The 57,671-nt window shown below is 35.0% G+C and carries 44 protein-coding genes, 16 tRNA genes, 2 rRNA genes and 5 pseudogenes (2 of these 67 only partly in view); 55 read left to right on the forward strand and 12 right to left on the reverse strand.

Annotated elements, in window-relative coordinates; all coding sequences use genetic code 11:
- The 21 genes and pseudogenes from MKY00_RS02685 to MKY00_RS02785 all read left to right on the forward strand — a co-directional run.
- Positions 1 to 2,358, forward strand: a 23S ribosomal RNA gene (locus MKY00_RS02685); it begins 564 nt to the left of the window's first position.
- A gap of 101 nt (positions 2,359 to 2,459) precedes the next feature.
- Positions 2,460 to 2,575 (forward strand): 5S ribosomal RNA (rrf, locus tag MKY00_RS02690).
- Between the two features lie 8 nt (positions 2,576 to 2,583).
- Positions 2,584 to 2,658 (forward strand) — tRNA-Asn (locus MKY00_RS02695).
- A gap of 2 nt (positions 2,659 to 2,660) precedes the next feature.
- A tRNA-Ser gene (locus MKY00_RS02700) sits at positions 2,661 to 2,752 on the forward strand.
- Positions 2,753 to 2,769: 17 nt separating this feature from the next.
- Positions 2,770 to 2,844, forward strand: a tRNA-Glu gene (locus MKY00_RS02705).
- Between the two features lie 4 nt (positions 2,845 to 2,848).
- Positions 2,849 to 2,924 (forward strand) — tRNA-Val (locus tag MKY00_RS02710).
- A 24-nt stretch (positions 2,925 to 2,948) separates the two neighbouring features.
- Positions 2,949 to 3,025 (forward strand) — tRNA-Met (locus tag MKY00_RS02715).
- Between the two features lie 3 nt (positions 3,026 to 3,028).
- Positions 3,029 to 3,104 (forward strand) — tRNA-Asp (locus MKY00_RS02720).
- 9 nt (positions 3,105 to 3,113) lie between these two features.
- Positions 3,114 to 3,189, forward strand: a tRNA-Phe gene (locus MKY00_RS02725).
- Positions 3,190 to 3,207: 18 nt separating this feature from the next.
- Positions 3,208 to 3,283, forward strand: a tRNA-Thr gene (locus MKY00_RS02730).
- A 10-nt stretch (positions 3,284 to 3,293) separates the two neighbouring features.
- Positions 3,294 to 3,377 (forward strand) — tRNA-Tyr (locus MKY00_RS02735).
- 7 nt (positions 3,378 to 3,384) lie between these two features.
- Positions 3,385 to 3,458: transfer RNA gene (locus MKY00_RS02740), tRNA-Trp, on the forward strand.
- Between the two features lie 19 nt (positions 3,459 to 3,477).
- Positions 3,478 to 3,553: transfer RNA gene (locus MKY00_RS02745), tRNA-His, on the forward strand.
- A 63-nt stretch (positions 3,554 to 3,616) separates the two neighbouring features.
- A tRNA-Gln gene (locus tag MKY00_RS02750) sits at positions 3,617 to 3,691 on the forward strand.
- Between the two features lie 5 nt (positions 3,692 to 3,696).
- Positions 3,697 to 3,771 (forward strand) — tRNA-Gly (locus MKY00_RS02755).
- Between the two features lie 14 nt (positions 3,772 to 3,785).
- Positions 3,786 to 3,856 (forward strand) — tRNA-Cys (locus tag MKY00_RS02760).
- Between the two features lie 10 nt (positions 3,857 to 3,866).
- Positions 3,867 to 3,948: transfer RNA gene (locus tag MKY00_RS02765), tRNA-Leu, on the forward strand.
- Positions 3,949 to 4,086: 138 nt separating this feature from the next.
- The gene (locus MKY00_RS02770; protein ID WP_016716395.1) at positions 4,087 to 5,067 is read left to right on the forward strand and encodes a tyrosine-type recombinase/integrase; all 981 of its coding nucleotides are present in this window, start codon (positions 4,087 to 4,089) and stop codon (positions 5,065 to 5,067) included.
- Between the two features lie 743 nt (positions 5,068 to 5,810).
- Positions 5,811 to 6,074: pseudogene (locus MKY00_RS02775) on the forward strand (BRO-N domain-containing protein); the annotation flags it as partial.
- A gap of 37 nt (positions 6,075 to 6,111) precedes the next feature.
- Positions 6,112 to 6,594: a Rha family transcriptional regulator gene (locus tag MKY00_RS02780; RefSeq protein ID WP_229147445.1), complete on the forward strand. Its 483-nt coding sequence runs from the start codon at positions 6,112 to 6,114 to the stop codon at positions 6,592 to 6,594.
- A 119-nt stretch (positions 6,595 to 6,713) separates the two neighbouring features.
- The gene (locus MKY00_RS02785) at positions 6,714 to 6,953 is read left to right on the forward strand and encodes a hypothetical protein (RefSeq protein WP_029141045.1); all 240 of its coding nucleotides are present in this window, start codon (positions 6,714 to 6,716) and stop codon (positions 6,951 to 6,953) included.
- 137 nt (positions 6,954 to 7,090) lie between these two features.
- Here the strand turns inward: MKY00_RS02785 and MKY00_RS02790 are convergent, their stop codons facing one another.
- The 6 genes from MKY00_RS02790 to MKY00_RS02815 all read right to left on the reverse strand — a co-directional run bounded on the left by MKY00_RS02790 (position 7,091) and on the right by MKY00_RS02815 (position 11,142).
- A complete protein-coding gene (locus MKY00_RS02790; RefSeq protein ID WP_001091610.1) occupies positions 7,091 to 7,447 on the reverse strand; it encodes a hypothetical protein in 357 nt (118 codons plus the stop codon).
- Positions 7,448 to 7,451: 4 nt separating this feature from the next.
- The gene (locus tag MKY00_RS02795; RefSeq protein ID WP_001030776.1) at positions 7,452 to 7,826 is read right to left on the reverse strand and encodes a hypothetical protein; all 375 of its coding nucleotides are present in this window, start codon (positions 7,824 to 7,826) and stop codon (positions 7,452 to 7,454) included.
- 114 nt (positions 7,827 to 7,940) lie between these two features.
- A complete protein-coding gene (locus MKY00_RS02800) occupies positions 7,941 to 8,183 on the reverse strand; it encodes a hypothetical protein (RefSeq protein WP_016716398.1) in 243 nt (80 codons plus the stop codon).
- Positions 8,184 to 8,497: 314 nt separating this feature from the next.
- A complete protein-coding gene (locus tag MKY00_RS02805) occupies positions 8,498 to 9,328 on the reverse strand; it encodes a hypothetical protein (protein WP_016716399.1) in 831 nt (276 codons plus the stop codon).
- Complete coding sequence (locus tag MKY00_RS02810) at positions 9,328 to 9,657, reverse strand: hypothetical protein (protein ID WP_016716400.1); 330 nt, start codon at positions 9,655 to 9,657, stop codon at positions 9,328 to 9,330. The genes MKY00_RS02805 and MKY00_RS02810 overlap by 1 nt, the downstream gene beginning before the upstream one ends.
- A gap of 666 nt (positions 9,658 to 10,323) precedes the next feature.
- Positions 10,324 to 11,142: a tyrosine-type recombinase/integrase gene (locus MKY00_RS02815; RefSeq protein ID WP_016716401.1), complete on the reverse strand. Its 819-nt coding sequence runs from the start codon at positions 11,140 to 11,142 to the stop codon at positions 10,324 to 10,326.
- A gap of 367 nt (positions 11,143 to 11,509) precedes the next feature.
- On the opposite strand from MKY00_RS02815, the gene MKY00_RS02820 reads away from it, so the two are divergent.
- The 16 genes and pseudogenes from MKY00_RS02820 (at position 11,510) to MKY00_RS02895 (ending at position 31,646) form a co-directional block, all read left to right on the forward strand.
- Positions 11,510 to 12,025, forward strand: coding sequence for a hypothetical protein (locus MKY00_RS02820; protein ID WP_016716402.1), 516 nt, complete (start codon positions 11,510 to 11,512; stop codon positions 12,023 to 12,025).
- A gap of 141 nt (positions 12,026 to 12,166) precedes the next feature.
- Positions 12,167 to 12,412, forward strand: a complete 246-nt coding sequence (locus tag MKY00_RS02825; RefSeq protein WP_016716403.1) for a hypothetical protein — start codon at positions 12,167 to 12,169, stop codon at positions 12,410 to 12,412.
- A 31-nt stretch (positions 12,413 to 12,443) separates the two neighbouring features.
- On the forward strand, positions 12,444 to 13,724 hold the full coding sequence (locus MKY00_RS02830) for a KAP family P-loop NTPase fold protein (protein WP_016716404.1): 1,281 nt from the start codon (positions 12,444 to 12,446) through the stop codon (positions 13,722 to 13,724).
- Positions 13,725 to 14,549: 825 nt separating this feature from the next.
- The gene (locus MKY00_RS02835) at positions 14,550 to 15,269 is read left to right on the forward strand and encodes a YebC/PmpR family DNA-binding transcriptional regulator (RefSeq protein WP_000532946.1); all 720 of its coding nucleotides are present in this window, start codon (positions 14,550 to 14,552) and stop codon (positions 15,267 to 15,269) included.
- Positions 15,270 to 15,417: 148 nt separating this feature from the next.
- On the forward strand, positions 15,418 to 15,879 hold the full coding sequence (locus MKY00_RS02840) for an NUDIX hydrolase (protein ID WP_016716405.1): 462 nt from the start codon (positions 15,418 to 15,420) through the stop codon (positions 15,877 to 15,879).
- Positions 15,880 to 16,365: 486 nt separating this feature from the next.
- Entirely contained in the window at positions 16,366 to 17,142 is a 777-nt protein-coding gene (locus MKY00_RS02845; protein ID WP_000664712.1) for a transglycosylase domain-containing protein, read from the forward strand.
- A 187-nt stretch (positions 17,143 to 17,329) separates the two neighbouring features.
- The gene (locus MKY00_RS02850) at positions 17,330 to 17,983 is read left to right on the forward strand and encodes a DsbA family protein (protein ID WP_000842720.1); all 654 of its coding nucleotides are present in this window, start codon (positions 17,330 to 17,332) and stop codon (positions 17,981 to 17,983) included.
- A 114-nt stretch (positions 17,984 to 18,097) separates the two neighbouring features.
- Positions 18,098 to 18,171 (forward strand) — tRNA-Gly (locus tag MKY00_RS02855).
- Between the two features lie 198 nt (positions 18,172 to 18,369).
- Complete coding sequence (gene queG / locus MKY00_RS02860) at positions 18,370 to 19,512, forward strand: tRNA epoxyqueuosine(34) reductase QueG (RefSeq protein ID WP_000345218.1); 1,143 nt, start codon at positions 18,370 to 18,372, stop codon at positions 19,510 to 19,512.
- 44 nt (positions 19,513 to 19,556) lie between these two features.
- Positions 19,557 to 20,444, forward strand: a complete 888-nt coding sequence (locus tag MKY00_RS02865; protein WP_000260538.1) for an amidase domain-containing protein — start codon at positions 19,557 to 19,559, stop codon at positions 20,442 to 20,444.
- A 58-nt stretch (positions 20,445 to 20,502) separates the two neighbouring features.
- Positions 20,503 to 20,991, forward strand: a complete 489-nt coding sequence (gene trmL / locus MKY00_RS02870) for a tRNA (uridine(34)/cytosine(34)/5-carboxymethylaminomethyluridine(34)-2'-O)-methyltransferase TrmL (RefSeq protein ID WP_000538147.1) — start codon at positions 20,503 to 20,505, stop codon at positions 20,989 to 20,991.
- Positions 20,992 to 21,120: 129 nt separating this feature from the next.
- A pseudogene (locus MKY00_RS02875) lies at positions 21,121 to 23,189 on the forward strand (sensor domain-containing protein).
- Positions 23,190 to 23,581: 392 nt separating this feature from the next.
- On the forward strand, positions 23,582 to 25,477 hold the full coding sequence (locus MKY00_RS02880; RefSeq protein ID WP_000353283.1) for a PrkA family serine protein kinase: 1,896 nt from the start codon (positions 23,582 to 23,584) through the stop codon (positions 25,475 to 25,477).
- Between the two features lie 447 nt (positions 25,478 to 25,924).
- Complete coding sequence (gene yhbH / locus MKY00_RS02885; RefSeq protein ID WP_000503513.1) at positions 25,925 to 27,100, forward strand: sporulation protein YhbH; 1,176 nt, start codon at positions 25,925 to 25,927, stop codon at positions 27,098 to 27,100.
- A 128-nt stretch (positions 27,101 to 27,228) separates the two neighbouring features.
- A complete protein-coding gene (locus MKY00_RS02890) occupies positions 27,229 to 30,636 on the forward strand; it encodes a leucine-rich repeat protein (RefSeq protein WP_341034409.1) in 3,408 nt (1,135 codons plus the stop codon).
- Positions 30,637 to 30,779: 143 nt separating this feature from the next.
- On the forward strand, positions 30,780 to 31,646 hold the full coding sequence (locus MKY00_RS02895; protein ID WP_016716407.1) for a GNAT family N-acetyltransferase: 867 nt from the start codon (positions 30,780 to 30,782) through the stop codon (positions 31,644 to 31,646).
- Between the two features lie 45 nt (positions 31,647 to 31,691).
- On the opposite strand, the gene MKY00_RS02900 is transcribed toward MKY00_RS02895, so the two are convergent.
- The 5 genes from MKY00_RS02900 to opuD form a co-directional block, all read right to left on the reverse strand.
- Positions 31,692 to 32,552, reverse strand: a complete 861-nt coding sequence (locus MKY00_RS02900) for a transporter substrate-binding domain-containing protein (RefSeq protein ID WP_016716408.1) — start codon at positions 32,550 to 32,552, stop codon at positions 31,692 to 31,694.
- Positions 32,549 to 33,316 carry an amino acid ABC transporter ATP-binding protein gene (locus MKY00_RS02905; RefSeq protein ID WP_000126486.1) on the reverse strand — a complete coding sequence of 256 codons (768 nt, stop codon included), beginning with the start codon at positions 33,314 to 33,316 and terminating at the stop codon, positions 32,549 to 32,551. Before MKY00_RS02905 ends, MKY00_RS02900 begins: the two co-directional genes overlap by 4 nt.
- A 30-nt stretch (positions 33,317 to 33,346) precedes the next feature.
- Entirely contained in the window at positions 33,347 to 34,000 is a 654-nt protein-coding gene (locus tag MKY00_RS02910; RefSeq protein WP_000528399.1) for an amino acid ABC transporter permease, read from the reverse strand.
- A complete protein-coding gene (locus MKY00_RS02915) occupies positions 33,981 to 34,646 on the reverse strand; it encodes an amino acid ABC transporter permease (RefSeq protein ID WP_016716409.1) in 666 nt (221 codons plus the stop codon). Before MKY00_RS02915 ends, MKY00_RS02910 begins: the two co-directional genes overlap by 20 nt.
- Before the next feature lie 191 nt (positions 34,647 to 34,837).
- Positions 34,838 to 36,388 carry a glycine betaine transporter OpuD gene (opuD, locus tag MKY00_RS02920; RefSeq protein ID WP_029141046.1) on the reverse strand — a complete coding sequence of 517 codons (1,551 nt, stop codon included), beginning with the start codon at positions 36,386 to 36,388 and terminating at the stop codon, positions 34,838 to 34,840.
- Between the two features lie 246 nt (positions 36,389 to 36,634).
- On the opposite strand from opuD, the pseudogene colA reads away from it, so the two are divergent.
- The 7 genes and pseudogenes from colA (at position 36,635) to MKY00_RS02950 (ending at position 46,587) form a co-directional block, all read left to right on the forward strand.
- Positions 36,635 to 39,532, forward strand: a pseudogene (gene colA, locus MKY00_RS02925) (collagenase ColA).
- Positions 39,533 to 39,779: 247 nt separating this feature from the next.
- Positions 39,780 to 40,328 (forward strand): NfeD family protein, encoded by a 549-nt coding sequence (locus MKY00_RS02930; protein WP_000242449.1) that lies wholly within the window; start codon positions 39,780 to 39,782, stop codon positions 40,326 to 40,328.
- Positions 40,329 to 40,340: 12 nt separating this feature from the next.
- The gene (locus MKY00_RS02935; RefSeq protein WP_000155012.1) at positions 40,341 to 41,915 is read left to right on the forward strand and encodes a flotillin family protein; all 1,575 of its coding nucleotides are present in this window, start codon (positions 40,341 to 40,343) and stop codon (positions 41,913 to 41,915) included.
- A gap of 242 nt (positions 41,916 to 42,157) precedes the next feature.
- A pseudogene (locus tag MKY00_RS30155) lies at positions 42,158 to 43,192 on the forward strand (HAMP domain-containing protein); the annotation flags it as partial.
- An 81-nt stretch (positions 43,193 to 43,273) separates the two neighbouring features.
- The gene (locus MKY00_RS30160; RefSeq protein WP_372460108.1) at positions 43,274 to 44,134 is read left to right on the forward strand and encodes a methyl-accepting chemotaxis protein; all 861 of its coding nucleotides are present in this window, start codon (positions 43,274 to 43,276) and stop codon (positions 44,132 to 44,134) included.
- Between the two features lie 151 nt (positions 44,135 to 44,285).
- Positions 44,286 to 45,896 carry an ATP-binding protein gene (locus tag MKY00_RS02945; RefSeq protein WP_073530756.1) on the forward strand — a complete coding sequence of 537 codons (1,611 nt, stop codon included), beginning with the start codon at positions 44,286 to 44,288 and terminating at the stop codon, positions 45,894 to 45,896.
- Positions 45,896 to 46,587: pseudogene (locus MKY00_RS02950) on the forward strand (response regulator). Before MKY00_RS02945 ends, MKY00_RS02950 begins: the two are co-directional and overlap by 1 nt.
- Before the next feature lie 42 nt (positions 46,588 to 46,629).
- On the opposite strand, the gene MKY00_RS02955 reads toward MKY00_RS02950, so the two are convergent.
- Positions 46,630 to 47,934 (reverse strand): CitMHS family transporter, encoded by a 1,305-nt coding sequence (locus MKY00_RS02955; RefSeq protein WP_000880457.1) that lies wholly within the window; start codon positions 47,932 to 47,934, stop codon positions 46,630 to 46,632.
- A 253-nt stretch (positions 47,935 to 48,187) separates the two neighbouring features.
- Between MKY00_RS02955 and MKY00_RS02960 the strand changes: the two genes are divergently transcribed.
- The 11 genes from MKY00_RS02960 to MKY00_RS03010 form a co-directional block, all read left to right on the forward strand.
- The gene (locus tag MKY00_RS02960; RefSeq protein ID WP_000857646.1) at positions 48,188 to 48,442 is read left to right on the forward strand and encodes a biotin/lipoyl-binding protein; all 255 of its coding nucleotides are present in this window, start codon (positions 48,188 to 48,190) and stop codon (positions 48,440 to 48,442) included.
- Positions 48,443 to 48,573: 131 nt separating this feature from the next.
- The gene (locus MKY00_RS02965) at positions 48,574 to 49,077 is read left to right on the forward strand and encodes a nitrous oxide reductase accessory protein NosL (protein ID WP_001259402.1); all 504 of its coding nucleotides are present in this window, start codon (positions 48,574 to 48,576) and stop codon (positions 49,075 to 49,077) included.
- A 388-nt stretch (positions 49,078 to 49,465) separates the two neighbouring features.
- Complete coding sequence (locus tag MKY00_RS02970; RefSeq protein WP_000287347.1) at positions 49,466 to 50,335, forward strand: ankyrin repeat domain-containing protein; 870 nt, start codon at positions 49,466 to 49,468, stop codon at positions 50,333 to 50,335.
- Between the two features lie 147 nt (positions 50,336 to 50,482).
- The gene (locus MKY00_RS02975; RefSeq protein ID WP_016716415.1) at positions 50,483 to 51,163 is read left to right on the forward strand and encodes a GNAT family N-acetyltransferase; all 681 of its coding nucleotides are present in this window, start codon (positions 50,483 to 50,485) and stop codon (positions 51,161 to 51,163) included.
- A gap of 308 nt (positions 51,164 to 51,471) precedes the next feature.
- Entirely contained in the window at positions 51,472 to 52,038 is a 567-nt protein-coding gene (locus MKY00_RS02980) for a glycerol-3-phosphate responsive antiterminator (protein ID WP_000472010.1), read from the forward strand.
- Entirely contained in the window at positions 52,035 to 53,132 is a 1,098-nt protein-coding gene (locus MKY00_RS02985) for an ABC transporter ATP-binding protein (protein WP_016716416.1), read from the forward strand. Before MKY00_RS02980 ends, MKY00_RS02985 begins: the two co-directional genes overlap by 4 nt.
- Entirely contained in the window at positions 53,132 to 54,064 is a 933-nt protein-coding gene (locus MKY00_RS02990; RefSeq protein ID WP_000573570.1) for a carbohydrate ABC transporter permease, read from the forward strand. The genes MKY00_RS02985 and MKY00_RS02990 overlap by 1 nt, the downstream gene beginning before the upstream one ends.
- Positions 54,061 to 54,882, forward strand: a complete 822-nt coding sequence (locus MKY00_RS02995; RefSeq protein ID WP_000635951.1) for a carbohydrate ABC transporter permease — start codon at positions 54,061 to 54,063, stop codon at positions 54,880 to 54,882. Before MKY00_RS02990 ends, MKY00_RS02995 begins: the two co-directional genes overlap by 4 nt.
- 21 nt (positions 54,883 to 54,903) lie before the next feature.
- The gene (locus MKY00_RS03000) at positions 54,904 to 56,280 is read left to right on the forward strand and encodes an ABC transporter substrate-binding protein (protein ID WP_016716417.1); all 1,377 of its coding nucleotides are present in this window, start codon (positions 54,904 to 54,906) and stop codon (positions 56,278 to 56,280) included.
- Positions 56,281 to 56,680: 400 nt separating this feature from the next.
- A complete protein-coding gene (locus tag MKY00_RS03005; protein ID WP_016716419.1) occupies positions 56,681 to 57,385 on the forward strand; it encodes a metallophosphoesterase family protein in 705 nt (234 codons plus the stop codon).
- Between the two features lie 212 nt (positions 57,386 to 57,597).
- Positions 57,598 to 57,671, forward strand: partial view of a response regulator transcription factor gene (locus MKY00_RS03010; protein ID WP_001238610.1) — the start only. It continues 598 nt past the right edge of the window; only the first 74 of its 672 coding nucleotides appear in the window; its start codon is at positions 57,598 to 57,600; its stop codon lies off the right edge, out of view.

Here is a 57,671-nt window from a genome sequence, read left to right on the forward strand (position 1 = left end):
TGTGCCTACAAATAGTCAGAGCCCGTTAACGGGTGATGGCGTGCCTTTTGTAGAATGAACCGGCGAGTTACGATCCCGTGCGAGGTTAAGCTGAAGAGGCGGAGCCGCAGCGAAAGCGAGTCTGAATAGGGCGTTTAGTACGTGGTCGTAGACCCGAAACCAGGTGATCTACCCATGTCCAGGGTGAAGTTCAGGTAACACTGAATGGAGGCCCGAACCCACGCACGTTGAAAAGTGCGGGGATGAGGTGTGGGTAGCGGAGAAATTCCAATCGAACCTGGAGATAGCTGGTTCTCCCCGAAATAGCTTTAGGGCTAGCCTTAAGTGTAAGAGTCTTGGAGGTAGAGCACTGATTGGACTAGGGGTCCTCATCGGATTACCGAATTCAGTCAAACTCCGAATGCCAATGACTTATCCTTAGGAGTCAGACTGCGAGTGATAAGATCCGTAGTCAAAAGGGAAACAGCCCAGACCGCCAGCTAAGGTCCCAAAGTGTGTATTAAGTGGAAAAGGATGTGGAGTTGCTTAGACAACTAGGATGTTGGCTTAGAAGCAGCCACCATTTAAAGAGTGCGTAATAGCTCACTAGTCGAGTGACTCTGCGCCGAAAATGTACCGGGGCTAAATACACCACCGAAGCTGCGGATTGATACCAATGGTATCAGTGGTAGGGGAGCGTTCTAAGGACAGTGAAGTCAGACCGGAAGGACTGGTGGAGTGCTTAGAAGTGAGAATGCCGGTATGAGTAGCGAAAGACGGGTGAGAATCCCGTCCACCGAATGCCTAAGGTTTCCTGAGGAAGGCTCGTCCGCTCAGGGTTAGTCAGGACCTAAGCCGAGGCCGACAGGCGTAGGCGATGGACAACAGGTTGATATTCCTGTACCACCTCTTTATCGTTTGAGCAATGGAGGGACGCAGAAGGATAGAAGAAGCGTGCGATTGGTTGTGCACGTCCAAGCAGTTAGGCTGATAAGTAGGCAAATCCGCTTATCGTGAAGGCTGAGCTGTGATGGGGAAGCTCCTTATGGAGCGAAGTCTTTGATTCCCCGCTGCCAAGAAAAGCTTCTAGCGAGATAAAAGGTGCCTGTACCGCAAACCGACACAGGTAGGCGAGGAGAGAATCCTAAGGTGTGCGAGAGAACTCTGGTTAAGGAACTCGGCAAAATGACCCCGTAACTTCGGGAGAAGGGGTGCTTTCTTAACGGAAAGCCGCAGTGAATAGGCCCAAGCGACTGTTTAGCAAAAACACAGCTCTCTGCGAAGCCGTAAGGCGAAGTATAGGGGGTGACACCTGCCCGGTGCTGGAAGGTTAAGGAGAGGGGTTAGCGTAAGCGAAGCTCTGAACTGAAGCCCCAGTAAACGGCGGCCGTAACTATAACGGTCCTAAGGTAGCGAAATTCCTTGTCGGGTAAGTTCCGACCCGCACGAAAGGTGTAACGATTTGGGCACTGTCTCAACCAGAGACTCGGTGAAATTATAGTACCTGTGAAGATGCAGGTTACCCGCGACAGGACGGAAAGACCCCGTGGAGCTTTACTGTAGCCTGATATTGAATTTTGGTACAGTTTGTACAGGATAGGCGGGAGCCTTTGAAACCGGAGCGCTAGCTTCGGTGGAGGCGCTGGTGGGATACCGCCCTGACTGTATTGAAATTCTAACCTACGGGTCTTATCGACCCGGGAGACAGTGTCAGGTGGGCAGTTTGACTGGGGCGGTCGCCTCCTAAAGTGTAACGGAGGCGCCCAAAGGTTCCCTCAGAATGGTTGGAAATCATTCGTAGAGTGCAAAGGCATAAGGGAGCTTGACTGCGAGACCTACAAGTCGAGCAGGGACGAAAGTCGGGCTTAGTGATCCGGTGGTTCCGCATGGAAGGGCCATCGCTCAACGGATAAAAGCTACCCCGGGGATAACAGGCTTATCTCCCCCAAGAGTCCACATCGACGGGGAGGTTTGGCACCTCGATGTCGGCTCATCGCATCCTGGGGCTGTAGTCGGTCCCAAGGGTTGGGCTGTTCGCCCATTAAAGCGGTACGCGAGCTGGGTTCAGAACGTCGTGAGACAGTTCGGTCCCTATCCGTCGTGGGCGTAGGAAATTTGAGAGGAGCTGTCCTTAGTACGAGAGGACCGGGATGGACGCACCGCTGGTGTACCAGTTGTTCTGCCAAGGGCATAGCTGGGTAGCTATGTGCGGAAGGGATAAGTGCTGAAAGCATCTAAGCATGAAGCCCCCCTCAAGATGAGATTTCCCATAGCGTAAGCTAGTAAGATCCCTGAAAGATGATCAGGTTGATAGGTTCGAGGTGGAAGCATGGTGACATGTGGAGCTGACGAATACTAATAGATCGAGGACTTAACCATATAATATGTAGCAATGTTATCTAGTTTTGAGAGAACATAAAAAAACTTGTTGACTTTTAAAGAAAATAAGTTATAATAATGATTGTCTCAAAAGAATAATGTCTGGTAATGATGGCAGAGAGGTCACACCCGTTCCCATACCGAACACGGAAGTTAAGCTCTCTAGCGCCGATGGTAGTTGGGACCTTGTCCCTGTGAGAGTAGGACGTTGCCAGGCAATATTATTCCGCAGTAGCTCAGCGGTAGAGCTATCGGCTGTTAACCGATCGGTCGTAGGTTCGATTCCTACCTGCGGAGCCATTGGAGAGCTGTCCGAGTTGGCCGAAGGAGCACGATTGGAAATCGTGTATACGTCACAAGCGTATCAAGGGTTCGAATCCCTTGCTCTCCGCCATAGGATTTATAATATTTGGCCCGTTGGTCAAGTGGTTAAGACACCGCCCTTTCACGGCGGTAACACGGGTTCGAATCCCGTACGGGTCACCACTTTGGAGGATTAGCTCAGCTGGGAGAGCACCTGCCTTACAAGCAGGGGGTCGGCGGTTCGATCCCGTCATCCTCCACCATATAAATTATATGAATAGTATTATCGCGGGGTGGAGCAGCACGGTAGCTCGTCGGGCTCATAACCCGAAGGTCGCAGGTTCAAATCCTGTCCCCGCAACCAAATGGTCCCGTGGTGTAGTGGTTAACATGCCTGCCTGTCACGCAGGAGATCGCCGGTTCGACCCCGGTCGGGACCGCCATTTTAATAAGGCTCGGTAGCTCAGTCGGTAGAGCAGAGGACTGAAAATCCTCGTGTCGGCGGTTCGATTCCGTCCCGAGCCACCATTTATCTTAATCATATACGCCGGCTTAGCTCAATTGGTAGAGCAACTGACTTGTAATCAGTAGGTTGGGGGTTCAAGTCCTCTAGCCGGCACCATGTAAGTTTCGGAGGGGTAGCGAAGTGGCTAAACGCGGCGGACTGTAAATCCGCTCCTTCGGGTTCGGCAGTTCGAATCTGCCCCCCTCCACCATTTACATAGGGGCATAGTTTAAAGGTAGAACTGAGGTCTCCAAAACCTCCAGTGTGGGTTCGATTCCTACTGCCCCTGCCAAATATATTTACACAGCATGGCGGTTGTGGCGAAGTGGTTAACGCACCGGATTGTGGCTCCGGCATTCGTGGGTTCGATTCCCATCAGTCGCCCCATTTTTATTTTAAAAATTATAAATAATCTAATGGATGCTTACATATAATTAAGTAAGAATTCGATGGGCTATAGCCAAGCGGTAAGGCAACGGACTTTGACTCCGTCATGCGCTGGTTCGAATCCAGCTAGCCCAGCCATTTTTGCGGAAGTAGTTCAGTGGTAGAATACAACCTTGCCAAGGTTGGGGTCGCGGGTTCGAATCCCGTCTTCCGCTCCAGTAAAATTTTATATGGCGGCATAGCCAAGTGGTAAGGCAGAGGTCTGCAAAACCTTTATCACCGGTTCAAATCCGGTTGCCGCCTTTTCTTTTGTGCCGATGTGGCGGAATTGGCAGACGCGCACGACTCAAAATCGTGTTCCTTCGGGAGTGTCGGTTCGACCCCGACCATCGGTATCAAGCAAACGTTGATTTAAACGGTTCTTACGTTCAGTAGGAGCCGTTTTTTCGTGTTCTTAAAAGTTTATTACATACGATTATCTCCTTGTTAAATAAGCGTACTAAATCATGTACCAAAGGGAGGTAAAAGTTGTTATGAAAAGACGTAATAATGATTTAAATGTCAAAGAATTAGCAGTAATTCACGATTCTGTACAATTAGATGTACTGGACTATAAAACCGCTCTACACTTATTCCTTAATGATTGTCAGTTACGTAATTTACGTGACCATACAATTCGATATTATAGGAGTGAATTAACTACGTTTTACAAACTTCTCATGGATCAATCTGTATCCACAAATCCTACTGAAATTACCAGTGAAGTAATTAAGAAAAACGTTATTTTCCATATGAAAGAGGTTCTACAAAGAAAACCGGTTACGATTAATACACGTTTACGGGCTATTAGAGCGTTTTTTAACTTTCTTCATACTGAAAGGTATATTAAATTCAATCCAATGAAAGACGTTAAATTCTTACGTGTCAGAAGGCAAGCTATACCTACATTTAGCAAAGAACAAATAAAAAATTTATTAAAGCAGCCTAATTTAACTACATTTATAGGCTTTCGTGATTATACGGTAATGCTATTACTTTTAGAAACAGGGGTAAGAGCGAATGAACTTGTTGGAATAGCAATTACTGATATTAAATGGGAAGATTCCTTTGTTCATATTCGTAATACAAAAGGATATAAAGAAAGATTAGTACCCATTCAATCATATATGAAAGAAGTATTAAGAAAGTATGTGACGGTTCGAGGATCAATGGAGACGGATGCTTTATTTACTTCAATAGATAATCGACCAATGACAAAGCGACAATTACAAAATCGAATTAGCAAGTATGGAGAAATGGCGAAGATAAAAGATGCTCGTTGCAGCCCCCATACATTTAGACATACGTTCGCTAAATTAAGTGTTCAAAATGGAGCAGGAATATTTGAACTACAACAGATACTTGGGCATACCACAATGGATATGGTTAGAACATATGTGAACTTATTTAGTAATGATGTAAAAGAGAAGCATAAAGAATTTTCACCTTTAAAGATGCTGAATAGATACAAATAAAAAGAAAAAAGCCACCTATTGCAGTAGGTGACTCAAAGTTAATATTCGCTAAAAACTAAATAACGGATATTCCGTACATTTAATACCTTCATTATAAATTTTTAAAAAGTATAATGCAAAGGTTTAATTTCCTATTGTCTTTTTTAGGTACATGTACAGGGATTTCCGAACGTGGGAATGACCTAACACCACGATAAACACTTGAACAGGTTAGCTAAGCCACTGTCATAAAATTAAGCGTTCTAACATATAACGTTTCCTTGTTTGCGTTGTTAGAAGTCTAGGAGAGAACGTCCATAAACGGTTTGGTAAGGTTGCTTGGTGTATTAAGGTACAGGTAGCAACGAATAAGAAAGAAATATTAGGTTACGAAGTAATAAAGGATAATGTCAGTAGTACAAACTCCTTCCCTATATCTTTCAGCATGTTGGACAAGCATAGCATGTTAAAAATTCGTTGTAGGTGAAAATCTAACGTTCAAACAAGGTGTTACTATACGGAATCCTTAACCCGATAGACCATGATAAAAATAACAATGAACGTCTGCTTTATGTTGCATTAACTTTCTTGTTTTTGCAATGTAAGGTAGTCATTCCATGCCCTAGCCGTTGTCCTGTACCCTCATCCCATGATGAAAGACATCTGATCCAAGTCAATACGTTTTATAAAATTTAGAATGAACAAGGTAAGTTATAAATCTTATATAAACCCTTACCGAATAGAAAGAGGGAACAAAGGAAGAACCATTATTTTTAGGTCAAGATGTAGCAAATTGGATTGAATACGCATGGAAAGACTCAAGACAGTCGCATAGGGACGTTTCTAAAATGTTAAAAACTGTAGATGAAGATGAAAAGAAGCTGGGGGGAACATTATTCCCATCAGGTCAAATTAGAGAATCTTGGTTCTTAACTGAAGATGGATTGTATGAAATTTTAATGCAGTCGCGAAAACCAGTTGCTAAACAATTCTCACGGCTTAATTTTCAGCTGTTAATATTTAGATGAAGATGAATCCATGTCCGTCAAATTGACGGGTATGAATATGAACTCGACTTTAATAAATGAGTCAGGTTTATATTCGGCAATTTTGCCGAGTCCTCTTATATCAACATTAAAAATGATAATAATAATGAGTAATATCGTATTTATTGAAAATAACGAGGTAGTAACAGATAGTTTAATGGTGGCTGAAGTATTTGGAAAACGTCATGATAATGTAATGTCTGATATCAATAAGTTAATTGGTTATTCTAGCGATGAATTTTCACTCCTTAATTTTCAGGAGTCAACTTATATCAACGAACGAGCAAGACAATACAAGAAATATAATTTAACTAAAGACGGTTTCACATTATTAGTAATGGGATTCACTGGAGAAGAAGCTTTAAAGTTCAAAATGATGTACATTAATGAATTTAACCGAATGGAACAAGAGTTAAGAAATCGTGATTTAAATTCTTATATGATTGATGATCCGATTGCACGAGCAGAACGATGGATTAAAGAACAGCAGGAGAAACAATAGAGCAAATTGAACCATCCATTTTAGATGATACAAACGTTGATTGGGCTATACTTGATAATTTTATCGATTGTGAAGATGAAAAAATAGCTATCCTGTACAATATGCAGGTCAGGTCAAAATTGCCAAATGTAGACGAAGACGAAAAGCGGACTTATGCAATCCATAACTCAGGTCAGAATCGTGAAATTTGGTTCTTAATTGAAGGTGATAGACGCAATTTTGCACACATTCCGTATATGAATTGGAATGATTTTATGCCGATTAATACGTTTATTATTCATAATTGTAATACGCTAAGCATAAACTTTCGTATGAGCGAATGTAATAGCGGTTCGAAAGTTCTAGGTAGCTTAATATAGCAGTAGTTATAACGTACTTAATAACCTCATATGAACTTGTTATGATGCTCTTAATACGTACTTAATAATGCAGATTTAATAACCACTTAACACCCTCTTAATAAGTAAAAAAGCATCCTCTAAATTGAGGACACCCTTTAAAATTCTTCTAACTTTATTTTTCCACCTCTATAGGCTAGTTTAATATTATTTTTCTTTAATTCATTTGCCAACTTGTCCGTTTTAGTAGGTGATTCAAAGAGGTTATAAAACTTGTATATATCTAATTTTGCATCTCTTACAAAATGGCGCAGATCAGAAACAGAACCAGTAAACTCTGCTGGATAATTAGCGTATTTATAATACTCTTTAACATAAATGGACAATGCTTTTGCAATTGTTGGAATGTCCATTCTTGTAAAGTCTGAAGAGGAATTTGAAGTACCATATAATTCAAAGTCATTTCCGTAAAGCATTCTTAACATCTTAACTTCTTTAGGTGTAAATGTATTCATGATATTAATCCTCCAAGTCCTCTAATTTTTTGTTTGGAAATTGTGCTACAAAGTCAAGTATAAGCTTTAATTCATCTTGTTCTAACTCAGTTCCCTTGTGATATTTACGTAGGGCTTCAACAAGACCATAATATTTATAACTATTTAGTATTTCTTCTTCAAGGTTATTTGCTTTTTCTAAGAAAAGTAACGGATTACCTTTATAAGTTTTATCTTTAGCAGTTTCATAATCATTTAAGAAAGCTAAAGGGTTATCACTGTTATTTAATTCTTTTGCAGCGGTTTCTTTTTTATTTTCTTCTTCTGTTAAAAATGACAATGGATTACTATTGCTTGCTTCATAACGTTCAAAATTTGAAAATAAATTGTCTTTGTTCATATTAATACCATCCTTTATTTAACTTTTGATTAGCCCTATCCAAAGAGAAAAGTTTTTTTGGGGATGTTATTATCCATTCCCCCTGCTATCCGTTTGGTAAGGGCATTACTTTGTTCAATTATTTGTTAGTACAAAATGATTCGTATTATTAATACGTTCTACAACAATTCCACATTTAGATAATTGACTCATTAGATCAGTATCTTGTTTCTTTAATCGTAAGTTATCAGTAGTTGTATTTAGATATTCAGCAACTTGTGGAAATGAAATTGGTTCATTTTTATATGCATAGTATCCTAAAGTTAAAATACTAATGTGCTGAATAAATTCTTTGCGATTCATGTATTTCTTTTTCATAAATTTGCTACCTCCTTAATTTTTAAAATGAATGTACGAGCGAAAGTGAAGTACTAAGCCGTCCGGCAATTGAGGACATATAACAAGCAATATACTTAAAATTAAACTTTTATATTTGTTAAACTTGCTACTTATTAAACCTGTTATTTATTAAACTTGTAAATTTTTAAACTATATATAAAGTTAACTTGTATCAAAGAATAAGAAGTAATTAACGCTCAAAACAACGTTTAGCCTTACTGCCACAATGGATTGAGCGTGATTTAAAACAGTTCAAAAAAGTTACCCATTCGAGCAAATAAGGGTCAAAAAGGTTACCTATTTTTTGGAGCATATGGTGAAGCAGCAAACATACCTCTTAACGTATTATCAGGTTGACCACTTTTTCTATAAAAGATATATGGATTTAATGTGATGAAAGTGTGGCGTTTATCTTCCAGTATCGTTTCTGCAATTACTCCACCTTTTCTTAAACTCCTAAGAAGAGTAGATATTTTCTTTTGATGAATTTCAGTAATTTGTGCAATGCTTTCGATATTAAGATACTGAATTTCCTTAGAATCAATTTCATGAGGATTAATACAAATCATGTTAGTTTCATAATGCACATATGGAAGTAACTTATATAAGAATCCAATTTCAGCAGGTTTTAAGATTTTGCATAGCTGCTTTAATGTTGTAGTAAATAATTTGATTATCTTTTGTTCTTGAGCTTGTCCTCTAAAGTGGTAAGTAGGATTAATACGGTATCCACCTTTAACCGCTTCTAAAATCCCATTACTTTCAAGTGCTTTACATAACCGCTTATTAGTACTATTTGTAATACCTAATGTATGTTCAATATCTACTTTCTTAGTCATAACCGCCCCATCCTTTCCAATTAAAAACCCTGTTCCGAATTCCATATGACACTGTAATTGTAATAAATATCCAAGGTGAACATTTGTTAATTTAGAAATCACTTCTTTAATATTCTCCATATTCGCAAAACTGAAATGACGGTTATCTCTTTCTTTTTCTAATTTGTTCTTATATGCCTGTCTCTGATTTTCAGATATTACTTGTGATTGGGGATTGATAATATCCTCACCTAATACTTCACCAGTTTGTTGATCAACTAAATGTACTAATCGAGATTGAGTCATCAATTCTTCACCTCACTTTCATCTTTTTGTACGTTTTTAACCGTATTTAATTTGTTGTATTGTCTTGTTTTAAGGTTAAATAAGTAACGACAATAAGCTAATTGAGAACTTAGTGATCTAACGTTTAGCTGCAATGTGTTTGCTTTATAAAGTTCAATCATGTTGTCGATTGCAGGTTGTAAACCTTCTTCATATACAATTTCAAACGTAACAAGATGGCCGTCATCTTCCTTTTGAGTTACAGTTACATGACCAATTGATGCTCCTTTAATCGTTGATAATGCAGCAGTTAGCGACATATCAGTTGTGTGAAAAATCTTTTTAACCATAATTAACATTCCTTTCGAATTACCATATTGTGATTTCATAAACCATTAATACTTTGGAATCGTGTGTAATTCTTACGTTTTAAAATTTAGTTAAGGTGTAATTGCTCGAGTGATTTTTATCGAGTGTTACCGAATGATCGTATCGAGTAAAAAACATTTTAAAATTAATGAGGATATTGTTCTTGTGGATGTGATGAAGCCGAGAAAAATAAAGTAAGAAGTAACTGTATACATTCTGTTTTTATTACGCTTAAAAATAGGCAAAACAAAACCCTGCACCGTTAGATACAGGGAAAACAAGGGGTTTCAAAACGTTTAAAACTTGAAACTGTAGTGCTCATTTCTATGCCAATTTGAATTAAGTGGAGATAAGAAGTAGCTGAATCCCTCTTATCTGTAAAACATTATTACTTCATATGTGAAATAATTTCGCGTGATTTTTACGTTAAATAAGTGTAAAAAGGTATGTATATGTAGTGGTAAGGAATAGATGAAGATATGAGGGGGAAGAGTGGTCACCATCTTGTGCGGTGTTAACGAATATATACGAATTGATACGAACGTAAAGATAGTGAAGGGGTAGTTAATTTGTTTTACGAATGAAGGAAGTTTGAAACGATATAAATTAGAATATGAAAAAAGACCATCATAAACGATAGTCTTGTATCAATTCTTATATAATTGTTCAACTGCATTTTCTCTATCTGCTTCTGTTGGTGCTGAATAGCGAAGGATCATATCAGCACTGGAATGACCTGATAAGGATTGAATGATGCTTATATCATGTCCTGCGCGTACAAGGTCAGTAATAAACGTATGTCGTAGTTGATGTACATTGAAACCATATTTATTTATTAAGTGCTGCACACTCCTAACACTAATACGCTCACCTCTATTACTTAGGAATAAGGCTGGGCTATTTCCATTGCGTTCTTCTAAATACTTAGTTAAAGCCCTCCTAGTTTCTACATTCAATGGTATTGTACGTTCTTTATTTCCTTTTCCAATAATCTTAACCGTACCTTTTCTATCGGTAAGGGACATATCATTGATATCTATATTCACTAGTTCACTAACACGTAATCCACTATTTAATAGAAGTAGTACAATAGCCGAGTCTCGCTTGTTGCCTGCTCTATCCACTTCACGTATGAGTTGGTTGCGTTCGTTTCTATCGAGTGATTTAGGTGCCACTTGCTTTAAGTCTTGTTGCTTCACTACACTTATGTCTTCTATTGCTTCTGTCTTATTACTCCACTTACAATACTTCTTTAATGCATTAAATACTTTATTAATAGTTGCTGCTGATTTCTTATGTGAAACCATGTAGTCAATATACTGTTGGACATCAGAACGAGCAAAGCTTTCTAGGTCTGTTCCTGCACCATCAAGCCACTGTTCGAATTGCTTTAATGCATGAGTATACGTCTTAACAGTTGTTACTGACTTCCCTTTTAATGCTTCATTTACGAACTTATGAATCATGATAATTCCTCCCTAAATAATTCTACGCAACTTTTTTTACTTGTTATTCATGTGTTTATGTATGTATTCCGCCTGTTTATATGTATATTTTAGCATAGAATTATAATTCTATGCAATAATTCTGCGCTGATTTAAGGTTGGGAATATGCTTGTTACTTATGCACTCAATAAGAAGTTTTATAGGATCTGACATAATAGCTGAATTAACTGGATGCATATGTAAAAAACATCTTGCCAACCTCTTCCAGTGATAAGACAATATAGGGGGGAGGGGTGGTTTACATTCTGAATAAGTGAATTGTACAAATGAAGGCGCATGACCCTAATTTATTTCACAGGGGAATTTTTAAGAGGGGGGATTTAGATAATGTTCAAATATGCAAAGGTAGCAATTGTTGTTGGAATTATAGCTCTTCTTTCAATTAATATTTATCTAATAAAAAGTAAAGACGTGGAAACTGATACAAAAGAAACTGCTAGTGAAGTACCAAACGAAGATGTTGATCCGATAGATGATAAAGAAACAAAAACGACTGTCACAACTAATCCTCAAAATAGGGATGCAAGTATACAGAAAGCATTAGATGAATCAAAGGACTTTGCGAAAAGGAATTTACCGGATGAAGTAATTGATATGCTATATGATGATAGTGGAGAGAAGAAAGTAATTATCCTTTTTAAAGATGATGTATGGTACAGAAAGTCTAAATTACTTAAAGAAGCAGATACGATGGCATTAGGAAGTATAATAAATTCTAACTTTGAAAAGGCTGGGGTTATACCTAAGGGAGAGAAAATAACAATCATTGTCACAGATAGCCAAGGTAGAGAAGTAGCATATACAAATCCTGCTGATAAAGGATCATGGATAATAACTAATTAAAATAAATTCAAAAGAGCGTTTCTTTATGAAGTGCTTTTTTATTGAAAGAAAGAAATTATGCGTATATCTTGTAGGAACGTACATTCTTTGATACCATTTTTATGTAGTAAATTCCTATAATTGTATAAGGGGTGATGGAGAATGATTTTTGAAGATAGACGTATGCTGAGAGAGAAATTAATTAGAGAGTTGTATAATGATTATTTTGAGAATGCAGGACAAGAAGTATTGATTCGTCTTAACTTAGATGATAAAGAAGATAAGGAAAATCATTTAGCTTATCAATATTTAGAAGAAAAAGGCTTAATCTATTACCGTTCTATATCTAAGGATGGAGGATATGGAGTGAAAATAAATGCGCATGGAATTGATTATGTTGAGAAATAAAGTTTCATACTTATAGGAGGGTTTAATAAAAATGGATGGATATTTGCCTTTAACTAGTATAGAATCTGATAAATTACATTTTTCAACAAAAGCTAAAGAAATTGCAAAATTTATTGAAGTAGTACCTAATAATATTCCTTACGCAATATCTATAAACGGTTCATGGGGGGCAGGAAAGTCAACTATGCTCAATTTTATAGAAGAAGAATTAAACACAGGGATATGTAAAGTTGTACGATTTAATCCTTGGATGATTAATAATAGGGAAGAATTGATTTTGTATTTATTTGAAGAAATTTATGATTGTATAGACAAAGGTTATACAAATGCTAAAGAAAAATTTAAGAGCTATGCTTTAAAAATATCCTCACCATTAGCTAAGCTTACAACTTTAGCCGTATCAATGAGTCAAGGGGTACCTGCTCCTGTAGCAAATCCTGTAGCAAATGCGGTTGGAGATATTGTAAAAGAAACAGGAGAAGCAATATTTAACAAACCATTGTCTAAGCGTAAAAAAGAAGTAATTGATGAACTTGAAATGATGTTTGTTGCGAACGGACAAAAAATTGTAATTATGATTGATGAAGTAGATAGATTATTTCCAGAAGAGATAGTGAATATATTTCAATTGATAAAATCAACTTTAGATCTTCCAGGATTATTTTTTGTTGTGGCGATGGATGAAATTGCTGTATGCGATGCTTTAGAAAGTAAAGGGATAAAGAATCCTTTTATTTACTTGCAAAAAATCTTCCAAAAAAAATATATTGTGAATACACAATACCAGTTGCAGACATTATTTGAAGAATTTATAAATAAGGAAATAAAAGAATCATCTGATACAAAGAATCAAGATCTAAAATATTTATTAGACACATTTATTGAAACTAATGTGGATAATCGTCTTGGGACGGCTGATAATAACTATGTTAGTATGTATAATATTATTAGGGAGCATTTGGAAAATCCGAGAGCTTTTGTGAACTTTAAAGATTTTTTATTTGAAAAATGGGAGCAATATCATAGTGGAATTCCTGAATATAGAGATCGTAATGTGGGATTACAGGTGGCTTTTGTTGTATTATTGAATTTTTATTTGTATCCTCATTATAGTAATCCGCGTTTTGCAGGCTTTCATTACTTATATCAGGATGAACAGAATTCAATTCCTAGTTTTGTTGTACAAGCTAGTACTATAATTCAACAAATAAACGGTGGTGTATCATTTGAATTAAACGCTTTTGTAAAAGAAATAATGTATAATTTACAAAAGTATCCTGACTATATAAAAAGTGTGAAAGAGAAAGTATAAATAATTTTTATGATATTAAATGTATTATCCATGTAGGTATTGTTTATAAAACATTTGTCTCTCGGTAAGGGCGAAAATATATATAAATAATATATGCACTATATAATAGGAAGAAACTCGTTTTATGTCGAACTACTCAACTTGACTAGCCCTTTTAAACGAAATATACTTATTTACAAGATAGTCGTATGTTATGATTTTGTTTAAACTTAAATTGAACGTTAAAGAGCGTATATATATCAATGTTTCTGATGGTTTATGAGGGAAGATTAAATTCTATAACCGACTCAAAATCGTGTTCCTTCGGGAGTGTCGGTTCGACCCCGACCATCGGTATCACGAACGGCGTAATAAAAAGACTCTACACCAAATGTGTAGAGTCTTTTTTATATTTTCATCATACTAAAGAATAAGCACAAATAGGTACTAAATGATTAAGATAAACGTATTCATGTAGTATTTGAATGTGTCATAATTCTCCCCCTCTATACTCACTTCAAATTTTTTCCTATTTTAATTATACAAAAATAGAAAGGAATTAAGGGAATATTATGGAAATCGGTATCGGTGATGTAAAAAACTCTACCATTTCTATTAGAGTTTTTTTGCTAAATTATGTTATGTGATTCTAAAATTCGTGATAAATGTAGCAATTCATGTATAATATAACTTGTCGAAAGAACAAAATGATAGTGATTTATATTATGTCTGTAATATGAATCAAAAATGAACTTTTTATATTTCTTTTAAAAATGTGTTGAACACACATGATATTTCATATTAATATTTTTATGTAGATTTAAAACCGGAAAGAGAGTGGAAAGTATGGGTCGTAAATGGAATAATATTAAAGATAAAAAAGCATCAAAAGATGCAAATACTAGCCGTATATACGCGAAATTTGGACGTGAAATTTATGTAGCGGCAAAACAAGGCGAGCCAGATCCGGAATCAAACCAAGCGCTTAGAGTGGTATTAGAACGTGCGAAAACATACAATGTTCCAAGAACAATTATCGATCGTGCAGTTGAAAAAGCAAAAGGTGGTTCAGAAGAAAATTATGACGAGCTTCGTTATGAAGGATTCGGACCAAATGGAGCTATGGTAATTGTAGATACACTTACAAACAACGTAAACCGTACTGCAGCAGATGTACGAGCTGCATTTAGCAAAAACGGTGGTAACATGGGTGTAAACGGTTCTGTAGCTTACATGTTTGATGCAACAGCTGTTATCGGTCTTGAAGGGAAAACATCAGATGAAGTTCTTGAGATTTTAATGGAAGCAGATGTGGATGCACGTGACATTCTTGAAGAAGAAGATGCTGTTATCGTGTATGCTGAACCAGATCAATTCCATGCAGTACAATCTGCTCTTAAAGATGCTGGCGTTGAAGAATTTACAGTTGCTGAATTAACAATGCTTGCACAAAACGATGTAACACTTCCTGAAGATGCACAAGCACAATTTGAAAAAATGGTTGATGCATTAGAAGATTTAGAAGATGTGCAACAAGTTTACCACAACGTAGACTTAGGAGAATAATACGATAGAAGCCCCTTTTCATTTAACGGATAGGGGCTTCTTTTTATGAATTTCATTAAGGTGATGAATGAGTAAAGGTATTTTGTTGTAGACAGGGAATATGCTTATAGGGATATGTGAAATATTCATTATTGCTAGGAGGCTTAATATGGAACATAAAACACCAAAGCATATCGTTGCTGTAGCAGGTTATTTAACAAATGAAAAAGACGAAGTGTTATTAGCTAAAGTACATTGGCGATCGGATACATGGGAGTTGCCAGGAGGACAGGTAGAAGAAGGAGAAGCGCTCGATCAAGCAATTTGTAGGGAAATAAAAGAGGAAACAGGATTAACGGTGAAGCCTATCGGTATTACAGGAGTTTACTATAATGCTTCCATGCACATTCTAGCTGTTGTTTTTAAAGTGGCATACGTGAGCGGTGGAATACAAATTCAGCCTGAAGAAATACAAGAGGCTAAATTTGTTGCTTTAAATGAAGAGAACATAGATGAGTACATAACGCGTCCTCATATGAAATCCAGAACGCTTGATGCGATGAGAGCAACACATTGTATTCCGTATGAAACGTGGGAAGTGCAGCCATATAACTTAATAGGAAGATTGTAAAGAAAAGAGTAGCCGGTTTGAGATACAATCAAATCACTACTCTTTTTTGTATACTGTTTAAGAAAAAGGTCAAAATAATAATAGTGTTAGTATTGATTTTGAGAACGTTTGTTCTGTATAATGTATGATATATTATATACATTTAGATTACTAGATACTCAAAAGTATATATATTGGTAGATGATATAATGAAAATAGAGTGCTTTAATATAGAAAGTATAATAGCCTTAAGATTTAATCTGTTATTGGTTTAGCATAATCTATATTCAATATTTCAGATGAATAGTAGATAAAAAAGGACTGTGATACAATACTTTTTTATCCCACTATTTGCCGGGCAATCAGATTGGTGCGTTCTGATTAAAGTTTCACCTTATACCTTACAATGATGTAAGGTATGTGTAAGAGAAATCGATGGGATATTTTTTTACAACAAGGTATTCTTAAAGTAAGAATTATACGCTGTGTGGAAAAGAGGTGTTTAAGATGAAAGAACGAGTATTATCTAGGGTGAACTATCATCAAAAAGTTGCATTAAATCCAATGACTAAGTTTTTGTATAAAGCCATTATTTTATTATTATTGTTAAGTTTCGCGTTATTATTCATTGGAAATGTAATGATCGAGAAAAGTGATATTAGTAAATTACATGTACCGGCTAAGTTAGAGGTGCCAGAATCATTAACACATGCATTTATTGCAACAGAAGATAAAAGGTTTTATCATCATAACGGTTTAGATTATATAGCGATTATCAGAGCGTCTGTTGAGAATATAAAAGCTGGTGGTGTTGTGCAAGGTGGTAGCACAATTACACAACAGTTATCAAAAAATGCTTTTTTAACGAATGAACGTACATTTTCTCGCAAGTGGAAAGAAATTTTTTATACAAAAAAAATTGAACGTACATTTACAAAGGATGAAATTTTAAAATTATATGTAAGTAATATTTATTACGGAGAAGGAGCATGGGGAATTGAAAAAGCAGCAAACCTATACTTCGGTAAAAAGGTGAGCCAATTAACATTGGCTGAAAGTGCAATGATGGCTGCTGTAGTAAAGGCACCTGCTTATTACTCACCGGTACAAAATTATGATAAGGCCGTAGAGAGACGAAATGTCGTTTTGAGATTGATGGAGAAAGAAGGCTATATCAATCATGATGAGTATGTGCAAGCAGTTAGTGAGAAGTTAGTCATTCGTCATGATATAAAAACAGAGCAGTCGATGTTAAATAGTGCTCGTGAAAAAGCAGTAAGCTAATGGAAGTTCCTACATAGGAGCTTCTTTTTTTGAATAAATTGTGACAAATCGTGACACAATATCGTCACAATTATTGTGTTTTTGTAATTTATGTGAGCGTGTTCATTGCGTGACGTATATAAGTGTTGATATTATGTGTATTGTGTACAATGCTGTATACAGAATATGAAATTAAAGAGGAATGTATATGAAATCATCGAACAAACTCATGGCTCTTGGTATAGTTTTTTCCATTGCAGTATTGATTGTGATCGGAACGATTGCGTATAGCATCATAAATGACAAAAAAGATAAAGGGAATGAGATGTTTGCTTATTCCACACAACAATCTTTAGGGAAAGATGATGCTCCGGTTAAGGTAGTTGAATTTGGAGACTTCAAATGTCCCGCTTGTCGTACTTGGGATGTAACAGTATTGCCACGATTAAAAGAAGAGTATATTGATAAAGGTAAAGTGCAGTTATACTTTATTAATTTTCCGTTTATTGGGAAAGACTCTGATTTAGGTGCAGCAGCTGGTGAAGCAATTTATAAACAAGATAAAGATTCATTCTGGACTTTCTATGATGAGATTTATCAAAGTCAAAAGAAAGATACGGAAGAATGGATTACAGAAGAATTACTTCTTAACATTGTGAAAGAGAAGCTTCCGAAAGTTGATGTAGATCAATTTAAGAAAGATTTACACAGTAAAGAAATAAAAGAAAAAGTACGTAAAGATTCAGATCGTGCTCAAAAATTAAAAGTTCAAGGTGCTCCTTCAGTATATATAAACGGAAATCTTGCAAATCCTGATTTCGATAGTATGAAGAAGGCGATTGATAAAGAATTGAAAAAGTGATGAGCTACTCATCACTTTTTCGACTTTTTTCGATAAAATTCTTGCTTCCGCTTTTTTTACATGCTATACTACTTTACATAAGTTATTCTAATATCTTATATGTATTTCATATTTGCGGGTGTAGTTTAGTGGTAAAACAAGAGCCTTCCAAGCTCTGGTCGAGAGTTCGATTCTCTTCACCCGCTCCAAATTTTATTAAATGTTTTTCTATAAATTGTGATCAACGCAGTGTTTCGTTTCCGAGATAAACGAGGCATTGCGTTTTTTAATGTTTGGAAAACAGTATTTTATGCGAAAATAGAAGTAAAGAATAGTATTCCAAAAGTGAATTGCTAACCAATAGATCGTTACATAAAGGATGGATTCATCTGAGGAGGCGATTAGGAATGGATTTTGAACAATTAAAGCAAGATGTCATTGCGTATAGTAAAACGATTGGTATAGATAAAATAGGCTTTGCTAGTGCTTCACCATTTGAAGAATTAAAGCAGCGGTTAATCCAGCAGCAACAATTAAATTATCAATCTGGATTTGAAGAGCCTGATATAGAAAAGAGAACGAATCCACAGCTTTTATTACCTGGTGCAAAATCAATTATTGCGATTGCATTAGCGTATCCTTCAAAATTAAAAAATGCACCATTAAGTAAGCGTGGAGAACGCCGTGGGATTTTTTGTCGTGCTTCTTGGGGACAAGATTATCATCTAGTTTTACGAGATCGTTTGCAGAAATTAGAAGCATATTTAATCGAAAAACTTCCCGATATAGAAGTTAAGTCAATGGTTGATACGGGTGAATTAAGCGATCGAGCTGTTTCAGAGCGTGCTGGTATTGGATGGAGCGGTAAGAACTGCTCTATTATTACACCTGAATTTGGTTCGTATGTATATTTAGGAGAAATGATTACAAACGTTCCATTCCCACCAGATCAGCCGATAGAAGATCAATGCGGGAGCTGTACAAAGTGTATTGATATTTGTCCTACAGGTGCTTTAATACAAGGAGGACAGTTAGATTCGAAGAAGTGTATAGCATTTTTAACACAGACGAAAGGATTCCTACCGGAAGAGTATCGCGACAAAATAGGTAATCGTATTTATGGATGTGATACGTGTCAGACAGTTTGTCCGAAAAATAAAGGAATGGATTTTCATAATCACCCTGAGATGGAACCAGATCCTGAGTTAGTTAAGCCGTTATTAACACCACTTTTAACAATTAGCAATCGTGATTTTAAAGAGAAATATGGAATTATGTCTGGTTCATGGAGAGGTAAAAAACCGTTGCAACGAAATGCAATTTTGGCACTTGCGCATTTTAAAGAGGCATCAGCAATTCCTGATTTAATTGGTGTTATGAAAGACGATCCAAGACCAGTACTTCGCGGAACAGCAGCGTGGGCGCTTGGGAAAATTGGTGGAGACGGCGTGGGCGAAGCTATTGAAAAAGCGATGCAACGTGAGAAAGACGAAGAGGTTCTTCATGAAATGAATCGCGGGCTTGAATTGTTAGCGCAGAAAAAAGAGTAGATAATATCTCCCTTTTTCATATTGTAATATGGGAGGGAGACGAAATGGTTGTAAAAATAAATATTGAAAAGCAAGTCCAACACTTTTTAGCATATATAACAGAGAAACGAACAAATGTAGATGGTATTGCTGAAGATTTATTACAAATAGCAAAGAGAAAGAAACAATTATTTCAAAAGCGTAATGCAGAGATAGTAAAAGCAACTGCGGACGTTTCTTTTATGAGGCAATTCAATAATAGCAATCATCAAGAAATTGATTATCAAATACATTTTAAATATTTAATTAAGCATAAAGAATTATTTTATATTGAAGAGGAACAATTAAAACGAAGAGTTTGTTTAAATAATAGCCGGATAATAGGTGATTATGCTATTGAAGTGCCAGAAGCAGTTGGAATGAGTGAGACATTAGAAAGGGAAGTTACAAAAGAGAAGTACGGTTCCTATCAGTACAACCGTTTAGAGGCAGTTAAATATGCAGAGCGTTGGTGGGATGATCGAAACCCTGCATATCGTAATTTCCCTGATAATTGTACGAATTTTATTTCTCAATGTCTTCATACTGGAGAAGTACCAATGAATGGATATCCTAATATTCGCAAAGGATGGTGGCAAAGGGAGAATCAGTGGAGTTGGAGCTGGGCTGTTGCACACTCTTTTTATTGGTATTTGTCAGGTGCTACATCAGGACTTCGAGCTGAAGCTGTAGAAAGGCCAGAGGACCTTATTCTTGGTGATGTCATCGCTTATGATTTCGAGGATGATGGTAGGTGGAATCATACGACGATTGTAGTAGCAAAAGACGCAGATGGTATGCCACTTGTAAATGCACATTCAGCGAATAGCCGTCGGCGTTATTGGAACTATGAAGATTCTAGTAAATATACACCACAAATGAAATATAAATTCTTTCATATTATTAATGGGTAGAGATTTTTCGCTCAAGTGGTATAATACGTAGTAGACAAAAAACAGAGGTGAATATCGCGTGGGAGTACATGTTGTTTTATATCAACCAGAAATTCCAGCAAATACAGGAAATATTGCTCGTACTTGTGCAGCAACTGGAACAGAATTGCATTTGATTAGACCGCTTGGATTTTCAACGGATGATAAAATGTTAAAGCGTGCAGGATTAGATTATTGGCAGCACGTGAAAATTACGTATTATGATTCAATTGAAGAGTTTTATGAGAAAAATAAAGACGGTGAGTTCTTCTATTTAACAAAGTATGGCGAGAAAGCTCATACAGCGTTTGATTATAGTAAACGTGAGAAGGATTACTACTTTGTATTTGGAAGAGAAACGAACGGTTTACCAGCTAATGTAATCGAAGAAAATTTCGATCATTGTTTACGTATTCCAATGACTGATAAAGTGCGTTCATTAAATTTATCAAATACAGCAGCTATTTTAATTTATGAAGCGTTCCGTCAACAAAATTATCCAGGATTAGATTTAGAAATTGTTTATTAAAAGTCGCCATATGGCGACTTTTTTTCTAAAAATAAAAATAAATATGGAATCATACATTTAAAAAAGGGTACATAGTCATATAGAATGGTGATATATGAATAAAAATAGATCAGACAGGTTGAGATAAATATGAAGGAACAATATCGTAATCAAAATACCTTTTTAAGTATGATAGATATGGATTTAATAAGAAGAGGATTATTACATGCTATTCAAGATTTAGTATTTATTGTGAAAGTTATGGATGATGAAACCTTTACATATATTTATGTAAATAAGATAGGTATGGATTATGCAAAGCTAAGCGAAGAATGTTATGGAAAAACGTTTTCTGAAGTATTGCCGAAAGATACGGCGGAAATATTGCAAGTGCAATATGCAAAAGTAGCGAGCGAAGTAAAAGCACATACCTTTTGTGATGTAGTTAGTTTACCAACTGGTAATTTACATTATGAATCTTCACTTAATCCTGTATTTGATGAAGAAGGAGTATGTCAGTTTATTATTTGTATTACGAGGGATATTACAGCTCAAATTGAGGAGAAGATTGAAATAGAGGAAAAACAAATGTTATTTAAGTCATTACTAGAATATAATAATGACTCCATTATATCTATAGATTCTATAGGTAGAATTACATACGCGAATCCAGTAACGTATGAAATATTTGGATATCGATATGAAGAATTAAATAATAAATTTATCTTTGAATTTATTAATAAAGAATATGAAAAAGATTTTCAAAGTATATTTAAAGGATCCATGCAAGGAAAAGCGAAGCAAATTGTTTCAAAGAAGTATATTCATAAAGAAGGGTACGAGCTATATATTTCTCTGAGGACGATTCCGATTATTGTAAATGGTGAAATTGTTGGAGTATATATTGTTACGAGAGATGTTACAAGGCAAGTATTAAATGAGATGAGAACGGAATATTTAGCTTACTATGACCAGTTAACAGGATTAATGAATAGAATTTCATGTGCAAATAAGTTAAATACTTTGTTGAATGATAATATAGAGTTTGCGCTTGTTTTTATAGATTTAGATGAATTTCATCTTATTAATGATACTTTTGGCCATAAAGAAGGAGATAAAGTATTACAAAAAGTTACAGAATGTTTAAGCAGTTTTGAAATAGCTGGTATGCACTTATTTAGAGAACACGATGATCAATTTGTTATGTTAATAGAAAATATAACGAAAGAACGTGTAGAGGGAGTTGCCAAAAACATACTGAAAAGGATTAGTGAACATTTTGTAATCGAAGAAGAGGACGTGTATTTAAGTGCGTCAATCGGAATTGTAATGGCTCCAACAGATGGAGAAGATGAAAAAATATTATTCCAAAGAGTTGATGCTGCTTTGGAAAAAGCAAAAGAAAAAGGAAAAGGGCATTATCATTTTTATTGCAGCGGGTTAGATTGTGAGCGTGAACAAAGATTTATAATAGAAAACCAATTACATCGTGCTATAGAAAAAAATGAATTCTTCTTATATTATCAGCCGCAAATTAATATTGAAACGAAAAAATAGCTAGTATGGAGGCTTTAATAAGATGGGAGAATAAAGAATTAGGATTTGTCTCTCCCAACCAATTTATTCCGCTAGCAGAAAGAACAGGATTTATTATTAAGCTTGATGAATGGGTAGTAAATGAAGTGTGTCGACAAATACGCGAATGGTTAAATAAAGGATATGAAGTTGTCCCAATTGCAGTTAATATTTCAGCCAGGCATTTTCGCTCTATTACATTAATAGAGATGATTACACGAGCTTTACATAAGTACAATGTACCAGCCCATTTATTAGCGATAGAGGTTACAGAAGGAGCACTTATACATAAAGATATATCGAAAAGAGTATTGCTACAATTAAAAGAACAAAATTTAAAGATTCATTTAGATGATTTTGGTACAGGATATTCATCTTTAAGTTATTTAAAAACGTATCCAATTGATACTTTAAAAATTGATCGTTCTTTTATGGAAGGCATACATGTAGATGAACGCGATACGAATATTACGGCTGCAATTATTCATTTAGCTCATACGTTGGAATTGAATGTAATTGCAGAAGGGGTAGAAAAAGCGGAACAAATACAATTTTTGAAGGAAAAGAATGTGAAGTTTGTACAAGGTTATTATTATAGCCGCCCTTTATCAAAATATGATGTGGAAAATGTGTATTATAAATAATTGATAAAAAAAGTGATGTGCTAAGAAGCACATCACTTTTTATGTGTACCGGGTTTATCATTGTAACCAGATGTAAAAATAGCTGTAAGAAATGTGAGTGATACACCTAAAATTAATAATAATTTCATACTAATATCCCTCCTATTTTTCAGTTTACGAATCTGAAATATGAATCGAAATGTATGTAATGTTCTTGGAAGAAAAGAATTTATTTAAAATGAATAGAGGTGTAAAAACTTTAATACCTATATTATACAGAATTTTCTTTGAATTTTGGAGAGAATTTTATAGCACTACTGTATATTTCATTTTGATTTAAAGAATGTTTAAGGACATCCTAGCATACCTTTTATAATAATCCGATTGAACAAGGAGATGGGGGAGGAGCTATAATGGATATTCTAAAAAAAATTGAACAGCATCGAGAAGCAGAAGAACGCTTACAATGGGAAGGTACGTTTGCGGAGTATTTGGAGCTTGTGAAGGAAAGACCATGGGTGGCTCAAACAGCACACTCTCGCATTTACAATATGATAAAAGATGCTGGAATTGAAGAAGTTGATGGTAGAAGAAAGTATAACTTCTTTAGTAATCAGCTATTTGGGTTAGAGGATGCTTTAGAACGTCTTGTAGAGGAATATTTTCATCCGTCTGCAAAACGATTAGATGTTAGAAAACGTATTTTATTATTAATGGGTCCTGTTAGTGGAGGGAAATCAACATTAGTTACGATGTTGAAACGAGGATTAGAAACATATTCACGAACAGATCGAGGAGCAATTTTTGCAATTAAAGGATGCCCAATGCATGAGGATCCACTTCATTTAATTCCGCACCATTTACGGGATGATTTCTTTGATGAGTATGGAGTTAGAATTGAAGGGAATTTATCACCACTCAACGTTATGCGTCTAGAACAAGAATATGGTTCGAGAATTGAGGATGTAGTTGTAGAGCGTATTTTCTTCTCGGAAGATCGCCGTACAGGGATTGGTACATTTAGCCCGTCTGATCCTAAATCACAAGATATTGCCGATTTAACAGGTAGTCTAGACTTTTCTACAATCGCAGAATATGGTTCAGAATCAGATCCACGAGCGTATCGCTTCGATGGGGAATTAAATAAGGCAAACCGTGGGATGATGGAATTCCAAGAGATGTTAAAATGCGACGAGAAGTTTTTATGGCATTTATTATCGCTTACGCAAGAAGGGAATTTCAAAGCGGGAAGATTTGCGCTTATTTCAGCAGATGAATTAATTGTAGCGCATACGAATGAAACGGAGTATCGCTCTTTCATAGCAAATAAGAAAAATGAAGCATTACACTCAAGAATTATTGTAATGCCAGTTCCATATAATTTACGAGTAAGTGAAGAAGAACATATTTATGAAAAAATGATTCGTGAAAGTGATGTGTCCAATGTTCACATTGCGCCACACACACTTCGCGTTGCAGCAATGTTTACAATTTTAACTCGTTTAAAAGATCCGAAGCGTCCGGATATTGATTTAATTAAAAAGATGCGTTTATATGATGGAGAAACGGTAGAAGGTTATAATGCGATTGATGTAGAAGAGCTGCAACGTGAATATCAAGATGAGGGCATGAGCGGTATTGATCCTCGTTATGTGATTAACCGAATTTCTTCTACAATTATTCGAAAAGAGGTACCATCTATTAACGCATTAGATGTACTTAGATCGCTAAAAGACGGGTTGGATCAGCATCCGTCAATTAGTAATGAAGATCGAGAGCGTTATATGAATTTCATCTCATTAGCAAGAAAAGAATATGATGAAATTGCGAAGAAAGAAGTACAAAAAGCATTTGTGTATTCATATGAAGAATCAGCGAAGACACTTATGGATAATTACTTAGATAACGTTGAAGCATATTGCAATAAATCAAAATTACGTGACCCATTAACAGGTGAAGAAATGAGTCCAGATGAAAAGCTAATGCGCTCAATTGAGGAGCAAATTGGAATTTCAGAAAATGCAAAAAAAGCATTCCGTGAAGAAATTTTAATTCGCATTTCTGCTTATGCGCGTAAAGGAAAACGCTTTGATTATAACTCACATGAGCGCCTTCGCGAAGCAATTCAGAAAAAACTATTTGCTGATTTAAAAGATATAGTGAAAATTACAACATCAACGAAAACACCAGACGAAAATCAGCTTAAGAAAATTAATGATGTTGTTGCACGCTTAATTGATGAGCACGGCTATAATTCTTCATCTGCGAATGAATTATTACGCTATGTAGGTAGCCTGCTAAACCGATAGTTTGATAACAAAACGCTGTCTCTTGTATTTTGCGGGACAGCGTTTTATTATCCATTCATATGTGTAAAGTGTCATACCTTGTCCAAATATAATAAATTAAGATGCAATTTTATGAATTTATTGTCAATTATTTTTACAATATGCATATGATAGAGTAACCAACCATTCATACGAAAAAAGCCAACACAATACAATATGTTGCAAAGTGTAAATGTGTGCAACTATGCATTGTGTTTCTTTCTTATCAAAGGCTGAATGATTCTTTTCTAGTATGTGAGTGGCAAAATTTTGTTTAGGATGCTCGGAGTATTATATGAAAAACGTTATATATGTTTATGGGATGATTTTCGATGGGCAGTTATCTTTCATTCTAGCTGGCACAGTATAAAACAAAATTTCTAGCTTGCTGTTCATATAGGAAGACAATTACAGTAAGGAGGGAAAGAAATGGGTGAAGAAAACCAACCAAATTATACGATTTCACAGGAAAACTGGTCCCTCCATCGCAAAGGATATGACGACCAACAACGCCATCAAGAGAAAGTACAAGAGGCAATTAAGAATAATTTACCCGATCTTGTAACAGAAGAAAGCATTGTTATGTCTAATGGTAAGGATGTTGTAAAAATACCGATTCGTTCTTTAGATGAATATAAGATTAGGTACAATTATGATAAAAACAAACACGTTGGGCAAGGAAATGGTGACAGCAAAGTTGGTGATGTCGTTGCGAGAGATGGATCAGGTGGTCAAAAGCAAAAAGGACCAGGAAAAGGGCAAGGAGCAGGGGATGCGGCTGGAGAAGATTATTATGAAGCTGAAGTCTCTATTTTAGAATTAGAGCAAGCATTTTTCAAAGAGTTAGAGTTGCCTAATTTAAAGAGAAAAGAAATGGATGAAAACCGAATTGAGCATGTTGAATTTAATGACATTAGAAAAACAGGATTATGGGGCAACATTGATAAGAAAAGAACGATGATATCCGCATATAAACGAAATGCGATGCGTGGTAAAGCATCTTTTCATCCGATTCACCAAGAAGACTTAAAGTTTCGTACTTGGAATGAAGTGTTAAAGCCAGATTCAAAAGCTGTTGTATTAGCGATGATGGATACAAGTGGATCGATGGGAATATGGGAGAAATATATGGCACGGAGCTTCTTTTTCTGGATGACGAGATTTCTACGCACAAAGTATGAAACAGTAGATATTGAATTTATTGCCCATCATACGGAGGCAAAAGTAGTTCCAGAGGAAGAGTTTTTCTCAAAAGGAGAAAGTGGCGGAACAATTTGTTCTTCTGTATACAAAAAAGCACTCGAGCTAATTGATAATAAATACTCACCAGACCGCTATAATATTTATCCATTCCATTTTTCAGACGGTGATAATTTAACTTCAGATAATGCTAGATGTGTAAAACTTGTTGAAGAATTAATGAAGAAGTGTAATATGTTTGGGTATGGGGAAGTGAATCAGTACAACCGCCATAGTACCCTCATGTCAGCCTATAAAAATATTAAAGATGAAAACTTCAGATATTATATTTTAAAGCAAAAAGCAGATGTATTCCATGCGATGAAGAGCTTTTTTAGAGAAGAATCAGGAGAGAAAATGGCATAACCCCTTTTTAAGGGGTTATTTTTTTGTAAACTTTTTATTTTTTTAGTTGACAATGATAATGAAAATCATTATCATTTATTCGAGAAATGATTACATTTTGAATTATATATTTTGGAGGAGATGTAAAGTTGAAAAGAAATAAAAGAAAACATATAAATGCAATGTTAATAGCGGCGACGTTATCGTTGCCGTTTGCGGTATATTCAACGCCGGCATTGGCGTCCACTGTAGCGGCAGAAAGTAAGGCTGGACAGAATGTAAGTAAATATGCTTTTGATGCTGTGATTAAAGCATACAAACAAAATTCAGATGAAGAATCATATGCAACAGTTTATATAAAAAATCCTAAATTAACGATTGAAAATGGAAAAAGGATTATTACGGCGACATTAAAAGATAGTGATTTCTTTGAATATCTTAAGGTTGAAGATGTGAACAATCCAGGTGTATTCCAAGATGTGAAAGTATTATCAGAGGATAAAAGAAAGCATGGGACGAAAGTTATACAGTTTGAGGTGAAGGAATTAGGAAAAAGATACGGTATGCAAATGCATATTTTAATTCCAACTTTAGGCTATGATAAGAACTTCCAAATAGATTTTGATGTGAACTTAAAAACATACGTAGAAGATGATGATATAGAAGATAATGAAGATGAACAAGAACAACAACAAAATGATGGAACACAAAATGTAATAGTAGATAAAAAATTACAACAAGCTATTAATAAATATGCATTAAACAGAAAGGATGTAAACGAACCTATAAAAAAAGAAGACTTAGCTGAAGTAAAAGAATTGATCATATACTCTGGCCAAGGGATTAGTAGTTTAAAAGGTTTAGAGAATATGGAAAATCTAGAGAAGTTAACGCTAGAAGGATCTGAAGTGAGAAATATAGGGGCAGTTTCACATTTGAAGAAATTAAAACAAGTTAATCTTTCCGGTAATAAAATTGAAAATATTGAACCGATTGCAAACCTAGAGAGGTTAGACACACTTCATTTACAAAATAATAAAATTGTTGATGTAACACCGTTAAATCAGCTGAAAAAAATTCGAACAATTGATTTAACAAGTAATAAAATTAAAGATATTAAGCCACTGTATACATTATCAAATTTAAGAAAATTATATATTAGTTCTAATCAGGTTAGTGATTTTACAGGTATTGAGCAATTAAATAAGTTAAGTACCTTAGCTGTTGAAAATAATGGGATTGAAAATATTGAACCGATTAGTAAACTGGATAGTTTGGCTGAACTTAACCTTAAAAATAATGAAATACAAGATATTGCGTCATTATCTAAATCAACTAGTTTACAAGCATTAAACTTAGAAGAAAATTATATTTCCGACATAACATCGTTGAGCAATTTGAAGAATTTATATGATTTAAAGCTTGCAACAAATGAGATTCGTGATATAAGACCTATACAAGAATTGGGTGAAAAAATTCGCATAGATGTCCAAAGGCAAAAAGTTTTTTTAGATGAAGGTTATATAAATAGTAATATTGCAATTCCTGTATACGATTTAAAAGGCGATCCTATTCAAACAATTCAATGGAAGAGTGAGAGTGGAAGTATTGCAAATGGATTTATAAAGTGGGATAGTTTAGGTGAAAAAATGTATGAATTTAAGTTAGAAGCTGCTCCTGCTGAAAGCAAAATAAGATTCCATGGAATGGTAGTTCAAAAAATTGTTGAACAACGTGAAGAAAGTGACAATGTAATCAAAGATAAAAACTTAAAACGATATATGAACAAACATAATTTTGAGAGAAAAAATTTAGATATGCCTATTACAAAGGAAGATTTATTAACAATTAAGAAATTTAAAATGGCTGATGGAGAAAAGCAAGGAATAACAGATGTTGGTGGAATAGAGTTTATGACAAATCTGGAAGAGCTTACGCTACAGAACTTTGGATTGAAAAATACGAGTTTTATCTCGAGTTTGAGAAATTTAAAAATAGTAGATTTATCCAATAATGAAATTGAAGATATGCAGCCGATAAGTTCATTAACACAACTTGAAAATTTAAATATAAGCAATAACAATGTTAAAAATGCTAAAGAATTATTCAAAATAAACACTTTAAAGATTTTGAATATATCCAATAATAAAATTGGAAATGCTGATTTGGAAGGAATTTCTCAATTAAATGAATTAGACAAATTAGTAGTAAATCATAATAATATTAGTGGTTTAGAAGAAATCAGCAATATAAATAAATTAAACTCACTTGAAATTATAGGAAATAAAGTAGTAGATGTAACGCCATTAAGTAAATTAGCAAATTTACAGTGGTTAGATTTATCGGATAATAAAATTAAAGATATTTCTGTGTTTTCTTCAATGTTAGAATTAATTGGTTTAAAACTTCCTGGAAATGAAATTCAAGATGTAAGACCGATTATCCAACTATCTCAGTGGTCGACAATTGATATTAGAAGACAGAAGATTAAATTAGAAGATGCACAAGTAAATCAAGTAGTGAAAATTCCAGTTCATGATGTAGAAGGTGAACCACTTGAAGATATTAATCTGAAAAGTGAAGGCGGAATCTTAAATGAAGATGATGGCACTATCGTATGGACAACAACAGGTGAGAAGAAATACGATTTTGCTTTTGATGGAACTAAGCAGTTTGGGCTTCTTATATGGTTTAGTGGTGAAGTTGTACAAAATATTGTAGAGAAATTAGACCAAGTAGAGGAAGAAGTAGAGAAGCCAAAAGAAGAAGGAAGTAAAGCAGAGGCGGAAGTAGAGAAACCAAAAGAAGAAGCGAGTAAGCCGGAATCAGAGATAGAGAAGCCGAAAGAAGAAGGAAGTAAAGCAGAGGAAGAAGTAGAGAAGCCGAAAGAAGAATCAAGTAAACCAGAGGCAGAAGTAGAGAAGCAGAAAGAAGAATCAAATAAACCAGAGACAGAAGTAGAGAAGCCGAAAGAAGAAGGAAGTAAAGCAGAGGAAGAAGTAGAGAAGCAGAAAGAAGAATCAAATAAACCAGAGATAGAAGTAGAGAAGCCGAAAGAAGAAGGAAGTAAAGCAGAGGAAGAAGTAGAGAAGCCAAAAGAAGAAGGAAGTAAAGCAGAGGCGGAAGTAGAGAAGCCAAAAGAAGAAGGAAGTAAAGCAGAGGCAGAAGTAGAAAAGCCGAAAGAAGAATCAAATAAACCAGGGACAGAAGTAGAGAAGCCGAAAGAAGAGGCAAGTGAACTTGTAACAGAGGATGAAAATATAAAGAAACCAGAAGGCAACGTTAAGAAACAAACAGAGGGCTCAAATGAATTAGGAACAGCTACTGTTCAGAAGAATGAAGCGGTGCAAGCACCTGCACAAGTACAGGAAATAGTGAAGCAAGCAGCGAAAGAAAATGTGTCAGATAAACAAGGTAGCAAGAAGAAAGAAGAAAGTGAAAAATCTTTAGCAGCAACAGGTGGACAAGAAAATAATGTATCTTTATTTGGTGGCCTGGCATTAGTTTTATCTGCACTTAGTATGTTTGTGTTTAGAAGAAATATATTTAAAAAATAAATAACGTTTTATCTTATTATATGATTTTTATAAAGAGGTTATCATAGCAATTTCATTTTGAAATGTGCTTATGATAACTTCTTTTTATGTGAGAAGGATATGAATGGAAAAAGTGTAAATATACTAGGAAAGGAGGAGAGGTTATGCATGTTAGTTCTATTTTAAAAATTGATGAGATTGCATCATTTATTGCAAGTATGAATAAAGATGCTACTCATTATGTTGGTTATTGTGGAGATGAGAAAGAGGAAGTGTTACAGACAATTATCCATGATTTTTCGGATGTAGGATGGGAACAATCTTTTGTTGCTACTTATGAGAATAATGACTTAATAGGTGTATTAGGATTTGATGTGGATGAAGTAAAGAAATGTGCAGAAATATGGGGACCGTTTATTAAAGCAGAGAATTGGGGGAAAGTTGCTTTATATATGTGGAAGGAACTTATAGAAAAGGTACCGTTTCATATTGAAAAATTTTATGGTTTTTATCATGTGGAAAATAATAATTGTGCCCGCTTAATGAAGGATTTACATGCAAAAGAACAAGAGCGACATAGTATTTTCAGGTTAAGCAATAGTGGTGTGAAACAACATACTATATGTAATGTGGAAGAAGCTTTACCGCAAGTATTTGAGCGGTTTATCGCTTTACACAATAATGTTTTTCCTAATACATATTACGAAGGAAATGAAATTATCGAACGTTTAAGTGATACGAATAAATTATTTGTAAGTATGAAGAATGATAAGTTAGAAGGTTACGTATATGTTGAAGTAAGTCCGGAGTTTCAAGAAGCGAATATCGAATTTATTGCAACTGCTGAAAATAGTAGAAGAAAAGGTGTAGGAGAGCGGTTATTACAAGCTGCTATTCAGTATATTTTCTCGTTCCACGGGATGAGAGAGATAGAATTATGTTTGAATGCGAATAATGATCGTGCGATGAAGTTGTACAAGAAAGTAGGCTTTGAGGAAAAAGCATGTTTACAACACTATATAATAGAGTAAAACCCCATTCGTATGAAATATATTTTTCATACGAATGGGTTTTATTTAATTTACTTTACCGCCCTCAGTAATAACAGATTCAGGACTAATTTGAGGACCGAATTCTTCTTTTAGATGTTTGTCATATAATGTATGTAGGAAGTTTTCTTTTCCTAGTTTTTCAAGTTCTTTATTTACCCAATCATGTACTTCTTTATTGCCTTTCTTCACTGCTATAGCAATTAAGTCATCTCCACCTAATTTGTCTTTTAATAAATGGAATCCAGGATTTTTATTTGCCCAAGATAGAAGGACAAGATTATCTTGAGCATATGCATCAGCACGGCCATCTTTTAGTGCTTGTAAAGCTTCTGTATTTTTATCAAATTTAATTAACTCTACGTTTTTCATATTCTTTGTTAAATAAATATCTGCAGTTGTACCCTTTGTTACAATTACTTTTTTCCCTTCTAAATCTTTTACTGATTGAATAGGACTACCATCTTTAACAAGCACTTGCACAGCTACTTTTAAATGTGGATTTGTAAAATCAACTACCTTTTTTCGCTCATCTGTTGCAGTCATATTTGCTAACACGAAATCTACTTTATCAGATTGTAAATATGGAATGCGGCTTGCTGCTTCAACGGGAACAAATTTTACTTTTGATTCATCACCTAATAAGTCTTTCGCAAACCGTTTTGCCATATCAATTTCAAATCCAACATTTTTCCCATCTTTGTCAACGTAACCGAACGGTGGTTTATCTGTAAAAACAGCAACTACTAGTTCACCGCGCTCTTTTATTTCTTCAATTTTTCCACTTGGTTTTGCCGAGGTCTTTTCTGTTTTCTTTTCATTTGAACCACATGCAACGACTAAAATAGAAAGCAGTCCGATAATAATAAATGTTAAAAACTTTTTCATATAATATCTCTCCCTTTCACCGTTTCAATATAGAAAAATTGATTTAAGAAATGTTGTGCACGTTCTGTTTGTGGGGATGTGAAAAAAGTAGTTGGATCTCCTGTTTCACAAATTTCTCCTTCATCCATGAAAATAATTCGATCAGCAACAGCTTTTGCAAATCCCATTTCATGAGTGACAATTAACATTGTCATACCTTGTTTAGCTAAGCTCATAATGACTTCTAATACTTCTTTGACCATTTCAGGATCTAATGCAGCTGTTACTTCATCAAATAAAATTACTTCAGGATTCATACAGAGAGTGCGAACAATTGCAATACGCTGTTGTTGCCCGCCAGATAGCTCTCTTGGATAGGCATCTTTTTTCTCTAGTAAACCTACTTTTCGTAATAATTGTTCTGCTTGCTTCAATGCTTCATTTTTATTTCGTTTTTGTACTTTTAGAGGACCGAGTAAAATATTTTCTAGAACAGTCATGTGAGGAAATAAATGATAACTTTGAAAGACCATTCCGATTTTTTGACGAAGTTTTTGCCAGTTCCCATCGTTTTTCGGAAGGGGGGCGTTATGAAAAAGCATTTTCCCACTTTGGATATCCTCAAGACCATTTAAGCATCTCAATAATGTACTTTTTCCGCAGCCACTTGGTCCTAAAATAACAATGACTTCTCCGGAAGATACTTGTAAGCTTACGTCTCTTAAAACAGGGTTATCATCGTATGACTTATAGATGTTTTGTAATTGCAACAATGGTGCAGTCATATTTCTTCTCCTCTCAAATGATTGAATTGTCTATATCCATCTTGTTTCTAGTTTTCTTGACCAAATAGATAATGGATAGCAAAGTAAGAAATAAAAAATAAATAAGCAACCGTATATGAGAAATGCTTCCCCTGTTCGTTCTACAATTTGTTGTCCAGCCTTTATAACTTCAGTTACACCAATTAAAACAGTTAAAGATGTCGTTTGAATAATACGAATGAAGATGTTTATTGTAGCGGGAATCATTCGCCGTATTGCTTGAGGAATGAGTACATATTGATATAATTGTTTCTTATTCATTCCGATAGATTTGCCAGCTTCTACTTGTCCCTTTGGCAAGGACTGAAGTGCACCTCTTACAATTTCGCCTATTTCTGTAATTCCCCATAATGATAGAGCTGTAATAGCAGCTACTGTACTAGAAACATCTATCCCTAGAGTGATTGGAAGACCGAAAAAGAAAAGAAATAACCAAACAAGGATTGGGATAGAACGAAATAATTCAATATAAGTTCTTGAAATGAACCTCAAAATAGTAATCTTTGATGTACGAATGATTCCAAATAGAATGCCGCCAATTGTACTAATGATGATTGTAAAACATGCAATTAATAATGTTTGTTCTAGTCCCTTTAGCAATTGCGGAAGCGATTCTATTAGTAGATTAATGCCCGAATTGCCCATAACGATTTCTCCTTTCTAACCAAGATAGTAGAAATGATAGTGGTACAAAAAGAAAAATATAGGAAGCTGTTAACATAATGAGCATCTCAGATGTTTTGTAATAAATTGAAATCAAATTCGTTGTTGTATACAACAATTCAGGAACAGCGATCGCAGAAACGATAGATGTTTCTTTTAATAGAAAGATAAAATTTGCAAATAAGGCTGGTGCAGAAATAGTTGCAGCTTGTGGTAAAACTACAAATCTAAATAGTTGCCATTTATTTAATCCAATGGCATATCCTGATTCCACTTGGCTTTTGGATATTGAATCAAGACCAGATCGAATGACCTCTGTCATATATCCACCACCTAAAAAGCACATTGCAAGTAATGCGATTGAAAAATTAGATAATGTAATACCTAATGATGGTAAACCGAAATATAAGAAAAATAATTGAATGAGTAAAGGTGTATTTCGGGCTACTTCCACATAAGCGCGAACAACTTTATGTATAATACGAATTCGAAAGAACAGAATTAAACCATTTATACTCGCAATAAATAATGAAATGATAATGGCGAAGCATGCGATTTTTAAAGTTAATAGTGCACTATCTACAAATAGTGGAATTTGCTCCTTCATAAAATCAATGTCTATCTCCACATGGACAACCTCCCTTCATTTAGATATCAAGAAAAAAAGATTAATAGTTAGGAAATAAATGTAAAAAGATTCAATTTATTTCCTTTATAATAACATATAATTCCTATAAAACAAGTAGGTTTTATTCGTTTTGGAAAAATAAATGAAATGAATGTAGAAAACACCTCTTCTAAAAGAAGAGGTGCCAATCGTTACATAACCTTTTTTATTTTTTTCGGAACTTCTTTCGTTTGCAAATTAACGTCTTCTTTTCGTAGCTCTTTAAAGAGTGAAGTAACCATAAGGACGACTACGATAGAAAATGGTAGTGCTGCGATGATCGCTGCAATTTGCAGCGCATTTAATCCTCCAGCTTGTAATAAAATAGCTGCGATGATCGCGATTGTTAATCCCCATATAAGTTTTAAACTATTTTTTGGTGATAAGCTTCCGTTACTCGTTTGCATAGAAACGACAAATGTTGCTGAGTCAGCAGAAGTAACGAAAAATGTGGCTACTAAAATTAACCCGATAATTGTTAAAAATGTAGAGAACGGTAGATGTGAAATAACAGCAAATAATCCAATCTCTGTACCATTTTTTGCGATTTCATCAGCTATGCCAAGCGATTGGAACATTTCCATATGGATAGCGGTACCGCCAAATACTGCAAACCAAAATGTGCAGATAAGAGTTGGGACTAATACAACTCCAAAAATAAATTCTTTTATTGTGCGTCCTTTAGAAATACGGGCGATGAATGTACCGACGAATGGAGACCAAGAGATCCACCATCCCCAATAGAAAATAGTCCAGTTTTCTATCCAAGAAGAAGATTTTTCATTAAATGCTCCTAAATTTAATCCCATACTAGGTAAAGCTCCAATATAAGAACCGAGTGTAGATGTGAAATATTTCATAATAAATACAGTTGGTCCTAAAAGTAAAAAGGAGACGAGTAATATACCTGCAAGAGAGAAATTTAAGTTACTCAAATATTTAATCCCACGATCTAAGCCTGTTTGTGCACTTGTTAAATATAAAACAGCGAAGATGGCGATAAGTATGAGCTGTGTAAGTAAAGTGTTATGAATAGAAGGGAATAAATAGCTTAATCCTCCGGCGATTTGTTGAGCACCAATCCCAACAGATGGCACAATACCGAATACAGTGGCTAAAACAGCTAAAATATCAACTGTTTTTCCGATAGGAGAATTTTTCGATCGATTAAATAATGGAGTAACTGTAGCCCCAATTGTGCTACCTTTTTGTTTGCGGAATGTGAAATATGCAATTGTTAAAGCAACCATTGCGTATAGTGACCATGGAAAGAGACCCCAGTGGAAAAATGAATATTGCATAGCGAGCTTGGCGCTTTCCTCTGTACCTGCTTTTCCTGTTAGTGGATCTGTAAAATGTGAAATCGGTTCAGCGATTCCATAAAAGAGGAGTCCAATTCCCATTCCTGCCCCAAATAACATGGATAGCCAAGATGGATAACTATACTTTGGTTTTTCACCATCTTTACCAAGACGAATAGAACCGTACTTAGAAAATGCTAAATAAGCGGCTAAAATAATCATTGTGGTCATAAGTAGAGAGTAAAACCATCCAAATTTATTAAGGATAAATGAATTTAAGGAAGATGTAACGCTTTGTAAATCATAGCCTTGTATCCAACTTGCCGGGGTAATTCCCCATATGATGAATAATGTTGTTAGCAAGATGGAGATATAAAATACACTGTTTTCTTTTTTTATCATAGAATCCCACCCTTGTTTAATAAAGTTAACAATTATATTAATCATAACAATTAAAGAAATAATTGTCAAAAAATTCTCTTTTTATTACGTGAAAGGATTCGGATTACTTTCGGGAGAAAAAAGGGAATTTGTTCACGATATGTACAAAATGTAAGAAGAAATAATATGAAATATTGCATTTTATATTGTTGTATCTAGATTTTATGTTAAATTCGTGAATGGAATATTTGAATAGGGGGCAAGGATATGAACAAGAAATCAAAAATTAATAAAGTAATGCTTAGTATTAGTACAATGGCTCTATCGCTGGGGGCAATTCAAACTCATGCATCAGCAGAAGAAAAGGTGCCATATAATGTATTGCATTCGAAACCAGTTGGAATTGAAAAACCAGTAGATGAGATTGGACACGTTTCTAAAGCGGAGGAAACATTATCGTTTGAAGAACGGTTAAAAGTAGGAGACTTTTCACAGCGACCAGCATTTATTCCGAACAAAGCGGCAGTAAAGCAAGTTAAAGAAAGCTATTCAATGGCTGATTTAAACAAAATGAATAATCAAGAATTAGTTGAAACGTTAGGCAGTATTAAGTGGCATCAAATTACAGACTTATTCCAGTTTAATGAAGATGCAAAAGCTTTTTATAAAGATAAAGGGAAAATGCAAGTCGTTATAGATGAATTAGCTCATCGGGGTAGTACATTTACGAAAGATGATTCAAAAGGAATTCAAACATTTACGGAAGTGTTACGTTCAGCTTTTTATTTGGCATTTTATAATAACGAATTAAGTGAATTAAATGAAAGAAGCTTCCAGGACAAATGTTTACCTGCTTTAAAAGCAATCGCAAAAAATCCAAACTTTAAGCTTGGTACAGATGAACAAGATACAGTCGTATCTGCATACGGAAAATTGATTAGTAACGCTTCAAGTGATGTTGAAACGGTTCAATACGCAGCTAATATTTTAAAACAATATAATGATAATCTTCATACGTATATAGACGATCGTATGAAAGGACAAGCTGTATACGATATAATGCAAGGGATTGACTATGATATACAGTCTTACTTAATTGAAGCTCGTAAAGAAGCAAATGAAACGATGTGGTACGGGAAAGTAGATGGGTTTATTAATGAAATAAATCGTATCGCTCTTCTAAATGAAGTAACACAAGAAAATAAGTGGCTCGTTAATAATGGCATTTACTTTGCTAGTCGTTTAGGGAAGTTTCACAGTAATCCAAATAAAGGATTAGAAGTTGTGACACAGGCAATGCATATGTATCCACGTTTAAGTGAACCGTATTTTGTCGCAGTAGAACAAATTACAACAAATTATAACGGAAAAGATTATAGCGGGAATACAGTAGATTTAGAGAAAATACGTAAAGAAGGAAAAGAGCAGTACTTACCAAAAACGTATACATTTGATGATGGATCTATCGTATTTAAAACAGGAGATAAAGTATCGGAAGAAAAAATTAAGAGACTGTACTGGGCTGCAAAGGAAGTAAAGGCGCAGTATCATCGTGTAATTGGGAATGATAAAGCGTTAGAGCCGGGAAATGCAGACGATATATTAACGATAGTAATTTATAACAGCCCAGAAGAGTACCAGTTAAATAGACAACTGTATGGATATGAAACGAACAACGGTGGAATTTATATTGAAGAAACAGGAACATTCTTTACATATGAACGCACGCCCGAACAAAGTATTTATAGTTTAGAAGAGTTATTCCGCCATGAGTTTACTCATTATCTTCAAGGGAGATATGAAGTTCCAGGTTTATTCGGAAGAGGAGATATGTATCAAAATGAAAGGTTAACTTGGTTCCAAGAAGGAAACGCAGAGTTTTTCGCAGGGGCTACTCGTACAAATAATGTAGTACCGAGAAAGAGCATCATTAGTGGATTATCATCTGATCCTGCAAGCCGTTATACTGCAGAGCGCACACTATTTGCTAAATATGGTTCTTGGGATTTCTATAATTACTCGTTCGCATTGCAATCTTACTTATATACACATCAATTTGAAACGTTTGATAAAATTCAAGATTTAATTCGTGCAAATGACGTGAAAAATTATGATGCCTATCGTGAGAATTTAAGTAAAGACCTTAGACTAAATGAAGAGTATCAAGAGTATATGCAGCAGCTAATCGATAATCAAGATAAATATAATGTACCGGAAGTAGCAGATGATTATTTAGCTGAACATGCCCCAAAATCATTAACAGCAGTAGAGAAAGAAATTAGTGAAACGTTGCCGATGAAAGATGCAAAAATGACAAAACATAGCTCCCAATTCTTTAATACATTTACATTAGAAGGTACGTATACAGGTAGTGTAACAAAAGGTGAGTCAGAAGATTGGAACGCAATGAGTAAGAAAGTAAATGAAGCTTTGGAACAACTTGGGCAAAAAGAATGGAGTGGCTACAAAACTGTTACAGCATATTTCGTCAATTACCGTGTAAATAGCTCAAATGAATTTGAATATGATGTAGTCTTCCACGGTATCGCAAAAGATGACGGAGAAAATAAAGCTCCAACGGTTCATATAAATGGCCCTTATAATGGACTTGTAAAAGAAGGTATTCAATTTAAAAGTGACGGTTCAAAAGATGAAGATGGAAAAATTGTTTCTTATTTATGGGACTTTGGAGACGGAAGCACAAGTGCAGAAGTAAATCCGGTACATGTATATGAAAGAGAAGGTTCATATAAAGTAGCGTTAATAGTAAAAGATGATAAAGGAAAAGAGAGCAAAAGCGAAACAACGGTTACGGTTAAAGATGGAAGCTTAACAGAATCAGAACCAAATAATCGCCCAGAGGAAGCAAATCGTATTGGACTAAACCCTACTATAAAAGGTAGCCTTATCGGCGGAGATCACACTGATGTTTATACATTTAATGTAGCATCAGCGAAAAATATTGATATTTCCGTTTTAAATGAGTATGGAATCGGGATGACATGGGTACTTCACCATGAATCAGATATGTAAAATTATGCTGCTTACGGTCAAGCAAATGGAAATCATATAGAGGCAAATTTTAATGCAAAACCAGGTAAGTACTACTTGTATGTATATAAATATGATAATGGCGATGGAACTTACGAATTATCAGTAAAATAAGTGCTTTTCCAATGTATGTTTAACTTTACTTTTTGTGGAAAATAGTATATTATATAGATATATAATATATCGGTTATTTACTAGGAGGAGCCTGTCACAATAGGCTTCTCCTGTTCTTTTTTAGGGGGCCTGTCTTACAGGCTTTTCTTTAAAGGGTAAATAACTGAAAATTAAGAACAATAATCTTTGAAAGAGGTGGGGCATACACATAACAAAAAAGGGATTGTTTAAGAGAGGGGGATAAGAAATGGTTTTGTTTGGTTATCCACTTGAGACAATTTATTTATACGGATTTATTATTGCTACTATACTCACTGTGATTTATATCTTTTTTGGGGATATATTTGAATCCATATTTAGTTTTGGAGGCGGATCGGTATCCGTTGTTACTTTATTACTTAGTTTTTTCGCCATGCTATGTGGACTTAGTTATATAGGAGAATATTTATTTTCCTTTAATAGTCTTCTTATTTTTGTGGCTGCATTTGCTATATCTTTTATTGGTGTATTCATAATGAAAATATTAATTTTAAAACCGATTGCAGAAGCAGAACAAAATACTGTGCAACGTATGGATGAATTCATTGGTTGCAAGGGAGAAGTCATTACGACAATTCCTACAGAAGGATTTGGTGAAGTATTAATCTCCTCCCAATTTGGAAGTAATGCAATTCCAGCTAAAACAATTGGGAAAAAAGATATTTCACAAGGAACTGAAGTTATTATTGAGGGAGTCCAAGATGGTGTTTTGCTTGTACAAAACATCGCTTATTCTTTAAAAAAACCAAAATTATAAGGGGGAATTTCCATGACGATTCCATTAATTATTGGTGGAGTTTTACTCGCAATTTTAATTTTACTCATTTTAGTATTCATTACGAAGTATCGAACAGTTGGACCAGATGAAGCGTTAATTGTTACAGGGAATTGGCTTGGTGGTGGGAAAAATGTAGTTACCACTGATGATGGAAAGAAGATTAAGATTATTCGCGGTGGCGGTACATTCGTAGTTCCAATTATGCAAAGAGCAGAACCTTTAAGCTTACTAAATTACAAGTTAGAAGTGGGTACACGCGATACGTATACGAAGCAAGGTGTTCCAGTTACAGTAAATGGTGTTTCTATTATTAAAGTAGGTTCTACAATTGAAGAAGTATCGACAGCAGCTGAGCAATATTTAGGAAAAGAAACAGAAGAGTTAAAAGTAGAAGCAAAAGAGGTTTTAGAAGGTCATTTACGTGCGATTTTATCCTCTATGACAGTAGAAGATGCGTATAGTAATAGAGAGCAATTTGCTCAAAAGGTGCATGAAGTAGCGTCTACAGATTTAAAGAAAATGGGTCTTCGCATCGTTTCCTTTACCATTAAAGAAATCATGGATAAGAACGGTTACTTAGATGCACTTGGTCAGCCGCAAATTGCGACGGTTAAGCGTGATGCAACAATTGCAAACGCAGAGCGTGAAAAAGAAGCTCGTATTGAAAAAGCTCGTGCTGAGAAGGAAGCGAAAGAAGCTGAATACCAACGTGATGCACAAATCGCTGAAGCTGAAAAACATAAAGAATTAAAAGTACAATCTTATAAGAGAGAGCAAGAACAAGCTCGTGCAGACGCCGATCTTTCTTACGAATTACAACAAGCGAAAGCGCAACAAGGTGTTACAGAAGAGCAAATGCGCGTTAAAATCATTGAGCGTGAGAAACAAATTGAATTAGAAGAAAAAGAGATTGCGCGTCGTGAAAAGCAATACGATGCAGAAGTAAAGAAAAAAGCAGATGCAGATCGCTATGCTGTTGAGCAATCAGCGGAAGCAGAAAAAGTAAAACAAATTAAAAAGGCAGATGCGGATCAATATAAGATTGAAGCTGAAGCGAGAGCACGTGCGGAAGAAGTACGTGTGGAAGGTTTAGCGAAGGCAGAAATTGAAAAAGCACAAGGTCAAGCGAAAGCGGAAGTACAAAAAGCACAAGGTACAGCAGAAGCCGATGTTATCAGATTAAAAGGTTTAGCAGAAGCCGAAGCGAAGCAAAAAATTGCAGAGGCATTTGAGTTATATGGCCAAGCGGCAATTATGGATATGGTACTTAAAATGCTTCCAAGTTATGCGAAGGAAGTTGCTAGTCCACTTAGCAACATTGATAAAATTACAGTTGTCGATACAGGCGGCGGTGGTAAAAATAGCGGCGCCGGAAAAGTTGCAGGTTATGCGACTGATTTAATGGCAACGATGCAAGAAACATTAAAAGCTTCTTCTGGCATTGATTTAAAAGAGTTATTAGAAGGATTTGCTGGAAAAGGAGCGGTTCAACAATTATCAAACGATAAACCTATTGTATCTGTAGTAGAAGATGAGAAAAAAGAAGTAGAAAAAGATAAAGAATAGTATAGTGGGTGGAACCTCTAGTAAGTGAGATACTAGAGGTTCTTCTGTGAATGATAATATTTCGAATAATGTACATTTTTATATATTGTTTTAATTATTTAATTTATATAGAATGAAAAAGATATGTATTAATTCTTTAATAGAAAAAGAGATAAAGAGTTGATACGTTTTAATCGTATAATTTATATAAAGAAATTAAATGTAAGGTAATTACATTTAAAACGGTATGGAGGGGTAGAAATATGTTTCAAAGGAAATTAAGGAGAAGTAGTTTAAAAGCAAAGTTACTTGTATCATTTGTTATCATTTTAGTTCTTCCAAGTATTGTAATTGGTTGGACGTCTTATCAGCAAGCGAAGACAAACTTTAATGAAACAATTTTACAATCAGCGGAAGATAACGTAAAGATTTTAAATAATGTTATTAATAAAGAGATAGACAGTAAAAAGGTAGACGCAGTATATTTTACAAAGTTATTTAACGGAGTAAGTTACGGGACTGATCAGCTCCAAAATGTGCAAAATAAATTAGAAGAATATAATAAATTACATCCAGAAATAGAAGCAATTTATACGGGATCTAGTACGGGACAATTTATTCAATCACCGTCTATTCAAATGCCAGATGGATACAATCCTACCGAAAGAGATTGGTATAAAGAAGCAGCGAAAAAAAGCGGAGAAGTGGTTATCACAGCCCCATATAAGTCAAGTACAACAGGGAATATTGTTATTACAATAGCAAAACAAAATGAGGATAAGAGCGGTGTTCTCGGTATTGATTTAATTATTAATGACATTGTAAATACTTCAAAAATGGTCAATATCGGCAAAAAAGGATATGTAGCAATCTTCGACCAATCTAAACATGTAATAGCGCATCCGACGATGAAGCCAGGTGACAAAATAGAAGAAAAACTTGAGAAGGAATTGTACAAACAGGAAACAGGTGATTTTAAATTCAAACTTGATGGTGATGATCGCAATATTACCTTTATAACAAATAAGCAGACTGGATGGAAAATAGCAGGAATTATGCCTTCAAAAGAAATTATTGAAGCAGCTAATCCTATTTTCTATAAAACGCTAACTGTTATTGGTATTTCATTAATAATTGGTGGGATTTTAATTTACTTCATAATTGCCTCTATTATTAGTCCGTTAAAACAACTTGTTATATCATCGAAAAAGATTAGTGAAGGCGATTTAACAGAATCCATTACAGTTCATACTAAAGATGAAATTGGACAGCTAGGAGAAAGCTTTAATGAGATGGCAGCATCATTACAGAATGTCATTTCCAATATAAACACTTCAGCAAGTCATGTAGCGGCATCTTCAGAAGAATTAACAGCTAGTATGAAGCAGACAAGTGAAGCAACGGAACAAATTACACAAGCAATAGAGCAAGTGTCGAGCGGGGCTGAAATACAAACGAAAGAAGTTGAAGAAGGCGCAACATTATTAGAGGAAGTTACAGAAGGAATTCAGCGTGTTGCAGATAGTTCTTCATTAGTATCTACAGCATCTATGTATACGAAGAAAAAGGCTGAAGATGGTGGAAAGTTAGTTGAAAAAACTGTGAATCAAATGCAATTAATCCATGAGTCTGTTTCACAATCAGATAAAGTTATTGTTTTGTTAGATGATAAATCAAAACAAATTGGAGCAATTCTTGAGGTGATTCAACATATTGCAGAGCAGACAAATTTGTTAGCGTTAAATGCGGCAATTGAGGCTGCGAGAGCTGGTGAGCAAGGAAGAGGATTTGCAATTGTAGCAGATGAAGTACGAAAATTAGCTGAGCAATCAGGACAGTCTTCTACGGAAATTGGAAAACTAGTGAAAGAGATCCAATTTGATATAAAAGAAACGGTAAGTTCTATGAAGCAAGTTGGGACAGAAGTACAATCAGGACTTGTAGTTGCAAATGAAACGAAGCAAAGCTTTGCTGAAATATTGAAATCTACGGATGATACAGTTGTACAAATTGATAACATGGTAGATGTAGCGAAGCAAATGACGGTAGATGCAAGACAAGTAAGTGCATCTATTAATGAAATTGCAGCTACGATTGAAGAAAATGCAGCAAGCGTTCAAAATATTGCTGGTTCATCTGAAGAACAATTAGCTTCGGTAGATGAAATAAATGCAGCAGCAGTCCATTTATCACAAATGGCAGAAGAGTTACAAGAGATGATTGGTAAGTTTAAAGTGTAATAACGAATGTTAAGAAACGAGGTAATAATTTTACTTCGTTTCTTTTTTTATGAAGAGAAAAAGAAAGAAATATAGAGTAACCATGTTATGATTAAGTATAATTAAAGAGACTGTATATTCTTTAAATTCTATCTTTAATCATGTTAGGGGAATGGTTTTGAAATTAAAAAAATTAAAACTACAACCGAGAATTACATTAACTATTAGTACACTAATTTTAGTTGTACTTCTGTTAACGAGTTATTTATTTTATTACATATTATCTAAAACGGTAGAAGAGCAAATTGGGAAACGGGCTTTGCATGTTGCGAAAACAGTTGCTGCTATACCAGAAATAAAGGAAGCTTTTCAAAAAGAAAATCCAGCTTCTGTCATTCAGCCGATTGCAGAAAAAATTCGAATTGATACAGATGCTGATTTTATTGTAGTTGGAAATAAAGAGGGGATTCGATATGCACACCCTAAGCGAGATAAAATAGGAGAAGCAATGGTTGGTGGAGATAACGAAGGGGTTCTATTAGAAGGGAAATCTTATGTTTCGAGAGCAACTGGATCATTAGGCCCTTCATTACGCGGAAAAGTTCCAATCCGTAATCAGGAAAATGAAATTATTGGCGTGGTGTCTGTTGGATTTTCAATGGACGATATTCATGGTGCAGTAGAAGTGTATGGAAAGCGTGTATTTTGGATTACAATAGCAGGTCTTTTAATTGGGATAATTGGTTCTATATATTTAGCAGGCAGTATAAAAAGAATGATGTTTGGTATGGAGCCAGAAGAAATTTCATCTTTATATGAAGAGCATAGTACAGTGATTCAATCTGTACGTGAAGGGATTATTGTTATTGATCAAAATGGGATGATTAGATTAGTCAATCAAGCAGCTTATGACATTCTTTCATTAGATGAACAACGAAATATTATTGGAGAATTTATTTTAGATGTAATTCCTAATTCAACGATACTAGATGTACTTCAAACTGGGGAAGAACAGTTTGATCGTCAATTAAATATAAAAGGGCAGGCTGTTATTGCGAATCGTCTACCTATTAAAGTAAAGAATAAAGTAACTGGTGTTGTATCGAGCTTACGTTTGAAATCTGAAATGGATCAGTTAACAGCAGAATTATCTCAGACGAAGCAATATACAGAGGCATTACGAGCGCAAACGCATGAATATAATAACTTATTGTATACGCTCTCAGGACTTATCCAGTTAGAATCATATGAAGATGCTTTAGAGCTTATTCATAAGGAAACGGCGGTCTATCAAGATTTTGTTCAATTTATTATGAAGCGAATTCAAAATCCATGGTTAGGTGGGATTTTAATTGGATTCTATAATAGAGCAAGAGAGTTGAAGATTGATTTTATGCTAGACAGAGAGAGTAGCTTAGACAAATTAAGCCCGCATATTGAGAGTAATTATGTCGTTTCTATTTTAGGAAATTTAATTACGAATGCATTTGAAGCGATTGAAAGAAATGAAGAACATAATAAGAAAGTAAGAATGTTTGTAACTGATATCGGAGAAGAAATAGTAATTGAAGTGGAAGACTCAGGACAAGGGATTCATGATGAGGTCATTACTAGCATATTCTATAAAGGCTTCTCGACGAAAGAAGGCGAGAAGCGAGGGTATGGATTAGCAAAAGTGAAAGAGTTAGTAGAAGATTTAAATGGAAGTATCGCAATCGAAAAAGGGGATTTAGGTGGTGCATTGTTTATTATTGCATTACCGAAAGAGAGAGGCGAGTTGTAATGGGTGAGGAGATTGAAGTATTGATTGTAGAAGATGATATTCGAATTGCAGATATTCATCGGCGTTTTACTGGAAAGATTGAGGGATTTAAAGTAATTGGAACAGCGACGACTGGGGAACAAGCGAAAGAATGGTTAGATCTTGTGAAGCCACAGCTTGTTTTATTAGACGTGTACTTACCTGATATGCAAGGAACCGAACTTGTCACATATATTAGGCATAATTTACATGATACAGATATTATTATGATTACAGCTGCATCGGAAACAGATGTAGTGAGGCACGCCCTGCGAGGCGGAGTAACAGATTATATCGTAAAACCACTTATGTTTGATCGATTTAAGACAAGTTTGGAAAATTATAAAAAAAGCTTGTACAGTTAAAGAAAAATAATCAGTTATCTATAGAACAAATTGAACATTTATGGTCTCAAAGGGGTGTAAAGGGAAATGAAATAGAATATGCGCCGAAAGGTATAGACCCCTTAACTTTAGCAAAAATAAAAAAGCATATGTTAACAGTAAAGGAAGAAGGTATTACTGCGGAAGTGCTAAGCTCAATGGTCGGAGTAAGTAGGTCAACAGCAAGGCGCTATTTAGAGTATTTAATATCTGGGAAAAAAGTTCATGCAGAGCTTATATATGGAAGTGTGGGGAGACCAGAGAGAAGATATTTTCTTGTTTCTTCATAATAAAAAACAGTAGAGGATATATGTCCGCTACTGTTTTTTATTTTATATCGGAATAATCCCAATTACAATTCCAGTAATCAACATGACCATTGTCGTTCCAACTGCCCACAATAAAGTGAAGCGTTGATGTTCACCAAAATCAACTTTAGCCATTCCGACTAATAAATAAGTGGATGCAACAAGAGGGCTTAATAAGTGAACAGGTTGCCCGAGTAAGGAAGCGCGTCCCATTTCAGCTGCACTAATTCCGTAAGTGGCAGCAGCTTTCGTTAAAATAGGTAGTACACCGAAATAAAATGCATCATTGGACATGAAAAATGTGAATGGCATACTAAGAAGAGCTGTAATAATTGGTAGTTGTGGTCCAAGAGCGTCTGGTATAAGAGTTACTACACTTTTAGCCATTGCATCTACCATTTTTGTTCCTGATAAAATCCCAGTGAAAATCCCAGCGGCAAATACGAGAGAAACAACCGCTAATACGTTTCCTGCGTGAGAAGCAATACGCTCTTTCTGTTGCTCTAAGTTCGGATAGTTAATCATAACAGCAATAGCGAAAGCGATTGTAAATAAAACAGGTAACGGCATAACTTCTAGTATGAGACAGACAAGTAAGGTAGCAGTTAATAAAAAGTTAATCCATAGAAGTTTAGGGCGCTTATGAACAGCAGCTTCTACTGTTGCAGCTTGCTCATCCATCGTTTGCATTTGTTTTAAATATTGTACATCCATAATGCCTAAACGCTTTCTTTCTTTTTTTCCAAGATAGTAAGCAACGAAAACTACCCAAAGTGCACCAGCAATCATTCCTGGTATAAGTGGTGTAAAGAGCTCTGATGCGTCTAGTCCAAGTGCACTCATAACACGAGCTGTCGGTCCACCCCACGGTGTAAGATTTGTCACGCCTGCACCTAACATAACAACCCCAGCTAATATAAGTGGATTCATTCCAAGGCGTTTATATAGTGGGTACATTGCGGAAACAGTAATCATATACGTTGTCGTTCCATCCCCATCTAATGAAACGATAATTGTAAGAATTGCTGTGCCAACAACAATTTTTAAAGGATCTCCTTTCACAAATTTCAAAATCCTACTAATGACAGGATCGAATAAACCGCTATCAATCATAATTCCAAAATATAAAATGGCAAACATAAGCATAATACCAGTAGGTGCTAGTTTTTGAATTCCTTCTAACATCATAGGTCCCATGTTTGCATAAAAGCCTCCAATTAATGCGAACGTAATTGGAATTAATATTAATGCTACTAGTGCTGACATACGTTTCGTCATAATTAAAAACATAAAGACAAATACCATCGCAAATCCAAGTAGTGCTAACATGTAATCTCCCCCTCAAAATGATTGCGCTTTCAAAATAAAATAAAAATTCAGAAAAAAGGTTTTTTTGTTTATCATAAAAGTATCTATTTGAATGGTAAATAATTTGAAAAATAACATCATTAGAAGCATAATTTTTATTTTGGTCATTTTGTTCACGGTAGTTAATTTGAATTTTTTAAAAATAAGCTGCTCTCCATAAGAATGGTAGAATAAGATGAAAATATTGAAGTGTGAAATAGGGAGTAGATTTTATATGAAAACAAGAATGGAAGAGATTTGTAGTTCTTATGAAGGAAAAGTAGAAGAGATTTTTGTTAATGAATCTTCTTACGTATATGAGTGGGAAAAATTAATGATGATCCGAAAAAATAACGGTGAACTTGAAAAGGTTGCAGTCGGCATCAGTGGAAATATAAGATTAGTAAATGTAGTTGTTGGACAGCAAATTCATACAGGTACATTATTAGTTAGGTTGGAAGATGATTTATTAATTACAGGTTGTGAATGATGAGAGGTGTGTAGAGAGGACTACACATCTTTTTTGTTCCATATATTACAAAAGACACATCGTTTTTTCACAAATCGCACACAAGTTTTTGATATGCTCCTTGTAGAAGATACGGTTAGGGAGGAAATATAATGAGAACAAAGTATGTGATGCTTGCTATATGCTTATTCTTTGTCTTTACAATTGTAGGATGTGGTAAGAAACAAGCAGAGGCTGTGGCAATTGATGAGAAACATGATAAGTGTGATATTTGCCAAATTGGGGTAATGGATAATCAATTTGCAACAGAAATCATTTTAGAAAATGGAAAAGCATTAAAGTTTGATGATATCGGTTGTATGTATAAATGGATGGAGATTAATCCAGGTGAAAAGACGAAAGAAAAATTTGTTCGAGATTATGATTCGAAAGATTGGGTTTCGTTAGAAGACGCTACTTATGTATATGATAAAACAATTACAACACCAATGGCTTATAATGTCATTTCATTTAAAAACAAAAAAGATGCAGAGAGCTTTGTATCTAACTATAAGGGGAAAATTCTTTCGTATAAAGAGCTAGCAGAGCATAAATGGGAAATGAATAAAGAAATGATGGGGAACCCGAAAAAGGGAAATCACGGTGCGCATCATTAATACTAGAAAAAGACAACTATATAGTTGTCTTTTTCTAGTATTATTCAGGTGCAAATATAGAAAAGGTGTAAAATTTTTAGAAGAACGGTTACAATGGAATATAGTAACCTAAAGCAATCATTTATCCCGCTTTAATGGGCAGTAAGACCCCACCTCAAAATGCAACGAAAGCAAAGAAGTTAGGTGGGGGTCGGGCTGCCCATAAAAGCCCGATTGGTTCAACTAATAATCAGTGGGGGATGAAGAAAACCCCCACTGATTAAAGTTTCACTTTATGTACTTTTTAGAAATGTATACAAATGCGGTAAAATCGTGCTAAACTAATTGCTTCGCTAATATAAGTTTAGATAATCCGATTAAAGAAGGAATATAAAGGGCTTATGGATAAATGTACTCAAGAAGAGTTATTGTATGTGATGGAGGAATGGTTAAGAAAACATTATCTTTCATAGGAGCTGTAGTTGTGAGAAAACAAAAAATTTTATTATGTATGTTATTAGGACTTTTAATGACGGTAGTGGCTTGCGATAAGCAAGAAGAGCCAGAATCGAAACCGGTTCATGTGAAAAACGAAAAGAAAAAAGAGAAGCATAAAGAACAGGAAGAATCTAAAGAAGAAAAAAGTATAAATTTAATGGACAAACAGTTGCTACTTTCTGCAACTCTTGGAGACACAGAAACAGCTATGAAGTTGATCCAAGATGGAGCGAATATAAATGTAGAAGGTGACAACGGAGAAACACCTGTCCTTGCAGCAACGTACCAAAATCATGTAGAGACAGTGAAAGCATTAATTGGTGCAGGGGCTAATATTGAAATTAAAGATGAGAAACAAAGCAATCCACTTCTTTATGCAAGTAGAGAAGGCTATACGGATATTGTAAAAGTATTAATTAATGCAGGAGTTAATACGAAAGAAACGACTAAGTCAGGTGGAACAGCACTTATTTCTGCATCTGAGCGTGGCCATGTAGAGGTCGTAAAAGAATTGTTAGAGCATACAGATATTGATGTGAATTATAAAAATGCTCGTGGTGGAACAGCTTTAGTAGAAGCAATCGTATTAGGAAATGGTAGTGAAAACCATAAGAAAGTAATTCAAATGCTTATTGACCACGGGGCAGATGTAAATATGGCCAATAAGGAAAATATTACGCCACTGCAATATGCTGAAAAAAGAGGTTTTAAAGATATTGCAAATATGTTGAGGGCAGCTGGAGCGAATGAAGTAGTACAGCCACAACAACCAGTAGAATAAAAAACGAAAAATAATCCCATTTAGATAGACAGAATGAAGAAATCAGTTAGCATGATGGATTCAGTAATGTGTATGTAAATGGGATTTTTATTTTGAGCATGAAAAATAGATTGTAAATGGTATATGAAGTAACTAAGGAGGATATAAATGAGGCTCTCAGAACTTGATTTAATAGCAATTCAAGTAGAGGTTTTATTTGTTCATAATCAAGTAGGGAAAATGAAATATGTAAATGAACAAGGAAATCCGAAAGCACCACGTTTTTTTCTTGGCAGAACTCGTGAAGGGAGTATAACGAGATATCATTGTGATCTGGATGATGAAATGGTAAGTAAGATTGAGAACTTAATTCGAGAACCTTCAAATCACATAGAGGTAGCAAAGATTATTCATGTATTAAATGAAGAAAGAACAGTAAAAAATATTTGGATGGGCCCTGCTTTCATGTTCTCTAATAATTTACATAAGCCAACTAGAACAATACAGATAACAGAGAAGAATAAAGAGCTTTTACGAGAAAATTTTCCTCATCTAATAGAACAGATGGAGTGGAGGCAACCTTACCTTGCAATTGTAAAAAATGAAAAGGTAGTTTCTATATGTTGCAGTGCTAGGAGTACACCTGTAGCTGCTGAGGCGAGTGTGGAAACTTTAGCGGAGTTTCAAGGGAATGGATATGGTACTGATGTTGTTACAGCCTGGGCGATATCAATACAAGAAGAAAACCGCATTCCACTTTATAGTACTTCTTGGGATAACTTTGCTTCACAAGCAGTTGCAAGAAAACTAAAACTGATTAACTATGGAATGGATTTGCATATTACTTAAATTTTAAAGATAGTGGTTTACTGTTGGGGGTTTATTTTTATATCTAGATTAATGTTAAGGGGATATGGTGAATATTAACATTCGGTTAACGGCTAATTAACAATCTATCAAAACTGACTTAATAAATGCGTAATATAGTAAAGGTAATAAAATAACTAGGGTAGAGAACATTTGAGAACACCCGCTTACATATAACGTGCCACTTTCTTAGGTGTGCTCTATTCCCTAGAGTTCAAATAAGGAGAAAGGTGTTCTATGTAAGTAGGTGTTTTTAGTTTGGATAAAAACAGAAAAGTTAGGTGGAATGTATGTTTAAAGAACCTTATATTGCGATGATAAAGGATTGGAAAGGATACAACACATACAAAAAATTACCGAAAACAGTTTTTCTTATGACGGGTTCAATGCTGGAATTACCAGAGCGTGTATATGAATTACAGAAACATGGACATGATGTCTTTCTTCATTGTGATTTTATACAAGGTTTAAATACGAATACAGAGGAAGCACTTTTGTATATTCAAGACGTTATCGGAGCACAAGGCATTATTTCAACAAAAGGATCGACAATTCGAAATGCCAATAAAATTGGATTAAAAACGATCCAACGTATTTTTATTGTCGATACTTTATCTCTTACAAAATCAATTGAAAATTGTAAAACGACTAAACCGAATGCAGTAGAGATTATGCCTGGTATTATGCCTTCCATTATTAAGCAGTTAGCAGAGGAAATAGAATTTCCTATCATTGCAGGCGGATTGATTCAAACGCGAGAAGATGCAGAAGTTGCCATTCGTGCAGGAGCGAGTGCGATTTCGACGAGTCACTATGAAGTATGGATACAAGAAGAAAAAAGGAGTGCAATCTTGTGATTGAATTGAAAAATGTTTCAAAGGTATATAAAAATGCAGAAGAGACAGCGGTTAAGGGTGTATCGGTTCACATTAAGAAGGGCGAGTTTTTTGTTTTAGTTGGGCCTTCAGGATGTGGGAAAAGCACATTATTACGAATGATCGCTGGCCTAGAAGAAATTTCTTCGGGGGATTTAATTATTAATGAACGTGTTGCTAATGATTTAGAGCCGAAAGATCGTAATCTATCAATGGTATTTCAAAATTATGCACTATACCCACACTTATCTGTAGAAGAAAATATTTTATTTGGACTTAAGGTAAGGAAAGTACAAAAAGAAGAGCGGCAAAAGAGATTAATGGAAGCTATTGAAATGGTAGGGCTGAAAGAGTATGTGAAAATGAAACCAGGTCAATTATCAGGTGGACAAAGACAGCGTGTTGCGCTTGCTAGAGCAATCGTGAGCCAAGCACCGATTTGTTTAATGGATGAACCACTTTCGAATTTAGACGCGAAATTACGTGCGCAAATGAGAATTGAAATTAGAGAAATTCAGCAGCGTTTAGGAATTACAATGATTTACGTTACTCATGATCAAATAGAGGCGATGACTATGGGGGACCGTATCATGGTTTTAAATAAAGGAAGTATACAGCAAGTTGGAACACCGCTTGACATCTATAACGAACCAGCAAATGAATTTGTTGCAAGTTTTATAGGGTCTCCTTCGATGAATATAAATGATGGAGAAGTAGACAAAGAAAAAGGTGTATTACATATAGGGCAATTGCAAATTCCGTTATCTATTGGACAGTTAAAGCAATTACCAGAAGGAATAATTCGCATAGGCATGCGTCCTGAGCATATTGCCCTGTCTGAGGAAGGACAAGAAGTTACGCTACAATCTGTAGAAGTATTAGGCAACGAATCTATATTAAACTTCGCAATAAATGGAACAACTTGGAGTGCAAAAGTCATTGGACAGCTACTCCTGAACAAAGGTGACAAAGTAAAATTATTATTCTCACAAGATAAGTTATGCTTCTTTCATCAAAATACGAATGAACGATTAAAAGTGGTAGCTGAAGAAGAGTTGAAAGTGGTGGCGAAATAATGATTGAAGTAGGCAAGTTACCAGCCCAAGCAAAGGTGGTAAAAAAGAAGAATTTATGGAGTAGAACGAAAGAGTTAAGAATAGGATTATTATTTTTAGCGCCATCTATTTTATTGTTCTCGATTTTTCTTTTTTATCCATTATTTAGGACGATTTACTATAGCTTTTATTTAACAGATATACACGGAGAAGCTAATCTTTTCGTTGGCTTAGAAAATTATCAATACTTATTTTCTGATCCTGCTTTCTACAAAAGCATAAAGTCAACTTTATTATTTGTTGTATATACAGTGCCTACGAGTATTATACTCGCTTTATTTCTTGCATTGATTGCAAATGGAAAAGTAAGAGGTATTGGGGTATTCCGTGTGTTATTTTCTTCCACTATGGGAATATCAGTAGCTGCTAGTGCGGTGATTTGGCTATTTTTATTTCATCCAAGTGTCGGATTATTTAATAATATATTAGCCTCTATGAATCTACCTGCAATCGCATGGTTAACGAGTCCAGATTGGGCATTGTTCTCTGTATCAGTTACAACGGTTTGGGTGAATACAGGATTTGCATTTTTAGTTATATTAGGTGGTTTACAAAACATTGATACGTCTTTATATGAAAGTGCATCTATAGATGGTGCTAGCTATTTATATAAGCTTCGTCGTGTTACATTACCGATGCTATCACCAACTTTATTCTTTATCGTGACAGTAACGTTAATTAGTGCGTTCCAAAGCTTCGGACAAATTGATATTTTAACGCATGGTGGACCAAATGATGCAACGAATTTAATTGTATATTCGATTTATAAAGAGGCATTTGTGAATCATCAATTTGGAACAGCAAGTGCACAAGCGATGGTATTATTTATTTTCATTTTCATTGCTACATTACTTCAATTCAAGTTTGCTGAGAGAAAGGTGCATTATAAATGATTGTTAAACAGTGGAAACAAAATTTCCTATTATACATGCTGCTCATTATTAGTGCAGTAATGGTGTTTTTTCCTGTACTCTATGCATTTTTAATAAGCTTTATGACACCAGACGATATTCAAATGAGAAGGTTATTTCCGACTCAATTTACTTTTGATAATTTTATTAATATTTTTCAAAAAGTACCGCTTTTTACATACTTATATAACAGTTTAGTTGTATCGACAGTTGTTATGATTGGACAACTTATCGTATCAAGCTTAGCAGCGTATGCTTTCGTCTTTCTTCAGTTTAAAGGAAGAAATCTTATTTTCTTCCTGTTTATTTCAACGATGCTTATTCCGTGGGAAGCGACGATGGTACCTAACTTTTTAACGATTCAAAACTTTGGTTGGATCAATAGCTTCGCTGGAATGACAGTGCCGTTTTTTGCAACAGCTTTCGGTATTTTCTTACTACGTCAACACTTTATGACGCTTCCGAATGAACTGAAAGAAGCTGCTTTTATTGAAGGGATTGGAAATGTAAAGTTTTTATTTAGCGTTGTAATTCCGTATTGTAAAACGAGTTTTATTACGCTTGGAGTATATAGTTTTTTAACAACATGGAATATGTACTTATGGCCACTTTTAGTGACCACTGATGAAAAGGTAAGAACAGTCCAAATTGGTGTGAAGCAGCTTCAGTCTCAAGAAGTTGCAACTGATTGGGGAAGCGTAATGGCCGGTGTTACGGTTATCGTAATTCCGACATTGATTCTACTATTTTTAGGGCAAAAGCAATTACAACAAGGATTAACAAAAGGTGCAATTAAATAACTAAGAGAAGGTGAGATTAAAATGGGTCTAGTTAAAAAAGGTGCTGCTCTATTAATGATAGCAACAATGGCATTATCTAGTGCAGCTTGTTCAAATAGTAAAACAGAAGGAAAACCGGAAGCGCAGGCAAAAGTAGCACCAGTTGAAAAAAATGGTGATAAAACTGTAATTCGTTTTTGGCATGCGATGGGTGGAAAAACACAAGGCGTGCTAGATGGGCTTGTTGCAGACTATAATAAGTCGCAAAATAAATACGAGATAAAGGCGGAGTTCCAAGGGACATATGAAGAGTCTTTAACGAAATTTAGAACGATGTCTGCTACGAAAGAAGCGCCAGCCCTTGTTCAGTCGAGTGAAATTACAACAAAATATATGATTGATAGTAAAAAGATTACGCCAATTGATAGTTGGATAAAAAAAGATAAGTACGATACTTCAAAGTTGGAAAAAGCAATTACAAATTATTATTCAGTTGATGGAAAAATGTATTCTATGCCATTTAATTCATCTACACCAGTATTAATTTATAATAAAGATGCTTTCGCAAAGGCGGGCTTAGATCCAGAGAAAGCTCCAAAAACATATGCGGAATTACAAGAAGCAGCGAAAAAGTTAACGATTAAAGAAGGCGGAAATGTAAAACAATATGGATTTTCAATGCTGAATTATGGTTGGTTCTTTGAAGAATTGTTAGCGACACAAGGCGCTTTATATGTAGATAATGAAAATGGTCGTAAAGATGCTGCAAAGAAAGCTGTATTTAACGGTAAAGAAGGACAGAAAGTATTTGGGATGCTAGATGAGTTAAATAAAGCTGGTGCACTAGGAAAGTATGGAGCAAGTTGGGATGATATTCGTGCGGCGTTCCAGTCTGGACAAGTTGCTATGTATTTAGATTCTTCAGCAGGTGTTCGTGATTTAATTGATGCATCTAAGTTTAATGTAGGCGTTTCATATATTCCATACCCAGAAGATTCAAAACAACATGGTGTTGTTATTGGTGGAGCATCATTATGGATGACGAATATGGTTTCAGAAGAAACACAACAAGGTGCTTGGGACTTTATGAAATATTTAACGAAGCCAGACGTACAAGCAAAATGGCATACTGCAACAGGCTACTTCTCTATTAATCCAGATGCATATAATGAACCATTAGTAAAAGAGCAATATGAAAAATATCCACAGTTAAAAGTAACAGTAGATCAATTGCAAGCGACGAAACAATCTCCAGCAACACAAGGTGCTTTAATTAGTGTATTCCCAGAATCACGAGATGCAGTTGTAAAAGCATTAGAAGCAATGTATGACGGAAAGAATAGTAAAGAAGCGTTAGATGAAGCTGCAAAAGCTACAGATAGAGCAATTAGCATTTCAGCTCGTACGAGTCAAAAATAAGAGAAAGCCGTATCCGAAAAAGGATACGGCTTTTTTTAGGAGATAAGGGATCAAAAAAATGAAGAAGTCTTATCTCTTTTATATGAGTAAAGGGTCTAGAATGAATCTTGTCCTTTTCATTATTTGTTTAACTCCATTGCAACTTGTTTGCCATTTACGAAAACCTCTGCTACTGCTACCATAACTTCCATCACTTTTTTCATATCTCATCTCTCCTTGTTTTTTGTTTCATTTCTTACTTTTAGTATAAGGAAATATAGCAATCGCAACCATCGAATTGGATGACAAGAGACTTACATTGTTGTAAGGATAATCGTTGTATCTGTAATAAATGCGGTTTTAATCTACAATTCTGAAGTTTCTGTCGTTTTGAACTATAATTAGAAAGAGGGGTGATAATATGAAAAGAATTCTTGTTATTAGTGATATTCATGGAGAAATAGAAAAGTTCGAACAGTTACTGGAAGAAGCTCAATACGATGCAAAACAGGATCAATTAATTTTACTGGGAGATTATGTGGATCGTGGTCCAAATGCGCGTGCAGTAATTGAAAAAGTAAAAGAGTTAAAAGAAGATGGAGCCTTCGTTCTAAAGGGCAATCATGAAGATATGATGATTAAGGCGTTAACGACTGATGAGGAACGTTCATGGAACCATTGGGTAAAAAGGAATGGTGGAGACAAGACGTTATACAGCTATGGATTTGTAGAAGAAGATATTGTGGTTAATGAGGGGAATTTCCAAAAAAAGATTTTACAATCTCGTGTATTAGATGAACATGTAAAGTTTATTCAGGAATTAGATCATTACATTGAAACAGAAAAGTATATATTTGTACATGCTGGTGTTGAGCCATTGAAACGAGTTTCTGAATGTGAACCATATACGTTAATGTGGATTCGTAATGAGTTTCATAGTGGGTATAGTGGTGAAAAGGTTGTTGTATTTGGTCATACGGAAACAAAAACGCTTCACGGTAGTGAGAATTGTGGCGTATATTTTGGGAGCAATCGTATTATAGGAATTGATGGCGGTGCTGTATATGGCGGCCAGCTAAATTGTTTAGAATTGCCGAGCAAAAGGGTATATGTAGTGAAAAATTGAAAGAGATAAGGGAAATCTTATTTCTTTCAATTTTTTATTAAGGTAAATTTAAGGAAGAGTCTTTATAATTAATCTTTAAAATTCTGTATCAAGAAAAAGTGTAGAAAGAACGAATTAAAAATGAAGTTACAAAATATGATTATATTCTTTTGTTAGGAAAAGCAGGAATGTGATTATAAATAGAATCGAACGATATGGTGGAAGGTGAGAATATGCGCTTACTCGTAGTAGAAGATAATGCTTCTTTATTAGAGTCCATTGTCCAAATATTATGCGATGAATTTGA

Source organism: Bacillus sp. FSL R9-9834 (assembly GCF_038006905.1).
Lineage (GTDB): Bacteria > Bacillota > Bacilli > Bacillales > Bacillaceae_G > Bacillus_A > Bacillus_A pacificus.

What these genes read in the sequence shown, in the direction of transcription:
- MKY00_RS02790 (WP_001091610.1), bottom strand. Translation starts at nt 7,447, where the DNA reads ATGAATACATTTACACCTAAAGAAGTTAAGATGTTAAGAATGCTTTAC.
- MKY00_RS02955 (WP_000880457.1), bottom strand. Translation starts at nt 47,934, where the DNA reads ATGTTAGCACTACTTGGATTTGCGATGGTATTTGTCTTTATGTTTTTA.
- MKY00_RS02930 (WP_000242449.1), top strand. Translation starts at nt 39,780, where the DNA reads ATGGTTTTGTTTGGTTATCCACTTGAGACAATTTATTTATACGGATTT.
- MKY00_RS02850 (WP_000842720.1), top strand. Translation starts at nt 17,330, where the DNA reads ATGAAATCATCGAACAAACTCATGGCTCTTGGTATAGTTTTTTCCATT.
- MKY00_RS02845 (WP_000664712.1), top strand. Translation starts at nt 16,366, where the DNA reads ATGAAAGAACGAGTATTATCTAGGGTGAACTATCATCAAAAAGTTGCA.
- MKY00_RS03000 (WP_016716417.1), top strand. Translation starts at nt 54,904, where the DNA reads ATGGGTCTAGTTAAAAAAGGTGCTGCTCTATTAATGATAGCAACAATG.
- MKY00_RS02900 (WP_016716408.1), bottom strand. Translation starts at nt 32,552, where the DNA reads ATGAAAAAGTTTTTAACATTTATTATTATCGGACTGCTTTCTATTTTA.
- MKY00_RS02820 (WP_016716402.1), top strand. Translation starts at nt 11,510, where the DNA reads ATGTTCAAATATGCAAAGGTAGCAATTGTTGTTGGAATTATAGCTCTT.
- MKY00_RS02975 (WP_016716415.1), top strand. Translation starts at nt 50,483, where the DNA reads ATGAGGCTCTCAGAACTTGATTTAATAGCAATTCAAGTAGAGGTTTTA.
- MKY00_RS02935 (WP_000155012.1), top strand. Translation starts at nt 40,341, where the DNA reads ATGACGATTCCATTAATTATTGGTGGAGTTTTACTCGCAATTTTAATT.
- MKY00_RS02780 (WP_229147445.1), top strand. Translation starts at nt 6,112, where the DNA reads ATGAACTCGACTTTAATAAATGAGTCAGGTTTATATTCGGCAATTTTG.
- yhbH (WP_000503513.1), top strand. Translation starts at nt 25,925, where the DNA reads ATGGGTGAAGAAAACCAACCAAATTATACGATTTCACAGGAAAACTGG.
- queG (WP_000345218.1), top strand. Translation starts at nt 18,370, where the DNA reads ATGGATTTTGAACAATTAAAGCAAGATGTCATTGCGTATAGTAAAACG.
- MKY00_RS02960 (WP_000857646.1), top strand. Translation starts at nt 48,188, where the DNA reads ATGAAAACAAGAATGGAAGAGATTTGTAGTTCTTATGAAGGAAAAGTA.
- MKY00_RS02835 (WP_000532946.1), top strand. Translation starts at nt 14,550, where the DNA reads ATGGGTCGTAAATGGAATAATATTAAAGATAAAAAAGCATCAAAAGAT.
- MKY00_RS02825 (WP_016716403.1), top strand. Translation starts at nt 12,167, where the DNA reads ATGATTTTTGAAGATAGACGTATGCTGAGAGAGAAATTAATTAGAGAG.
- MKY00_RS02980 (WP_000472010.1), top strand. Translation starts at nt 51,472, where the DNA reads ATGTTTAAAGAACCTTATATTGCGATGATAAAGGATTGGAAAGGATAC.
- MKY00_RS02910 (WP_000528399.1), bottom strand. Translation starts at nt 34,000, where the DNA reads ATGGGCAATTCGGGCATTAATCTACTAATAGAATCGCTTCCGCAATTG.
- opuD (WP_029141046.1), bottom strand. Translation starts at nt 36,388, where the DNA reads ATGATAAAAAAAGAAAACAGTGTATTTTATATCTCCATCTTGCTAACA.
- MKY00_RS03005 (WP_016716419.1), top strand. Translation starts at nt 56,681, where the DNA reads ATGAAAAGAATTCTTGTTATTAGTGATATTCATGGAGAAATAGAAAAG.
- MKY00_RS02945 (WP_073530756.1), top strand. Translation starts at nt 44,286, where the DNA reads ATGGTTTTGAAATTAAAAAAATTAAAACTACAACCGAGAATTACATTA.
- MKY00_RS02840 (WP_016716405.1), top strand. Translation starts at nt 15,418, where the DNA reads ATGGAACATAAAACACCAAAGCATATCGTTGCTGTAGCAGGTTATTTA.
- MKY00_RS02970 (WP_000287347.1), top strand. Translation starts at nt 49,466, where the DNA reads ATGTACTCAAGAAGAGTTATTGTATGTGATGGAGGAATGGTTAAGAAA.
- MKY00_RS02795 (WP_001030776.1), bottom strand. Translation starts at nt 7,826, where the DNA reads ATGAACAAAGACAATTTATTTTCAAATTTTGAACGTTATGAAGCAAGC.
- MKY00_RS02805 (WP_016716399.1), bottom strand. Translation starts at nt 9,328, where the DNA reads ATGACTCAATCTCGATTAGTACATTTAGTTGATCAACAAACTGGTGAA.
- MKY00_RS02830 (WP_016716404.1), top strand. Translation starts at nt 12,444, where the DNA reads ATGGATGGATATTTGCCTTTAACTAGTATAGAATCTGATAAATTACAT.
- MKY00_RS02800 (WP_016716398.1), bottom strand. Translation starts at nt 8,183, where the DNA reads ATGAAAAAGAAATACATGAATCGCAAAGAATTTATTCAGCACATTAGT.
- MKY00_RS30160 (WP_372460108.1), top strand. Translation starts at nt 43,274, where the DNA reads ATGAAGCAGACAAGTGAAGCAACGGAACAAATTACACAAGCAATAGAG.
- MKY00_RS02770 (WP_016716395.1), top strand. Translation starts at nt 4,087, where the DNA reads ATGAAAAGACGTAATAATGATTTAAATGTCAAAGAATTAGCAGTAATT.
- MKY00_RS02995 (WP_000635951.1), top strand. Translation starts at nt 54,061, where the DNA reads ATGATTGTTAAACAGTGGAAACAAAATTTCCTATTATACATGCTGCTC.
- MKY00_RS02990 (WP_000573570.1), top strand. Translation starts at nt 53,132, where the DNA reads ATGATTGAAGTAGGCAAGTTACCAGCCCAAGCAAAGGTGGTAAAAAAG.
- MKY00_RS02815 (WP_016716401.1), bottom strand. Translation starts at nt 11,142, where the DNA reads ATGATTCATAAGTTCGTAAATGAAGCATTAAAAGGGAAGTCAGTAACA.
- MKY00_RS02905 (WP_000126486.1), bottom strand. Translation starts at nt 33,316, where the DNA reads ATGACTGCACCATTGTTGCAATTACAAAACATCTATAAGTCATACGAT.
- MKY00_RS02895 (WP_016716407.1), top strand. Translation starts at nt 30,780, where the DNA reads ATGCATGTTAGTTCTATTTTAAAAATTGATGAGATTGCATCATTTATT.
- MKY00_RS02865 (WP_000260538.1), top strand. Translation starts at nt 19,557, where the DNA reads ATGGTTGTAAAAATAAATATTGAAAAGCAAGTCCAACACTTTTTAGCA.
- MKY00_RS02880 (WP_000353283.1), top strand. Translation starts at nt 23,582, where the DNA reads ATGGATATTCTAAAAAAAATTGAACAGCATCGAGAAGCAGAAGAACGC.
- MKY00_RS02965 (WP_001259402.1), top strand. Translation starts at nt 48,574, where the DNA reads ATGAGAACAAAGTATGTGATGCTTGCTATATGCTTATTCTTTGTCTTT.
- MKY00_RS02810 (WP_016716400.1), bottom strand. Translation starts at nt 9,657, where the DNA reads ATGGTTAAAAAGATTTTTCACACAACTGATATGTCGCTAACTGCTGCA.